Origin of the sequence: Methanosarcina horonobensis HB-1 = JCM 15518 (genome assembly GCF_000970285.1) — an archaeon.
GTDB lineage: Archaea > Halobacteriota > Methanosarcinia > Methanosarcinales > Methanosarcinaceae > Methanosarcina > Methanosarcina horonobensis.
On sequence record NZ_CP009516.1, the window covers coordinates 1,268,225 to 1,325,895 of the forward strand.

Annotated in this window: 51 protein-coding genes and 3 tRNA genes (2 of these 54 running past the window's edge); 22 read left to right on the forward strand and 32 right to left on the reverse strand. The window is 42.2% G+C overall.

What is annotated here, in order from left to right:
• Both MSHOH_RS05625 and MSHOH_RS25945 read right to left on the reverse strand, forming a co-directional pair.
• Positions 1-1,978, reverse strand: the 5' portion of a protein-coding gene (locus MSHOH_RS05625) for a type I restriction-modification system subunit M (RefSeq protein WP_394297761.1). 230 nt of this gene lie to the left of the window's left edge; the window shows 1,978 of its 2,208 coding nt (coding positions 1-1,978); its start codon is at positions 1,976-1,978; its stop codon lies beyond the left edge, outside the window.
• A complete protein-coding gene (locus tag MSHOH_RS25945) occupies positions 1,953-2,099 on the reverse strand; it encodes a hypothetical protein (RefSeq protein WP_269848986.1) in 147 nt (48 codons plus the stop codon). Before MSHOH_RS25945 ends, MSHOH_RS05625 begins: the two co-directional genes overlap by 26 nt.
• A gap of 1,083 nt (positions 2,100-3,182) precedes the next feature.
• On the opposite strand from MSHOH_RS25945, the gene MSHOH_RS05630 reads away from it, so the two are divergent.
• Together MSHOH_RS05630 and MSHOH_RS05635 are read left to right on the forward strand one after the other, a co-directional pair.
• On the forward strand, positions 3,183-4,112 hold the full coding sequence (locus MSHOH_RS05630; RefSeq protein ID WP_239451243.1) for a TolB-like translocation protein: 930 nt from the start codon (positions 3,183-3,185) through the stop codon (positions 4,110-4,112).
• A gap of 669 nt (positions 4,113-4,781) precedes the next feature.
• Entirely contained in the window at positions 4,782-6,869 is a 2,088-nt protein-coding gene (locus MSHOH_RS05635) for a PKD domain-containing protein (protein ID WP_048138026.1), read from the forward strand.
• Positions 6,870-6,880: 11 nt separating this feature from the next.
• Here MSHOH_RS05635 and MSHOH_RS24245 read toward each other — a convergent pair whose 3' ends face one another.
• The 13 genes from MSHOH_RS24245 to MSHOH_RS05690 all read right to left on the reverse strand — a co-directional run bounded on the left by MSHOH_RS24245 (position 6,881) and on the right by MSHOH_RS05690 (position 21,910).
• Positions 6,881-7,027, reverse strand: coding sequence for a hypothetical protein (locus MSHOH_RS24245; RefSeq protein WP_162197608.1), 147 nt, complete (start codon positions 7,025-7,027; stop codon positions 6,881-6,883).
• A gap of 24 nt (positions 7,028-7,051) precedes the next feature.
• Entirely contained in the window at positions 7,052-7,705 is a 654-nt protein-coding gene (locus MSHOH_RS05640) for a TolB family protein (RefSeq protein ID WP_048138029.1), read from the reverse strand.
• Positions 7,706-7,720: 15 nt separating this feature from the next.
• A complete protein-coding gene (locus tag MSHOH_RS24250) occupies positions 7,721-7,867 on the reverse strand; it encodes a hypothetical protein (RefSeq protein ID WP_162197609.1) in 147 nt (48 codons plus the stop codon).
• 5 nt (positions 7,868-7,872) lie between these two features.
• Positions 7,873-8,193 carry a hypothetical protein gene (locus MSHOH_RS05645; protein ID WP_162197610.1) on the reverse strand — a complete coding sequence of 107 codons (321 nt, stop codon included), beginning with the start codon at positions 8,191-8,193 and terminating at the stop codon, positions 7,873-7,875.
• Positions 8,194-8,643: 450 nt separating this feature from the next.
• The gene (locus MSHOH_RS05650) at positions 8,644-10,581 is read right to left on the reverse strand and encodes a hypothetical protein (protein ID WP_048138031.1); all 1,938 of its coding nucleotides are present in this window, start codon (positions 10,579-10,581) and stop codon (positions 8,644-8,646) included.
• Between the two features lie 12 nt (positions 10,582-10,593).
• On the reverse strand, positions 10,594-13,419 hold the full coding sequence (locus MSHOH_RS05655; protein WP_048138033.1) for a type II/IV secretion system ATPase subunit: 2,826 nt from the start codon (positions 13,417-13,419) through the stop codon (positions 10,594-10,596).
• 1,085 nt (positions 13,420-14,504) lie between these two features.
• The gene (locus tag MSHOH_RS25525; protein WP_275425550.1) at positions 14,505-14,639 is read right to left on the reverse strand and encodes a hypothetical protein; all 135 of its coding nucleotides are present in this window, start codon (positions 14,637-14,639) and stop codon (positions 14,505-14,507) included.
• A 149-nt stretch (positions 14,640-14,788) separates the two neighbouring features.
• Entirely contained in the window at positions 14,789-16,225 is a 1,437-nt protein-coding gene (locus MSHOH_RS05665; RefSeq protein ID WP_048138037.1) for an MATE family efflux transporter, read from the reverse strand.
• Positions 16,226-16,229: 4 nt separating this feature from the next.
• The gene (locus MSHOH_RS05670; protein ID WP_048138039.1) at positions 16,230-16,640 is read right to left on the reverse strand and encodes a TrmB family transcriptional regulator; all 411 of its coding nucleotides are present in this window, start codon (positions 16,638-16,640) and stop codon (positions 16,230-16,232) included.
• A 44-nt stretch (positions 16,641-16,684) separates the two neighbouring features.
• The gene (locus MSHOH_RS05675; protein WP_048143218.1) at positions 16,685-17,143 is read right to left on the reverse strand and encodes a MarR family winged helix-turn-helix transcriptional regulator; all 459 of its coding nucleotides are present in this window, start codon (positions 17,141-17,143) and stop codon (positions 16,685-16,687) included.
• Between the two features lie 828 nt (positions 17,144-17,971).
• Positions 17,972-19,444 (reverse strand): MATE family efflux transporter, encoded by a 1,473-nt coding sequence (locus MSHOH_RS05680; protein WP_048138041.1) that lies wholly within the window; start codon positions 19,442-19,444, stop codon positions 17,972-17,974.
• Between the two features lie 609 nt (positions 19,445-20,053).
• Entirely contained in the window at positions 20,054-21,043 is a 990-nt protein-coding gene (locus MSHOH_RS05685) for a hypothetical protein (protein ID WP_048138043.1), read from the reverse strand.
• Positions 21,044-21,181: 138 nt separating this feature from the next.
• Complete coding sequence (locus tag MSHOH_RS05690; protein WP_048138044.1) at positions 21,182-21,910, reverse strand: PGF-CTERM sorting domain-containing protein; 729 nt, start codon at positions 21,908-21,910, stop codon at positions 21,182-21,184.
• A gap of 733 nt (positions 21,911-22,643) precedes the next feature.
• On the opposite strand from MSHOH_RS05690, the gene MSHOH_RS24570 reads away from it, so the two are divergent.
• Complete coding sequence (locus MSHOH_RS24570; protein WP_204245390.1) at positions 22,644-23,015, forward strand: hypothetical protein; 372 nt, start codon at positions 22,644-22,646, stop codon at positions 23,013-23,015.
• A 113-nt stretch (positions 23,016-23,128) separates the two neighbouring features.
• Here MSHOH_RS24570 and MSHOH_RS05700 read toward each other — a convergent pair whose 3' ends face one another.
• The 4 genes from MSHOH_RS05700 to MSHOH_RS05715 form a co-directional block, all read right to left on the reverse strand.
• Entirely contained in the window at positions 23,129-24,562 is a 1,434-nt protein-coding gene (locus MSHOH_RS05700; RefSeq protein ID WP_048138045.1) for an MATE family efflux transporter, read from the reverse strand.
• A 733-nt stretch (positions 24,563-25,295) separates the two neighbouring features.
• Positions 25,296-26,015 (reverse strand): class I SAM-dependent methyltransferase, encoded by a 720-nt coding sequence (locus MSHOH_RS05705; RefSeq protein WP_048138047.1) that lies wholly within the window; start codon positions 26,013-26,015, stop codon positions 25,296-25,298.
• A 447-nt stretch (positions 26,016-26,462) separates the two neighbouring features.
• Positions 26,463-27,956: an acetate--CoA ligase family protein gene (locus tag MSHOH_RS05710; protein ID WP_239451244.1), complete on the reverse strand. Its 1,494-nt coding sequence runs from the start codon at positions 27,954-27,956 to the stop codon at positions 26,463-26,465.
• Positions 27,957-28,082: 126 nt separating this feature from the next.
• Positions 28,083-28,439 (reverse strand): winged helix-turn-helix transcriptional regulator, encoded by a 357-nt coding sequence (locus MSHOH_RS05715; RefSeq protein WP_048138049.1) that lies wholly within the window; start codon positions 28,437-28,439, stop codon positions 28,083-28,085.
• 280 nt (positions 28,440-28,719) lie between these two features.
• On the opposite strand from MSHOH_RS05715, the gene MSHOH_RS05720 reads away from it, so the two are divergent.
• The 14 genes from MSHOH_RS05720 to MSHOH_RS05785 all read left to right on the forward strand — a co-directional run bounded on the left by MSHOH_RS05720 (position 28,720) and on the right by MSHOH_RS05785 (position 42,462).
• Positions 28,720-29,382 carry a nitrite/sulfite reductase domain-containing protein gene (locus MSHOH_RS05720; RefSeq protein WP_048138051.1) on the forward strand — a complete coding sequence of 221 codons (663 nt, stop codon included), beginning with the start codon at positions 28,720-28,722 and terminating at the stop codon, positions 29,380-29,382.
• Positions 29,383-29,635: 253 nt separating this feature from the next.
• On the forward strand, positions 29,636-29,974 hold the full coding sequence (locus MSHOH_RS05725) for a cupin domain-containing protein (protein ID WP_048138052.1): 339 nt from the start codon (positions 29,636-29,638) through the stop codon (positions 29,972-29,974).
• Between the two features lie 37 nt (positions 29,975-30,011).
• Positions 30,012-30,356: a CGGC domain-containing protein gene (locus MSHOH_RS05730; RefSeq protein ID WP_048138053.1), complete on the forward strand. Its 345-nt coding sequence runs from the start codon at positions 30,012-30,014 to the stop codon at positions 30,354-30,356.
• A gap of 75 nt (positions 30,357-30,431) precedes the next feature.
• The gene (locus MSHOH_RS05735) at positions 30,432-30,860 is read left to right on the forward strand and encodes an ester cyclase (protein WP_048138054.1); all 429 of its coding nucleotides are present in this window, start codon (positions 30,432-30,434) and stop codon (positions 30,858-30,860) included.
• 91 nt (positions 30,861-30,951) lie between these two features.
• Positions 30,952-31,407: a hypothetical protein gene (locus tag MSHOH_RS05740; protein WP_048138057.1), complete on the forward strand. Its 456-nt coding sequence runs from the start codon at positions 30,952-30,954 to the stop codon at positions 31,405-31,407.
• 60 nt (positions 31,408-31,467) lie between these two features.
• Positions 31,468-31,836 (forward strand): ATP-binding protein, encoded by a 369-nt coding sequence (locus tag MSHOH_RS05745; RefSeq protein ID WP_048138059.1) that lies wholly within the window; start codon positions 31,468-31,470, stop codon positions 31,834-31,836.
• 258 nt (positions 31,837-32,094) lie between these two features.
• Entirely contained in the window at positions 32,095-32,457 is a 363-nt protein-coding gene (locus MSHOH_RS05750; RefSeq protein WP_048138061.1) for a carboxymuconolactone decarboxylase family protein, read from the forward strand.
• A gap of 184 nt (positions 32,458-32,641) precedes the next feature.
• Positions 32,642-33,496, forward strand: coding sequence for a TrmB family transcriptional regulator (locus tag MSHOH_RS05755; RefSeq protein WP_048138062.1), 855 nt, complete (start codon positions 32,642-32,644; stop codon positions 33,494-33,496).
• 82 nt (positions 33,497-33,578) lie between these two features.
• A complete protein-coding gene (locus MSHOH_RS05760) occupies positions 33,579-34,577 on the forward strand; it encodes a prephenate dehydratase (RefSeq protein WP_048143220.1) in 999 nt (332 codons plus the stop codon).
• 317 nt (positions 34,578-34,894) lie between these two features.
• Positions 34,895-35,785, forward strand: coding sequence for a DUF7502 family protein (locus tag MSHOH_RS05765; RefSeq protein WP_048138064.1), 891 nt, complete (start codon positions 34,895-34,897; stop codon positions 35,783-35,785).
• A 267-nt stretch (positions 35,786-36,052) separates the two neighbouring features.
• Positions 36,053-37,027 carry an AAA family ATPase gene (locus MSHOH_RS05770; RefSeq protein ID WP_048143221.1) on the forward strand — a complete coding sequence of 325 codons (975 nt, stop codon included), beginning with the start codon at positions 36,053-36,055 and terminating at the stop codon, positions 37,025-37,027.
• A 181-nt stretch (positions 37,028-37,208) separates the two neighbouring features.
• A complete protein-coding gene (locus tag MSHOH_RS05775) occupies positions 37,209-38,090 on the forward strand; it encodes a DUF58 domain-containing protein (RefSeq protein WP_048138065.1) in 882 nt (293 codons plus the stop codon).
• 2 nt (positions 38,091-38,092) lie between these two features.
• A complete protein-coding gene (locus MSHOH_RS05780; protein ID WP_048138066.1) occupies positions 38,093-39,970 on the forward strand; it encodes a DUF7408 domain-containing protein in 1,878 nt (625 codons plus the stop codon).
• Positions 39,967-42,462, forward strand: a complete 2,496-nt coding sequence (locus MSHOH_RS05785; protein ID WP_048138068.1) for a VWA domain-containing protein — start codon at positions 39,967-39,969, stop codon at positions 42,460-42,462. The genes MSHOH_RS05780 and MSHOH_RS05785 overlap by 4 nt, the downstream gene beginning before the upstream one ends.
• A 271-nt stretch (positions 42,463-42,733) precedes the next feature.
• On the opposite strand, the gene MSHOH_RS05790 is transcribed toward MSHOH_RS05785, so the two are convergent.
• From MSHOH_RS05790 to MSHOH_RS05830, 9 genes are all read right to left on the reverse strand, one after another.
• On the reverse strand, positions 42,734-43,330 hold the full coding sequence (locus tag MSHOH_RS05790) for a diacylglycerol/polyprenol kinase family protein (protein ID WP_048138070.1): 597 nt from the start codon (positions 43,328-43,330) through the stop codon (positions 42,734-42,736).
• A gap of 104 nt (positions 43,331-43,434) precedes the next feature.
• Positions 43,435-44,490 (reverse strand): lysylphosphatidylglycerol synthase transmembrane domain-containing protein, encoded by a 1,056-nt coding sequence (locus tag MSHOH_RS05795; RefSeq protein ID WP_048138072.1) that lies wholly within the window; start codon positions 44,488-44,490, stop codon positions 43,435-43,437.
• Between the two features lie 554 nt (positions 44,491-45,044).
• Positions 45,045-46,223 carry a nucleotidyltransferase family protein gene (locus tag MSHOH_RS05800; protein WP_048138074.1) on the reverse strand — a complete coding sequence of 393 codons (1,179 nt, stop codon included), beginning with the start codon at positions 46,221-46,223 and terminating at the stop codon, positions 45,045-45,047.
• A 135-nt stretch (positions 46,224-46,358) separates the two neighbouring features.
• A complete protein-coding gene (locus tag MSHOH_RS05805; protein WP_048138075.1) occupies positions 46,359-46,757 on the reverse strand; it encodes an OB-fold nucleic acid binding domain-containing protein in 399 nt (132 codons plus the stop codon).
• A gap of 160 nt (positions 46,758-46,917) precedes the next feature.
• Positions 46,918-47,400: an FKBP-type peptidyl-prolyl cis-trans isomerase gene (locus MSHOH_RS05810; protein ID WP_048138076.1), complete on the reverse strand. Its 483-nt coding sequence runs from the start codon at positions 47,398-47,400 to the stop codon at positions 46,918-46,920.
• 135 nt (positions 47,401-47,535) lie between these two features.
• Positions 47,536-48,090 (reverse strand): FKBP-type peptidyl-prolyl cis-trans isomerase, encoded by a 555-nt coding sequence (locus tag MSHOH_RS05815; protein ID WP_048138083.1) that lies wholly within the window; start codon positions 48,088-48,090, stop codon positions 47,536-47,538.
• A 4-nt stretch (positions 48,091-48,094) separates the two neighbouring features.
• Positions 48,095-48,577 (reverse strand): FKBP-type peptidyl-prolyl cis-trans isomerase, encoded by a 483-nt coding sequence (locus tag MSHOH_RS05820; protein WP_048143222.1) that lies wholly within the window; start codon positions 48,575-48,577, stop codon positions 48,095-48,097.
• Between the two features lie 211 nt (positions 48,578-48,788).
• The gene (locus MSHOH_RS05825) at positions 48,789-49,457 is read right to left on the reverse strand and encodes an SdpI family protein (RefSeq protein ID WP_048138085.1); all 669 of its coding nucleotides are present in this window, start codon (positions 49,455-49,457) and stop codon (positions 48,789-48,791) included.
• A 152-nt stretch (positions 49,458-49,609) separates the two neighbouring features.
• Positions 49,610-50,170, reverse strand: coding sequence for an HdeD family acid-resistance protein (locus MSHOH_RS05830; protein ID WP_048138087.1), 561 nt, complete (start codon positions 50,168-50,170; stop codon positions 49,610-49,612).
• A gap of 633 nt (positions 50,171-50,803) precedes the next feature.
• Between MSHOH_RS05830 and MSHOH_RS05835 the strand changes: the two genes are divergently transcribed.
• Positions 50,804-52,705: a PGF-pre-PGF domain-containing protein gene (locus tag MSHOH_RS05835; protein WP_048138092.1), complete on the forward strand. Its 1,902-nt coding sequence runs from the start codon at positions 50,804-50,806 to the stop codon at positions 52,703-52,705.
• A 461-nt stretch (positions 52,706-53,166) separates the two neighbouring features.
• Here the strand turns inward: MSHOH_RS05835 and MSHOH_RS05840 are convergent.
• Positions 53,167-53,238: transfer RNA gene (locus tag MSHOH_RS05840), tRNA-Ala, on the reverse strand.
• Between the two features lie 226 nt (positions 53,239-53,464).
• Here MSHOH_RS05840 and MSHOH_RS05845 point away from each other — a divergent pair.
• Both MSHOH_RS05845 and MSHOH_RS05850 read left to right on the forward strand, forming a co-directional pair.
• Positions 53,465-53,541 (forward strand) — tRNA-Ile (locus MSHOH_RS05845).
• A 62-nt stretch (positions 53,542-53,603) separates the two neighbouring features.
• Positions 53,604-53,677: transfer RNA gene (locus tag MSHOH_RS05850), tRNA-Ile, on the forward strand.
• Positions 53,678-53,687: 10 nt separating this feature from the next.
• Here the strand turns inward: MSHOH_RS05850 and MSHOH_RS25530 are convergent.
• Complete coding sequence (locus tag MSHOH_RS25530) at positions 53,688-53,816, reverse strand: hypothetical protein (protein ID WP_269848949.1); 129 nt, start codon at positions 53,814-53,816, stop codon at positions 53,688-53,690.
• A 393-nt stretch (positions 53,817-54,209) separates the two neighbouring features.
• Here MSHOH_RS25530 and MSHOH_RS05855 point away from each other — a divergent pair, with 393 nt between their 5' ends.
• Positions 54,210-55,478, forward strand: coding sequence for a S8 family peptidase (locus tag MSHOH_RS05855; protein WP_052730737.1), 1,269 nt, complete (start codon positions 54,210-54,212; stop codon positions 55,476-55,478).
• A 64-nt stretch (positions 55,479-55,542) separates the two neighbouring features.
• Here MSHOH_RS05855 and MSHOH_RS05860 read toward each other — a convergent pair whose 3' ends face one another.
• On the reverse strand, positions 55,543-55,824 hold the full coding sequence (locus MSHOH_RS05860) for a hypothetical protein (protein WP_048138093.1): 282 nt from the start codon (positions 55,822-55,824) through the stop codon (positions 55,543-55,545).
• Between the two features lie 291 nt (positions 55,825-56,115).
• A complete protein-coding gene (locus MSHOH_RS05865; protein WP_082089249.1) occupies positions 56,116-56,529 on the reverse strand; it encodes a transcriptional regulator in 414 nt (137 codons plus the stop codon).
• Positions 56,530-57,618: 1,089 nt separating this feature from the next.
• Here MSHOH_RS05865 and MSHOH_RS25950 point away from each other — a divergent pair.
• Positions 57,619-57,671: the start of a zinc ribbon domain-containing protein gene (locus tag MSHOH_RS25950; protein ID WP_449405455.1), read on the forward strand. 202 nt of this gene lie beyond the right edge of the window; the window shows 53 of its 255 coding nt (coding positions 1-53); it begins with the start codon at positions 57,619-57,621; its stop codon lies off the right edge, out of view.

The following is a 57,671-nucleotide window of genomic DNA, read 5'->3' on the forward strand; positions in this document are numbered from 1 at the left end:
GGTAGTAATAACAGGCTTTTGAATCAAGTAGGGACTCGGCTTCCTTGAGGTGTTTCTTCAGATCTGCTTCTTGATTGGCGAGTTTTAACCAGTCGTTAAGTACAGCAGCTTCGTCCTTTGCTTCCCTGTCACCTTTTATATCCTTCAGACGGGAGCTGACATTAGCCTTATTCACCTTATCAAGTTCCGAGAACGCACCTTCTTCGCCGCCCTGTTCCTCTTCCAGCTCGGTCATGCTGGAAGTAACGCTTTCCAGCTCGGAAGCGAGCTTCTCGATAGCTTCCTGCTCTTTGACGAAGTAACGGGCAACGATAAGGGACTTGGGTACGAGGTCGCAGGTCCAACCCTTGTCCTTCTCTTTTCCTTTCTTGTCCCTCTCGATAATGCGTGAAGTTTTGGCTTTCCACCCCTCGTCCGCTATTAGATAGCAGTCGTCCTGCATAGTCTCAGTCCAGTAGTCCATCAGGTGCTGATAAATATCATACTGGTTGATGAGCGGCTTATCTGCATAATGGGCGAGCAGGTTTTCGGAAAGCCCATCTATGATTTCCTTAGGGTGGAAGCCAGGCTGTAACTGCCAAAGCATAGCAGAAGTAGTCTCACGCCAGGCAGCGAAATGTGCGTTCATGCCGGCGGTAAAAGCTGCAAACTCGGGGTGCTCGTAGATGGTGGATTTGATATCTGCCTTGTCAACGGCAAGCTCCAGGTAGCCTGGGCGTCTCTCTTTGAAAAGGGTTTGCCGAAGCTGCGGACAGACATTCCAGTAACGTTCAAGGGCGTCAATATCAGCACACGGGATTCCTCCGTGCAGATGTCCCTCAATATCCTGAAGGTCTTCAGCCTGCTGGCTGTCGATGTAGCGAGGTAGGTTGAGGTTGAACTCGTTCTTTTCGATCTCCTCAAAACTGACCATTCGCGAATATTTCGGGACCTCTGCCTGCCTTGTGAAAACGTCCACTATCTTGTGGATATCCTGAGCACGGAGGCGGTTCTTGGGTCCGTCCTTCATGAAACCCGCGCTGGCATCGATCATAAAAATGCCTTTGCGGTTTTGAGCCTCTTCCTTATCAATAACAATAATACATGCAGGGATACCGGTACCGTAGAAAAGGTTGGCTGGCAGGCCGATAATACCCTTGATGTACCCTTTACGCACGAGAGCACGGCGGATCTCGGCTTCGGAATTGCCGCGGAAAAGAACACCGTGTGGCAGGATGCAGGCTCCTTTGCCTGTACTCTTTAGCGAGCGGACTATGTGCAACAGATAAGCGTAATCTCCCTGCTTTGCAGGCGGAACCCCAAAGGGCTTGAAACGCTCGTATAGATCGTGAAGTGGGTCGAGGCCCGTACTCCATCTCTTGTCGCTGAAAGGAGGATTGACAACGACATAATCAAAGGTCTTGAGTGTTTCCCCATCTTTGAATTTGGGATCTGTAAGAGTATTCCCCTGAACGATAAGAGCCTCAGGGTTGTTGTGCAGGATCATATTCATGCGGGCGAGACCGGATGTGGTTGCATCTTTTTCCTGACCGTACAGGGTTATCTTGGTTTTTGCCTCGTCTGCGACCTTCAAAAGCAGTGAACCGGAACCACATGTAGGATCGTAGGCTGTGGTGGAGCTTGTAGTATTGGCATAGCGAATTCCAAGTATCTGTGCTATAAACCGACTGACCTCGGCAGGGGTATAGAACTGACCTTTGCTTTTCCCGCTCTCAGTTGCGAAGTGACGCATCAGATATTCGTAAGCATCACCCAGAATGTCGTCACCTTCGGCCCGGTTCTTCGAGAAATCAAGGGCAGGGTTTTCGAAAATAGCGATGAGGTTGGTAAGCCTGTCCACCTGTTCCTTACCGCTGCCGAGCCTGGTAGAGTCATTGAAGTCCGGCATATCGGACAGCTTGTTTTCATTGACCAGCGGGCCGATTATTTTTTTGTTGATCTGATCGCCAATGTCAGGTTTGCCTTTGAGTGCAACCATATCCTTGAAGCTCGCACCCTGAGGAACGATGATGGGTGCAAAAGGAGTGCCAGCGTACTTGTCGCTGATATTTGATAAACAATAGGGAGAGTACGTAGTCCTTATACTGGCTGGCATCCATTCCACCGCGTAGTTCATCGCAGCTGGACCAGAGGGAAGAATAAAGTTCGGATTTTTTTTAGAGCCATTTCATGCCCCCAATGAATGTCTACTCCAGGATGATCGGCTGGACACGAAATCGAACTTTTCCGGATTGAATATATTGTTTACAAATTCTAAGTAGTTCGGGACAAAGTTGATATCGTATTCCTCATCTTCTGAGTCCCATATGCAGGCCGAAATGTGTTTTCCGTTTTGGTTCATGCATTTCATCTTCTTAATTATAGTAACTAACCAACGATGACAGTTAAAAGTAATAAATTTGTTCATTTCCCCAGAGTATTTATGGTTTACATATCTTTTGTTGCTTATTCTAAAATTTCCACACTCCCGAGAACCTGATCACCGATGAAACCGCTTTAAAAATCGCAATGGGAGCCGGTCTTACTGAATCAAGGGCAAAAGAAGCATTTAAAGCGCCGAAAAAGAAGGTAATAGAAATAGCCTGATTTGCACTTCACGTGCCTTGTTATCTGTTCAGCTTATGTTTTCTTAACTTTTCCTATTCTCAATTTCTCCCTATTTTTCGGTTCTTCCTATTTTCCTCAGCTTCCTTCTCTAATTCTCTATTTCTAATTTTTCTTTAAATGAGTTCCTTTACCACAGTGAAGATAATACATAAAAGTCGTTTTTGATATTTTTCACAGTTTTACATATCTCTTTTTCCAACTGCTCCAGTTTTGAATCAAGGCCAGTAAGTAGCAAAAATCAGAAGGAATCTTGATTGCAGAATAATATATTGAGGGCATAATCTGGTTATTTATATGATGTGCAATTAATAATAAATATAATTTACATTTAAAGAAATATGGTATTATTAATCGTAAATTATATAATAAAGTAAGTAACTAAATAGGTACTACAAAAACAGGTAATATAAAAACAGATACTATGAAAACAGGTACTATAAGATGTACGTTATCTTTGAAAGACAAAAGCTATGTGGGGTAAACAAATGGAAAATAGGGGGAAGTTATATTCGATAGCTTTAGCTTCAACAGCTTTAGTTTTTGTGTTTCTAATTTTTGTCTCAGCAGCATCGTCCGTGCAGGTGACGAGAATTGGCAACGGATCCGATCCTGCTATTTATGGTAGTAAAGTAGCCTGGACAGATAGGGGGGTTATCCACGTTTATGACCTGACAACTAAAACAGATACCATGGTTAACTCTTCTGCAGCGTCATATCCAGCTATTTATGGTAACAAATTAGTGTGGCATGATGAGAGTAATGGGACACCAAGGCTTGCTGTATATGATATTGAGACTGCTGCAAGGTCTTATATTACAAAAGATGTAGACAGCTACAGCATTCCTGCCATTTACGGCAATAGAATTGTGTGGAGTGCAAATTACAACGAAACAAACTACAATTATAACGTGTACATGCGCGATATCTCGACTTCAACACAGACCAGAATAGCATATGGCGAGAATCCGGATATTTACGACACCAGAATAACATATGCTGCTTACGACAGTGGCGATTGGAGAAGTATCTTTGTGTATGATATTATAACCGGAGAAACCACACAGGTGCCATATTCCGGTGATCTTAATAACCCGCACATATACGGCAACACAGTAATATGGTCGGATACCTACACAAGGCTGGGGTACATTGCTATGTATGATATCGTCACTAAGAAAGTTACAGCTGTTACTAACGATACTGGTATTTGCGATGACGGCTCAGAGAGCGGTAGTGACACCGGTGCTCATACCAATATATACGGTGACAAAATCGTATACGCAAAAGCCAGTAGTGACTGTCTGGGCAGTGCAGGTGTGTATGTATATAATATCTCTACAGCACAAAGCACTCAGGTGTTCGATTATGAAATAAATATACTTACGACACCGGATGTGTACGATGACACTGTTGTATGGGGAATAGACAACAGGTATAGTGATGATGCTATTGACAATGGTATCTATATAATTGACCTCTCTGCAACAAATACTCTCCGTCAGTAGCTTCATTTACTGCCAACGCGACTTTCGGAACTTCACCTTTAGTTGTGTTATTTACTGGCATCAACAATGTCTCTGCTCCTGCTTCCTGGCTCTGGGACTTTGGTGACTGCATCACCTCTTGAAATCTCAATGACTATCTGCTGGAAACTCTAACTAAATTTCGACCAGTCGCTAAAAACGATTCTCGAAGTAGTATCTGAGAACTGTAAAGATCAAGCTATAATCCGAAGCATACAGGCGAAGTCATACTCGATGTGTGCTTTCTTTTTTTCTTTCATCAGAAAAATATCCATGCTTCAAGTATTATCCTTGAGTCCGTCTTTTTTTGTCTGTCCTGTAAGAGATAAATCAAATTCAGAAAATTATTAATTGAAAATCTGGTGCATTTTTGAATATTCTCTAAACATAAAACAAGATATCTATTTTTTACCCTACTGACCTTGTTTCAGATAGGCACAAATAACTGATAAAAATTTTATATTATGTTTTACTTAATAGAATTACTGACTTAATATTCCATTAATATACAAATATGTAAATATAGTATAAATATGGGTTGATTTACTACTAAGATATTGAAGTTAAAATTTAAGTATAATCTTAGTTTTGAGCCTTAAACTACAAATCAGAATTTTTTAAGGTAAATAAACAGCGCAGTGGGGAAATTTGATGAGAAACAAATTCTTTTCGGTAGCGTTAGCTCTTTTATTTTTGGTCTTTGTCTCGGCCATAGCATCAGCCGGACAGGAAATTCTGGTTACATCATATGGTGAAAAAGGTTTCAATCCCGCTATTTATGATGACAAAATTGTTTGGACATATAATGCTTACGGAGACGTTGTTTACATGCGAAATCTGTCTACAGGCAAAGAAATACAAATAACAGATCAGTCAGGTTCTCCACCTTCTATTTACGGCGATAGAGTTGTATGGGAATATACAGGAAGTATCTATCTGTACAATACTTCCTCAGGAATTAAAACCCGGCTCGTAGCTGCAGATTCGGTAAACGAGGGAAAAATAGAGTATTTGAGTATTTATGGTGATAAGGTAGTGTGGGAAGACAATCGCGATCAAAATTATAGCAGTGAAAACTGGAATATCTATGTTTACGATCTATCGACTTCCAGGGAAACTCGAGTTACGTCTACTCCCATTACTACCCGCACTTTTGCAACTGAGGAGGTTGCCATCTACGGAGACAGGATAGTCTGGCTGGGTGATCGAATTGACAATGGGACCACACTGGACGACATCTATATGTACAATCTCTCCACTTCCGTTGAAACTCGAGTTACCACGAGCGGATTAGCATCCAGTCCTAAAATCTACGGTGACAGGATAGTGTATATGGATTGGCGCAGTGGAAATTCCAGTATTTATCTATATAATATATCTACTTCCGTTGAAACTCAAGTCACTAAGAGCGAATCAGATCATTCAATTTCTGCGTTCTACGGTGACAGGATAGTATGGGAGGATTATCGCAATGGAAACTGGGACATCTATATGTATGATCTTTCCACCTCCACAGAAACTCAGATAACAACCGATATTTCGGACCAGAGGAAGCCTGCTATCTACGGGAACAGGATAGTGTGGCAGGATTATCGTAATACTGATCTAAATAACTATTACTGCGAGATCTATATGTATGATTTTTCGGATAAACCTGTAATGCCCTTCGCTTCTTTTACCACCAATGTTACATCTGGATATGGAAATGTACCATTAACAGTATTGTTCACTGACACCAGCACTGGTGGAGAGCCGACATCCTGGTACTGGGATTTCGGGGACGGTACTAACTCAAAACATGCTCAAACAGCTACACACACATTCACGAAAACGGGAACATATGAAGTAATTCTGACAGCAACTAACTCCGCAGGCAGCACTACTGTGAAGAAATCCAATTGTACTACTGTCACTTCTCCACAAGCACCTGTAGCTGATTTCTTTTCTCCAGAGGTGGAATCTATATATGGGGAGTCAATTTCAACAAATGAAACTGTATCGTTTACCGATAACAGTACAGGATCGCCCACATCATGGCTCTGGGATTTTGGAGACGGTGTCACTTCAACAGCCCGGAATCCAGCACATACATACAATGCTATGGGTGGATACACAGTCAATTTAACTGTAACCAATTCTATTGGCATCGACACTACAGGCAAATATGGTTATGTACTCGTCGGAATCACCGACACGTCTGCATCTCCGGCACACTTCTCATCAAATATAACAAATGGCAGTGCACCACTCACAGTTATATTTCATGATGATGATGCAGGTATAATCGACCCAATCTGGCGGGACTGGGATTTTGGTGATGGTGTTACTCAATCTTACGGAGTGGACAATAACGCATCAGCAACCCCATATGCAACCCATGTATATGAAAAACCAGGAAAATATACCGTAACTTTATATATGGACAATCGCGGCGGATTATCCATCATGACAAAGCATAATTACATCACGGTCACAGACCCGAATATGCCACTGGCAGATTTCTCTGCAAATATTACTTCGGGTCCGGCACCTTTAGTTGTGTTATTCACCGATACCAGTACCGGCCCAGCCCCTACTTCCTGGCTCTGGGATTTTGGCGATGGCATCGATTCAAAACGTACCATGAATGCAACACATACTTTTACTAATCCTGGTGTGTACGACGTTACTTTAACAGTGACAAACAGAGAAGGGAATAATACGATGAAAAAATCAAGCTATATAACCGTCACAAATTGAAATCTTAGGGACTACTTCCGGAAACTTAACTCAGTTTCATACCAGCCCCCGAAAATAACCCTTGAAGCGGCAGTTGAGACTGCAAAAATGATGATTATAGTATCGGGAGCATGCAGGTAAGTAGTAATTGTTTGGGAACTTGAAAAAAGGATATCCATAGATGAGAAGTCGAATTTTCTTTTTTACTTAGTTCTCAAAAATTTAAAGTCTTTTTTTGTTAGACTTAACAATCTCGCTGCCTGCCTATAATTTACTTTGTCTTGTTTTCTCCTATACAGGAATACTCCAAATAAACAGACTATACCACTAACTACTTCAAACCCGGGCATGCTTTTATTTTTTTCTATCTGGGATTGCTGTTCATCATTCGATCCCATATCTTCTCCTGAAACGGTACACATATAAATGTCAACCGTTGAATTGTTATCAGATGTTCGATTGTCACTACTCCATACTATCCTGTTATCGTAGACAGCAAGATAATAGATAAAATCTCTACTGATGGAAATTCGAGTTCCATTGGAAGTTGAGAGATCGTACATGTAGATATGAAAGTTCAGGTCTCCATCGGGCTGCAGGTCTTCGGCGGATGGCCAGTCCAGCCACATTATCCTGTCACCATAGATGGCAAGAGTACCGTAGGTGGTATGAGTACCGTTTGCAGTCTCATTGGTGGTGATCTTAGTTTCTTTTTTTGTAGAGAGGTCGTACATGTAAATATTACATTTTCCCTCCCTCTCATCGTAATAAACGATCCTGTCACCGTAGATCGCAGGAAGTACTGCTGATCCGCTGGTGGTGATTCGGGTTTCTGTAGAAGTGGAGAGGTCGTACATATAGATATCAGAGTATCAGAGGAATCCATTGCGCCAATCGTGATAAACTATTTTATCACCGTAAATGGCAGGAATTGCTGCTGATCCATTGGTAGTTATTCGAGTCTCCTTATCTGTAGAGAGATCATACATATAAATATCATTTCCAGCAAGCTCGTTCAAATACACTAATCTATCTCCATAGATAGAGGTATATATTCCATTCCACTGGTAGAAACCCGAGTTTCATTATTAGTGGAGAGGTTATACAGGTAAATACCACTCATTTCACCGCTCATATTACAATACACTATCCTGTCACCATAGATTTTGGGATTGAGCGCTAATCCGCTGGTGGTAATCTTAATTTCCTTTTTTGTAGAAAGATCGTATATGTAGATGTCAGAGAGTTCGGTTTCATTACGCCAATCCATATACACTATCCTGTCACCGTAGATGTCAGGAAAACTCGCTGATCCGCTGGTGGTGATCTTAGTTTCATTGATCATGGGCGAAGTGCTTTGAGTGGTAGCTGCTGATGCCGTGGATGATGCGAGAATTAAAAATAGCATCAATATTGTTGATGTCAATAATATTGAATATAAAGTTTCATTAGTTTTCATAATACCTCTTTATTTATTTTATAATTAAATGCTAAAATCTTACAACAAATTTAAAGATTTTTATTTATGCTCAACATTTATAAAATTTGTAAAACAAAGAGGATTTGTTATAGGGAATAGTAGTATAGAGGCTGACCTGCTAAAAAACAAGGATATCTAGGCCAAAAATTTGGTGTCAAGTCTAACGTCTCCTTTCATTACAAATTTTAAAAAGCCATCAAATAGAAAATTCGATGTCAATAGACCGATTTCATGTACTACAGAAACTTGATTTCGAATTTATAACAAATTTGGGATACTGCCGCTATTTGACTTCAGATTTATTTTTGTCACTTTTTACACCAGCCCGCTAAAAACAATCCTTGAAGCAGCAGTTGAGACCGCAAAGATAATTACTGTAATAGGTAGCATACAGGCGAGGTCGTACTTTAACTGCGCCCGTTCTCCTCCGTATTCTATGGCTCCTGCAAAGCGGGTAAGGATTGCACTGATAAGGACAATGTAAACCCCTATTGCAAGCAAGAACTGATCCGGGGGAATGGACTGCGAGAAAGTTTCAGGTTGTATTTCTACGGGCATTCCGGAAAGGTCTGCAGGTACCCTGTTTATTCTTTCTGCGACCTGGTTTAAGATTTTTGTAATTACCTCGGAAAGGGCAAGGGTGATTCCTGCAATAAGGGGCGCAAAAATCGCAGCGGTAGTACGCATTGTTGAGGTAACGTCATAGAGGGAATGCCTGATGCGCTCTTCTACGGCACTGAGTTCTTTTAAATGATCTGCGAGCTTGATAATTGAAGCTCCTGCAGCTTCGTGGTTTTTATGGACGCTTTCCGTAAAGAGGAGCATTGTGTTTCTTATCCTCTCGGAATATATGTGCCTGAAAGCCCCAAATTCTTCATCAAAAATGGCATCTTTAAGGTTTGTCCTCATACTGAGCAGGTTCATGGAAATTTCCTCGTAGGCTTCCCCTATTTTTGAGCCTTCCATGGTTCTGGCAGTATGGGCAAAGGCTTCTTCAGGGGCTTTCCCTTCCGAAATCCTTCTGCCGAGCACAAAGAGGGAGTCTGCAAATTCCTGCTCCATCTGTTTTATCCGGTCTCTTATTTTCTTGTAAGGAAGAGATGAGAAGTACAGGTAAATTGAGATCCCAGCGGTGCCGCCCGCAACTAAAGGAAGGGCTGGAAGGAGGTATCCTCCAAGAGGGGCTGTGGAGACTATCCTACCAGGGTTTCCCGAAGCTAGAAGAAGATATCCCAGAGGGGCTGTCAGGATACAGACCAGGGCCCCAGTGAGTATGGCAAAGCACCTCTTCTGTTTTATGTCTGCAAGGTCTGGATGAGTATCCGGGATTTGCCTCGATATGAAAGCAACAGGCCTCTGCATCAGGATATATTCTGAGTAGACTGCTGCAAGGAGTGGAAAAACAAAGTCATAAAGGAGGACTAGGTCCGTAATCTCGGGTTTCATCCCTACAACCGTGACCGCAGGCAGGAGAGCGACTAGGGCAAGAGGGATCAGTATGAAAATTGAGTACAGCACATAGCTTGGGGTCTTCAGTTTTGCCGCAAAAGCTTCCATTAGATTTTCGGTTCCTTCAAGGCTGATATCGAGAGCGCGGTTCAAAGTAATAACTCTCTGGGCTTCATCGGGTTCGGCTGTCGAACTCTTGATCAGGTGCAGGGAACGTTTGAAGTATTCGCTGTTTCTGCCCCAAAGGTCGGCAAAAGAGAGAAGGGCATCATCCATGCTGCTGTAGAGCCTCAAATTCAGATCCCAGGTCAGTTTTTTTAAATCTGTTGCAAGCGGCCTCTCAGAGTTCTGGGCTGCGAAAAGTACGGCGCGTTCGAGGTTCGGGACAAGTTTCATTGACATGATGATATAGCTCAGGATTTCCGGGATATCTCCAAGGGAGGAGATTTTCATAAACCTTGCTTTTATCTTCACATACTCGCTTAAGTAGCAAAGGACTATCAGCGGAATGACAAAAGTCAGGGTTCCCATTATGAAAAGAGTCCTGGGATCGAAACTTCTGGAAAGAAGCAGGAAAAGGTCTATCCCGAGCAGCAGAATTAAAGTCACAGATGTGCCCATGTAAGAAAACAGTACAGTCTCAAAGGCTTCCAGGTCAAAGCCTGTAAACCTGAGGGCATCCCGGTATTCAGGACTTACGCTTTTTTCACATTTCCTGCTGAAGGTTTGAAGGTCCGGAATAGCCCATCCCCATTGCCTTGCTGTGGTTTTGCAGGCTCTCACGTACCAGCCGCTTTCTTCCATTTTCCCGATCCCTCAGGTAGTTACTTTTATTTTCGGAGACTGTTTTTCTCCTGATAGGTGTTTTTCTCCAGGTAGATGTTTTCCTATCATCTGGTTTTCTATCCTGGCTCTCTCCCTGACATAATTTTCAAACCAGACTTCCCATTGCCTGTATAGCTCTTCGAGATAGACTTCCGAGCTGGACTCAGGGTCATTTTCAAAACAAGACACATTACTTATTTTATCGCCTGGTTCTGCTCTCTTATCATCTTTAGTCCTGGTATTTGCTTTAATGGAGTCTGAAAGCAGCCAGAACATATTATTAGCCTCACTTACGGCTTCGGCTTCAAGCAGGAATGGTATGTGAACTCCTTCAACTGCAATCTTTTCTTTTATTCTCGCTCTGAGTTCAATATTTTTCAGAGCGGTATCAATAGTAATTCCCCATTTCCGGGCAATTTTCCCTATAAGTTCTGACTGACCCTGTTCAAGAGCCTCTCCTGCAAGCAGACAATCCTGAGAGGGATCATAATACATGATATCGTTAAAGATTTCGGAAGGTTCAAGCCTTTCTATACATGCGCAGGTAATTTCCGCAATCCTGCTGACCCTTTTTACTTTTCTCATGCTGCCTCCTGGCCTGATTCCTGAGCAGATTATCACAGCATCTGTCGCCTTAAAAGATGCAGGAGGGACTCCAAGGGTGTGTACAACTCTCTCGTAAACATTTTCAACGGATGATCCGTGGATGGTACCTATAACTGAGTTTCCGGCATTTCCTACTTGCATGGCTTCGTAGAGTACTTTTACTTCCGGTCCTCGAACCTCTCCCAGCACCAGAGAAGAACTCCCAAGCCTCAGAGCAGCTCGAAGCGCGGTTTCAGGACTCATTTCTGCCCCGGACTTCAGGACCGAAGATTGGGAACTCATACCCTGCACTTTCCAGCCCAGCTCCTGAAGCTCTTCTGTAGGGAGCTCGTGGGTGTCTTCGATTGTCAGGATTCTGTACTTCTGAGGGATTTCAAGCAGCATTGCAGACAAAAGAGATGTTTTTCCGGCTCCCACCTCTCCTGCAACAAGGACAGACGCCTGCCCGTCCATAAGGAAACTTAAAAACCCTGCTGCAAAAGGAGAAATCGAACCTGTATTGATCAGTTTCGGCAGGGTCCAGGGTGTGAGGGAATGTTTTCGGAAGGCATATGCAAGCCCGTTTGCGCTGAGAGGGTCTCCTATTACGGATACTCTTACTCCGAAAGCCTCAAGGTTAAGTTCAAGTACAGGGATGGCTTCACCAAAAGGCCGGCCGCTAATGGTCCTGAACCTTGAGACAAGGGCGTCAAGGTCGTCCTGCGAGAGAAAAACATTGCTCGTACACTCCTCCCCTTCCATCACAACATGCACGGGGTTTGTATCGGCAGGGGCATTGATGTATACATCCGTTATCCTGGCATCGGAAAGGAGGTCTTCTACGATCCCCAGCCCGTTCGTATACCTTGCAAGGAGGTCGGCATAGCTTTCAAGCTCATCCGGGCTGCAGGCTTTCCCGCTTTCCAGAAGTTCTTTGCCCAGCATGTCTTTTGCCATGCGTTTGAAATACTCCCTGGCTCCGGCCGGGTCTGCAAAAGCAAGGTCTTTTGGCCTGTGCCGGATCATTTTTCTCCTTACTTTCTCAAGCAGCCTGAGTTCTTCCTGCCGAAGATTATATTCGGGGGGTCTGATTATGTAAAGTCTTTCCGGCCTGTCGGTGTAGCAGTAAATAGAGATCTCAAGGTTTCTTCCTTCACTGCCATTTATGTCATAACATTCGAGAAATTCGGTATTCTCGGGAGCTTCGGTGTAAATTCTCGAACTGGAAAAAGGCGGCCTGACATAAGATTTGATCCTGCTTTCGTAGTCGAAAAAGGTATCTATGAAATCTATGGAATTTGTGAAATTTGTGGAGTTATTTGCAAATTTTCCTATTTTCTTCTTTTCCTCACCCAAAACTGAATGTGGAACCATATTGAATAGAAAGATTCTGGATGAAATGATTCTGGATGGAAAGATTCCGGATAGAGATGCAGTAGTTGCTTCTCCCGAAGTGTTTCCTATCAGGCTTTCGGTTTTCTTTCCTGCTTTTTCTTCTGTTTTTAGTTTTAACTTTGGTTTTTTCCCTGCTTTTTCTTCCGAATGGTTTACCTTTTGTTTTTCGTCTTCCAAACCTTCTAACCAGCCCGGTACCGAACAATAGCCGGACTTTTTGATAACAGGAATAACAGAAACTTCAGGAAAGCAGGACATTTTCTCTTCAATTTCATTCAGGATGCGGCAGAAGCCTTCAGAACATACAGAGCAGAGAGAGGCAGCATCAGGATCTCTTGCGGGTATTTTTCCATTAGTTATTTCCCTAAGCTTCAGCCTGGCTTTTAGAGGATCAGTTTCCACGATTTCGGCAAGAGAAGCAATTACTCCTTTTCTTTCAAGCTCACACTTTCTTTTCTCCTGCCGGGTGCATGCTTCGGGAGTAACTTCAATGCTCCTGTACGCTGCAATAGTGCCCTTAAAGCTTGCCAGAGCATAAAGCAGGGACAGGGATTTTCCTTCGTAATCCCGTTCATAAAGCTTTGAGAGTACAAGACAGTCGGCATGAATCTCTTTTTGCAGGATGCCGAAGATGTTTTTTCTGCAGTGTGAATCGTTTAGCGAAGATTCTGCTTCACATTCCCTGCAGTTGATTACAATTGTTTTCCTATTTTTTGTCTGCTTTATCCTGTGAGGACAGTTTCCCTCTTCCTCTTTCTTTTTCCCCTGAAGTATGCTCGGATTGAAGTTTCTAACCGTTTCCTGCAGGCTGCTGGCTGTTTCCTGAAGTTTAAGCATAATATCCAGAATTCAAACCCCCATTTCTCCGGATACTTTATAGCTTAACTTTAAATGTATTAAAGATTTTCTATCAATATTTATCAATGAATTTTTAAGTTTAATCTTGATTATCTATAGAAATATAACTTCCAGTTAGCCCTTATCCATGTTCTAATATTCGAGTTCAAGAAACACGATATGACAAAAAGTGGACATTTCAATACTCTACATGCCCGAAAACACTTCTCTTCTCCGGAAAAACCATTCTTTTAATTCACAACTAATTGGGCACCTCCATAAGTTGTCTACGTCCTTTCAAAAAAGAAGTCAATCTTAAGCGGAAGAAATGTCTTGAGAAAATTTGAGAAAATATCCTTATATGTTAGAAAAACATATTATAGAAATACGGAAAGTGAAAAAGGAAAAGTTGTACCAGTAATTTTGAACAGTCTCATAAAAACAGTCTTATAAAAAAGTGATTGAAATCAGAATAAGGAAAGTAATTAAGTAATAGCGTTTTTTGGAAAGAACTGGAAGTCCTTTCCAGTTCTCTCCTTTTACCTTTCCGAAATTTATTCGTTTTTTGGAAAGGTTTATTGTACCGCCGTTTTTTCGTTTTTGTTTACTCCAGGGATGGAGTTGTTGGTGTCTTGATGTTATTTCTTCAAATTGTTCTGGCTTCACTATCTGTTGGGTGTCGTTTTTAAGTATGTTTTTTGAAGACAGACTTGAAGACATTTTTGGAAAGACTTATTTATCTTGAATATTCCTGAATACGCTCTTTTTACTTCCTGTTTTGCCGTTTTTCTTTTTTGAAGGTGTCGACTTTGAGGTGTTGTCTAGAGATCTATACAGGCTATTTTTTATTTAAGGCGTGCTTATTAGGAGATTTATTGGAAATTGTATTTTTTCCTATTGTCAGGATTAATTCAGGCTAACTTTGGATTTTCTTGTTTTTATTCTGCCAATTGGTTGAGATCGATGGCGTTTTTCGCTGGAGGAAATTTATTTCGGTCTGTAAATGTATCCGCCTTCCGAATCGTTTTTCATTTCAGCCCCTGATCACAGGACACAGTCCTCCCTGCACTCAGGCCTTCGCTAGTTTATGCTTCCTGTGTTGAAATAAGCCCGAAGAGTTTCAGGACTTTAGACTTCGAAGACGGGGCAAATTTGCGGTCTCTGAGAAGGAATCCGTGAAGAACCGGTTCAAGAGGCTTTTGCGGAACTGTTTCTTTCATTCTGGCTCACCTTTGATCGAATTTCCGTTTTTTGGTTTTTGCCGGCAGACGGTAACTTATTACCTACTTATAATATATAAATATTTGGATCACAATGCTTTGACTGTTTCTCCAAAACATTTTCTCAAAAAATTATCCAAAAAATTTATTCAAATTCCCTGCTCAAGAGGTTTAGTCAGGGACCCTGTTTTTAGAATCGTACTTAAGTAAAGCCTTGCCCAGACAAAAGTTATTCCGGCCCCGATTGCATTGCCTGCTACAATTCCCCACCAGGCGCCTACCTGACCCATATCCAGATTGAAGGCGAAAAAAGCTGCAAAGAGTGGAGTAAAAACTATGGTCCTCAGGAGATTTGCAGTAAGTGCGCTCACACCTTTTCCCGCTCCCTGGAAGAAAGATGTTGAGAGCATTCCGAAAGAAACTGACGGGTAGAATATACAGATCACACGCAGGAAGTGGATAAGGTCCGGAGCTATGTGAGCGGCTTCTCCTGTCTGCGTGAAAACAGCCGCGATCTGAGGGGCAAAAATGAAAGTAAATGCTGCAACTCCGCCTTCTATGAGAAGTCCCAGTTTTACTGCATAGGTATGGGCTGTTTTTGCCTTTTCGAAGTTTTTCGCCCCAAAAGCGGCTCCTGAAACCGAAACTACTGCGGTTGCAATTCCAATGAGGGGAGCAATTGCAATTGTTGCAACCCGCCAGCCAGTGGAGTAGACTGCAACTCCGTCGGTATTGCTGACGTTCACAATAATAAGGTTGAGGATGAGCATGGATAACGACATTGAAAGCTGCTGGGCGGAAGCAGGGATTGTTATCCTGAAAATATCGTTTACAATATCTTTTTCAAAGCTGAAGTCTTTAAAATCAAAAGAAACGAAAGTGTCCTTTCTGAAAAAGAGCCAGTTCAGCATCATGATCGAAGAAACTGTAAGAGACAGGATAGTTGCCCAGGCTGCACCTGCAATTCCCATTTTAAAGGTGTATATGAAAATAGGGTCAAGGACAATATTCAGGACTGCGCCAAGGATCATTGCGTTCATCGCCCGCTTTGAATCGCCTTCGGCTCTGAGGATGGAGTTTGCTACGTTAGTAAAAAAGATTACTATACTTCCCAGAAATATCACTCTAGCATAAGCTACTGCAAGCCCGGTTGTTTTCCCTGCTCCAGCAAGAGAGAAGATCTGAGGAGCAAAAACATAGGAGGGTATGGTAAATACAAGAACGAGCAGCAGCATCATTATAACTGTGTGTACGGCTACGTTGTCTGCTCCCGATTTATCCCGTGCTCCGATCTTCCGGGATATGGCTGCTCCTCCGCCTATGCCCAGCCCATTGGATAAAGCCATGCTTATGAAATAAAAAGGAAATACAAAACCCATTGCAGCAAGTGCGTCCGCTCCAAGTCCCGAGACCCAGAAGGTATCTACGAGCTGGTAAATAGTCTGGACCGACATTGCAACAATCATAGGGACTGCGAGTTTGATAATTGCTTTTTTCGGATCTCCCTCAAGGATCTTTACGCCTTTTGTTTCCTGACTTTCTTCGTGTTTGCAAGAGTTTGAGTCTCCTGCTGTTCTTAACTCCATTTAACTATCTTCCTTTCAGTATATTTTCTTCCCTTTTCTCCTCATTAAATTCTTTTTTGAGGCTCAGGGGGAAGGCATACCTAGAATTAACGCATCTGTTTTTCATCCCGTAGCCCGCAGAATTAAGTTCCTTCAATGTCTCATTAAGCGAGAAAAGGAACTCGTTTCTCAACCTTTCGGTCAGCTGTTCCGGATCAATGCTCCTGAAATATGCTGGAGTTCCTTCTATGACTTCTATATATTTCTTTTTTGACATTCTCTCCAGAGTAGCATAAATCTTTGGTCTCGGAACGTGCGTAAATTCATGGATCTCCCTGGCTGTTGCCTCGCCCAGACTCAGGAGCCCTATATAGATCTTCGCCTCATTTTCGGTAAATCCCAGCTTCTGGAGTTTGCCTACCAGCTCAGGATACATTGAAGACCTCTAAAATTATTTTCCAGGTGCCCGACTTTTCCTTTTCAGGTACTTCCGTCCAGTTTCTTCAATATGTCCAGCATTATTTTCAGACCTTCCTGATAGGCTGAAATATCTTCTTCAGCAAGCCTGCTAAAAACCTCAGAGTAACTTTTTTCAAGCTCTTCTGTGAACCAGTTCCTGTAATTCTTTCCTTTTTCAGTAAGTGAAATCAGGATCTTTCTCCGGTCTGCAGGATCTCCTCTCCTGCACACAAGTCCCTCTTTTTCCAGGGCATCAATCATGCTGGTCAGGCTTCCTTTCTGAAGGTCCAGGCATTTTCCCAGAGTTGTAGGCATAATCTCACCCACTCCTCCTATAATCAGGATAGCCTTATTCTGGTTTTTGTTCAGGTTATAACGACCGGTACCAGTCTGATGAAAAGCTTTTGCAAAATTTTTATGGAAAAGATGGATCATATCAAACTGGAGTTTTACCGTTTCTCTTATTCTTTCTTCTTTCATCGGGATCACAATGAGGCAATTTTTACCAGTCCTGATCCGGATGATAAAGCCAGGGGCGGCCATCAGAGATCTTTTTGAGAGGCGTTTCTATTCCAGTAGATCTGTTTACGAGGCGTTTCTTGGTTCAATCTGACTGGTTCTGACGGGTTTTTACTGGTTTTATAGGGTTTGACTGGTTTTAATTTACGTTTTTATCATCCGAATCTGGCTGTTGTATTTAATCTTACTATTCATTTTTCGTACTGTTTGATTCCAAACTAAAATGGAACACGTTTTATTTATATTTTATGATTCTATAATTAAGGAAAGGCGAGTTTCAGGTTTCCTGGCACGATCTTCCACAAAGCTTGCAGCTTTGCTAACCTTTAAGGCGACAGTACCCTTCTGAGCCTTGTGGGAATTATAATTCACCTGGATTCTGTAAAAATGGATTTTGAAATTGAGAATCCTGAACTGTTGCTCTCACAGCAGCTTAATACAACAGCTCAATATTGTGCATTTAGATGCCCGGTGAGAGTTATATCTTTCTTTTCACTCCTGGTCGAAAATGATGTTATTACCGTCTTTTGCAACGAAGTGCCAGTTGCCTTCATTTCGTTTTATACTGTATTTTACAATTCACAGCAACATTATTAAATTATTTATATCCTTTGGTACATAACACTTCACAACATTATATTATTGTCCATGATCAACAACCATAGTGAAAGCGAAGCATCTCAGAAAAGTAAAAAAAGTGTCTGGTTTTGAATGAGTACATTGTATGTGCATAGTACATTGTATATGAGTAATACATCGTACATGGAGTGGTGGTAAGACTTTGATTTTTCAGCACTTTTCTCCTGTATCTCCAGCCTTTATTATACACCTCAAGTACACTTGCGCCCATGCAAAAGTAACCAGTGATCCGATAACCGTCCCTGTAACGAGCCCCCACCAGACTCCTAGCAGCCCCCAGTCGAATGTATAGGCAAAGAGCAGGGCAAATACAGGTGTCAGGATCAAGCTTCTCAGGAGTGTGGCAATAAGTGCGCTTGTGCCCTTTCCTGCGCCCTGGAAAAGAGAAGCTGAGAGCATTCCGAAAGCAACAGCCGGATAGAACACAGTCATAATTTTAAGTAACCTTATCAGTTCCGGAGCGATCTGAGCCGTATTTTCTGCCTGCGTAAAAGCGGCAGCAATATCCTGAGCAAAGACATATACTGCAACTGCAATTGCGGCTTCTACCAGAAAGCCGGTTCTTGTTGCATAAATAAGGGCACTCCTTGCCTTTTTATAGTTTTTCTCCCCAAAAGCGGCTCCTGATATTGAAACCACTGAGATTGCAATTCCTATAAGGGGGGCAACTGCAATGCTTGTGATTCTCCATGCCGTAGCATAAACCGCAACCCCGTCGGTGCTGCTTACAGTCACAATAATACGATTCATTATCAGGGCAGTAAGCGCCAGAGCAACCTGTTCTACAGAAGAAGGTATCCCTACTCTGAATATATCTTTGACAATAGCCCTATCGAATTTGAAGGAGTGAAAAACAAAAGAAACGTAGGTATTTCTCTTAACAAAAAACCAGTAAAACATAAGCATCCCGGAGCTGGCGAAGGAAACCACTGTCGCAAGTGCCGCTCCTGCTACTCCCAGTCCCAGGACGTATATAAAAATCGGATCTAGAATAATATTCAGGACAGATCCGAGAACCATTGACTGCATAGCTCTTTTTGAATCTCCTTCACTCCTGAGTATGGAGTTTGCAACATTTGTAAAGAAGAACACAAAGCTGCCTGCAAAAATAACCCTTGCATATGCAACCCCGAGTGGGGTAGTTTCTCCCGCGCCGCTGTACATGAATAAATCCCTTACAACGGCAAGCCCTATTACTGTAAGGGCAACTGTGAGTATGAGCATGATTATAAAAGTATGCACTGCAACATTATCCACTCCGGTTTTGTCCCTGGCTCCTATCCTGCGCGATATCGCAGCCCCTCCCCCTACCCCCAGCCCGCTTGTAAGCGCCATCTGGATTACAAAAAAAGGAAAAGCAAATCCTACAGCAGCCAGGGCATCCGCACCCAGACCTGCAACCCAGAAGGTATCGGTCAGGCTGTAGATAGTTTGTACGGACATTGCAACTATAATAGGAATTGAGAGCTTGATAACGGCCTTTTCAGGGTCTCCGAGGAGAATGCCCACGCCTTTTGTAACTTTTTGAGGTGGAAAACTTTCTTCCTTTTCCGTTTCTGTCCCTATTTCTTCGGACTCTTTCTCTCCTTTTTTTCCTTTTTCTTCTGCCGTTTCCCTGCTCATTTTTCCCCGCCGTTTTTAGATTTTCCCTTCTTTAAATTTCAAATATTTTATCCTACTCTTTTTCGGTCTCTTTTGCCTTTAACGTTTTCTTTTTTAAGGGCTCCTCTACTTTCAGATAACTGGATTGAAATTTATCTATCCGTTCTCTTGATTACCGGGACCAGTAAACCAGATAAAATGAAAAATCGTCTTCAGTCACGCTAAGGCAGTATAGCTTTCATTAACTGCCATCGAAATTTAATTCATCTAAGCTGCCTATTTATGGGAAGTCTGTTAAAACAGGAAATAAACTGGATAATATATAATAATCCACCTGGAGAATCTGTATTGTCCGATGGAGAGCTATTAAAGAACAGACTGGATGAGTTGTCCGGTGATAATAATATAAATATACTTGTTTATTGTGAATCCAATGAATTCTTCTTGATATCTGATTTCCTAATTTAAAAGCCCTTATTAATAAAAAATTTGGAGAAAGAAGTTCGCAGACTGAACAGGGGTTTGAAAGAACTGACTGAACAGGGGTTTGAAAGAACTATATGACAGGATTGCCGACAATCATTTCTCCTTCTTCTCCTGGCAGTACTTTCAATGAGGAGTATGCTTTCTTCAATCTCTTTTCAACAGATATACAGTCAGCAGTCCGAACACCGTCAGTCCTGCTGCACCGAATCCTGGCATTGCGCTCTCTATAGGTTCGGATTTCTCTTTTACCTTGATGGGCAGGTCAAGAGTATAGTCCTCTGCATTTTCAATATCATCTCCGAAATAATAAACGACCCGTCCTTTAACGTTGAAATCTCCTACCTGGGCCGACTCTATCCTTACTTCAATATCCCTGCCTTTTCCAGGTTCCAGTTCATATGTTGTGGTATACTGCCCTGCTCCGGACTGGACGAACTCGGAAGACGAGACAGTTGTTCCCGAAGGCGGGATAAGAATAACCTGAACGTTCATGGTAGGCTTTGTGATAAGGTTGACTGCCGAGAGTTTGAGCAGTATATCTTCTCCCAGAATAACCTCGGTCTTTTCTCCATGAAGGTCCACGCTTGCCGAAGGCGGGGCCTGCTGCGCGCTTTTGGATGAACCGGTTTTCTCCTGAGTGTCAGGTTGTGTATACCTGGAGTCCTCTACCCGCCTGTATTCGGTACGTTCGACTCTTATGTGTTTTGAATACCCTTTTTTTCTGTCCCCAGAAGACTCTGTCTGCGTAAAGTCTGAAGACCCTTCATCCTCCGAAGATTCCGTTTCATTGCTTTCAGCAACTTCTGCTTCCTGTTCTGTTTCCTTATACTCTGAAGATCCTGTTTCTGTGTACTCAGGATTATCTTTATCTGAAGGCTCGTTTTGCGCATTTCCTGAAGTGTCTGCTTCTTTATATTTATCTTCAGAAGTTCCTGTTCCAGTATCCTCTGGAACTTCTGCCTCCTTGATTTCCGTATAGTCAGAGATTTCTGTCCTGTTACCGGAGGAATAATCCAAATCTGTTGAGGTTTCGGATGAGGCATATGCGTTTATAATATTGCCTGCTAACAAGCAGCCTACTAAAACACATGCTATTAAAATTCTTAAAATTCTTAAAACACCCTTCTCAGGCATTCTACCACCTTTTTTAGCTGCTATTTACAGTTATCTTCGATTACAGTACCCAGTTAGAGCCTGCTAAAACAAATAAAAAAACGGGAAATCATGAATTTCCCTCTTAAAAGTTCTATTTAAGCTCTTTTCGCAGCTGGTTTATTTTCTTCTGACCATATATACGCCCAACAGCCCGATTCCCGCTATTATCGCGCCAAAGCCTGGAGCACTGAATGAACCCGAGCCTTCGGCATTTACCCCTGAGGTTTCTTCAAGCTCTGGAGCTTCTGTGGGATTTTTGGAGGGTTCCTCGACTGTAAAGGGATGAGTAAGTGAAATAGGGTTGTAATCGTCCTTGTTATCCCCGGGCCAGTAGAGACCTGCGAAATGTACGGTAGATGTACCTACCTTTTCTCCTTTTACGTCAATGTATATTGTCCTGGCATTTCCGGGAGGTACTGAAAATATGCCATAGACCGTACCTGCTGCACCTGCCTGCCCAAAACCCTGTCCGTATACGTGGATTCCGGAGGGTACGCTGATTCTTGCATCCACATTCAGGGTAACTTCATTGAGGGATGGGTTTTCTATATAAAGTTCAACAAGGCCATCTTCGTTTTCAGTAATGACGTCATTAACCGGTCGGAGGACTACAGTCGGGCCCACCCTGAATTTCTGTTCAGCTGCAGAAGTTGCATTTGTTTCATTTACAGCTTCGGTTACATTGACCAGACATGATTCGTTTACAGATGCTGATCCGTTGGTAGTCGAGACCTTTGATACAGATTTATTTGCTGTTGTGTTATTTCCTGCTGCTGCGGTAACGCACGGGAGTACAGCCCCAAAAATAAGGACTGAGAGTAACAGTATTGACAGATATTTTTTCATCCTCTACACCTCTTCCCAGGGGTATTACATCTGGAATTTTTTGGTGAATATGTTTTTCAAAAATTGACTGTGGTCTCTCCAGGAACTATTTCTTTCTCCAATAAGTACCTCCTTGGTTTATTGAGCCTATAGTTTAATTCACTTTCGGCTGTCACATTACAGTCTACCTGTGTGAATTCTGCCTTCCATTTACGGTATTTATAAAAACCGGATGATAACTCCTGTATTTATTCCGGTTTTTCCTGTGAGCCATTTGTTGAAACTTGTTAAAAAAATATATCTTGAGGTTGGAAGTATGGATGACAGTTTATTAAGAGTTGAGAACCACTACTTTTCCTGACTATTTCTCAGGTCTGCCGCTTACCTTAAAACGTTTTTTTTGTATGAAAATGAGAATTATGCAAACCTAGACTATCGATGAATACATTAACAAAGGTATCAATGCATCAAACAAAGGTATCAATGCATCAAGAAACCATACTTCTCTCTTAAGCGAAAAATCTGCAGAAAATATAGAGTACGGCAATCGGCCACAGTCACGGAGCATTACTTCTTACAGCTTACGAAGCAAGCGAGTATGATGACCTGTCCGCAGGTTCTGTTGACAGAATAGTGCCTGTTGATATTATTATTGCATATAATCCCTATAGTTCCGAGTTAATTTAGAATCAGAAGCAGGAATTTGATGCTATTTCGGAAAAGTATTGAAGACAGAGTTTCTAATGATAGTAGTATGGCAAGTATGATGTTCATTGCCTACCTCGCCTCTACTGAACCTGACTCCAGTTTTTATCTCCAGCCCGAACTTACAAACAGGCAGTTCTTCAGGCTCATGGCCAGCCACACATATAGTTTTTTCATGTATCCTTACATTTCTGACTATCACTACTGGAGCGGAGATTTTAGCGGTCTTTATTATGTTGATGAAAATTGGCTGCTTAATTTGACTCTGACCGGAGGAGCTGCCCCTCATACCCCTAAATACCTTGACCAGTATAATCAGGGGCATGGTAGTTTGTTAATCGATCACAATTCTCCTGAATTATGGACTCTTATAAATAAATGGATAAAAGATAATAAGAACCTGAAAAAGAAAAGTAAATAAGAAGAATTAAACAAATAAGTCCGGACAAAAAATGTTCTAATTATACTGTATTGACAACTCCTCAATTTCAGGAAACAAAAAAATTTAATAGAAGAGCTATGGATTCTGACCTCTCAGGTTGCAAGCCGTTCTGCTCTTCCGATACGTTCTGTTCTCAAAAGACCTCTCAGGAAATACCTTGCCCATAAAAAGAGCAATGTGGACCCTATTGCATTTCCTGCGATCATTCCCCACCAGACTCCTACCTGTCCGAGATCCAGGACAAAGGCAAAGAGGGCTGCAAAGAGCGGGGTAAATACCATGGTTCTCAACAGGGTTGCTGTCAGAGCATTTACTCCTCTGCCGGCTCCCTGGAAGAAAGAGGAGGAGAATATTCCGAGTGCAACAATAGGGTAGAAAAGACACATTACATGCAGGAAATGTGCGAGGTCTGCTGTGATATGTGCTCCTCCTTCAGCCTGAGTAAAGATCGAAGCTATCTGCGTGGCGAAAGTAAATATAAGGATGCCAGCTCCGCATTCCGTAAGGAAACCTAGTTTCGTTGAATAAGATAGAGCGGTTTTTGCTTTTATATAATCCCTTGACCCTATGGCAGCTCCTGACACCGAAACTACGGCTGTCGCTATCCCCATCAGGGGAGATATTGCGATTGTCGCTATTCTCCAGCCTGTGGAGTAAACTGCAACACCATCCGTACTGCTGACGCTGACAATAATAAAGTTCATAAAAAGCATTGACAGAGACATTGAAAGCTGCTCGGCAGAAGCAGGGATTGAAACGTTCAGTATATCTCTTATAATCCTTTTATCAAAGTGAAGGTCTTTGAAATTAAAACTGACATAGGTATCTTTTCTTAAAAATAGCCAGTTAGCCATTAAAAGAGCTGATACTGTGATAGAGATCACCGTAGCCCAGGCTGCACCTGCAATTCCCATTTTAAAGGTGTATATGAAAATAGGGTCAAGGACTATGTTCAGGACTGCACCAAGAATCATTGCCCTCATTGCCCGCTTTGAATCGCCTTCGGCTCTGAGGATGGAGTTTGCCACATTGGAAAAGAAAATGATGACACTTCCCAGGAATATAACACGGGCATACGCTACTGCAAGTTCTGTTGTTTTTCCTGCACCTGCAAGGGTAAAGAGCTGTGGGGCAAACATGTAGAAGGGAAGTGTAAAAACCAGCGCAAGCAAAAAGATTATAATCATTGTGTGAACGGCTACGTTATCTGCGCCTGCTTTATCTTTTGCCCCTATCCTGCGGGAGATTGCAGACCCTCCGCCTATCCCTATTCCGTTGGATAGAGCCATGCTAATAAAGAAAAACGGAAACACAAAACCCATTGCAGCAAGAGCATCCGCTCCGAGTCCTGAAACCCAGTAAGTATCGACAAGGCTGTAGATTGTCTGTACAAACATAGCCACAATCATAGGGATTGCCAATTTCACGATAGCTTTTTTCGGGTCTCCTTGGAGGGCTTTCACGCCGTCTGTTACTCTCCCCGAGTGCCCGGAAGCAATTTCATTTTTATAATGGTTATCTGTCATTTATTATAGCTTCCTTAAAGACTTCATCTTCCAGAATCACTCTTTAGCCTGTTTCATCACCTTTTTTCTAATCTGGTTTTTTCGCTTCCTTGTTGTCAATACCGGCTTTCTATGTACTGGCTTCTATGGACGGATCAATTTCCTGATTAAAAGTTTATAGTTCTAAGGATTCAAGAGTTTAAATTACCAATTCTTTGAAATTTCAGTGTTTCTGTTAACAGAGCTACCAACTACTGGAAAACTAAAAGATTCTGGGTCAACAAGTCTATAGGTTGGTTAGATTATTTGATTTTATATTGTTAGATTTCTAACTAATAGTTATATTTATAACTTTTCATGATTTCTCCGATTTTCCAGAATAAATCTGTTGTAGAGTTATCTGTCATTGCTCAAGACGTAGAGGTTGTCAAAAGGTAAGAAAAGTATCAAATAAGCAGTAATTTAAAAAATTTATAATGTTGGAGTCATGTATATTTATTAAATATCTTCTCTTAGTTCAGAATTTTTATCAGCACAGACAGTACAGGATGTTCCCGCCAGAAAAGCTGGCGGCATCTCTGCAAAAATAAAAAAGAACGCTAAAGAGAAGTCTCAATGAAGTATTTTTTTAGATCTTTCAGACCTTTAGCTCATCTTTTTATAACAATTTATACTCAAAATCCAGCTTATAGTTGTCACAGCCTTATAATTGCAAATAACCAGACTTTTATTTGATTGGAGTGCTAAAATTGTTTCAGGCAATTTTTGAGAGTATGGCATGGTATCTGTACTCATAGTACATTGATTTCACACACTCCATCTGGAAACCGTTTCTATGGGCAATTTTTCCAACCAGATGGGGGCTGTGTGAATTTCCTATTATATCACCTGGCTGGTTTCTCAAAAAAGCAAGTATTCTTCTTACGCAGCCGACATATGCTCTGACAAATATGTTCCAGGACATGAAATTATGTGAAAACCATCCGATTTTCCATAAATAATAAAGCTTAGGATCAATTATATCAAATAATACTATTTTCCCGTCTTTATTCAGATACTCGGAAGCATTGTGAATAAAATCTTCTAACTGTTCAGGTGTAAAGTACTGGACAACTTCGGTTGCTGTTATTCTGTCAAACTTCAGGTTTAATTCATCCCATATTGTCTTATCGTCAGCAAGGATTAAATCCACATTTCCATACTTCTGTTCCAGGATTTTTTTTTCCGCTTCAAATAGCATGGATCTGGAAAAATCAGATCCTATAACTTTTTCATACTTTGGTACATAGTGTATAAGAAGTTCTCCTGCCCCGCATCCAAAATCAAGGAGAGTTTTTCCTCCATTCAAGTGGAATAGCTTTTCGTTTGCCTCTTTAGTAAGAAATTCTTCAGTTGAAAACCTGTGTCCACCTTTCTTTTTATCTGAAAAGTACTCTTCCCAGGAGAACTCTGATCTTTTAAGTACTGACCCCATACTATCATCCCGTTCTTTACCCACCCTTCACATTTCCCGGTGATCCCCCGAAGAAACCAGGAAATTAAAGTTAAAGCTGGATATGATTACGAAGATTACGTCTTTTTAAAGCTTATAAAGGAAAATATAATTGTACTATTAATAATGTAGAATCTTATATAGGCTTTGAAATAATTGTTCTGAGAAGAATTCCTGTTCTATTCTATTGCCCGGTTTATGAGTACCGGTTATATAAAAAAACTCAAATTCAGAGCTTAAGAACTTCTGAATGGAAAGATATAACAATTAAAAGGAGAAATCTAAATCGTTTATTACCTTTGCTCATTTTTTCTACTATAAGAATTACAAATGCTTCAGCTTAAAACTACTTGAAATTAGTTTTTATTAGTTTTTATCTAGTTTTATCGTTTTTGGACTTAATCTGACCTTATCAAAACAGACTTCGTATTACTTTTTTCCGCCACACAGCACTGCTGCAGCCCTTACTGCACTCTCAGGTGTGAAAAAGACTGGCATTCCGGTTTTTGTAAATGCCGAAGCAAGTTCCCGGCTGAATTTCCCGCCTGGAGAGCTGATAAGAATGGGTTTTCCGCAGCTGTCAGCAAAGTCCCTGATTTTTCCAGCAACTCCTCCAGTAAGAAGAGGCGGACCCCAGAGCAAGCTGACAATTGCAAGGTCGTATTCTTCTGCAGGAGTCTCCTGCAAGGCAGCAACGTAATGTTCATTCCGTACACTGCCTGTCAGGTCCACAGGGTTTCTTACGGAAGCAAAAGCCGGAAGTTTTTCCTTCAATTTCTTTACTGCGGTTTCGGAAAGCTCAGGGACCCTGAGCCCTGCCTCTTCACAGGCATCGGCAATAGAAATTCCTATTCCTCCTCCATCAGTTATTATCAGGACCCTTTTTCCTTCTACAGGGGAATATCTGTTGAGGACTTTACAGGCATCTTTCAGCTCTTCGTAACTGGCAGCCTCAATTATGCCCGTTTTCCGAAAAGCGGCTTCATAGGCTTCATACATTCCGCTGATAGCACCTGTGTGAGAACTGGCTGCCCTTGCCCCCGGCTCCCTCTTCCCGACCTTGAGAGCTACTATAGGTTTCTTTTTTGCACAGCTGGAAGCGACTTCAAGAAATCTCCGCCCGTTTGCTACGGATTCAATGTAAAGGGCAACGGCTTTTGTGGCTTCGTCCCGTGCAAGGAATTCAAGGCAGTCGCTTTCGTCAACATCAACTTTATTTCCGTAACTTACGACCCTTGCAATGCCTGCTCCTTCATTTGCAAGTTCGTCCATAATCATAGCCGCAAAAGACCCGCTCTGCGTAAGTACGGAAACTCCGTCTCTGACAGGTCTTTCTATCTTTTCCCGTTCTATGAAAAAGGTGTCCACGTTTGAGACAGTATCATATATACCCAGGCAGTTAGGGCCCATAGCCCTGATGCCTTTTTCTTTTAAAAGAGCCTTCAGCTCATCTTCCATCTTTTTCCCGCCAAGTCCCGTTTCCCGAAATCCTGAGCTCACAATTATAGCTCCTTTTATGTTTTCCACATGGCCTCTCAGGACCTCAAGGACAGCTTTAGCCGGGACTGCAAAAATAGCAATATCAATTTTGTTTTCAATCTCTCCTGGAGTCGAATAACATTTGAGCCCCTCAATTTCTCTGTAACCGGGGTTTACAGGATAGATCTTTCCTTTAAATTTCATTTTCCTGAGGCTTTCCAGGATCGTATGGGAGAGTTTCTCAGGATTTGGAGACGCTCCTATCAGGGCTATGCTTTCAGGCTTGAAGAAAAAGTCAATACATTCTTCGGAACTCATTGATGCCTCCATGACAGTACAGATCCGTGCAGACCAATTGAGGCTGTTTTTGATACTTTTTTCTTTGGACCAGCAGGCTGGTGGCTCTATTTCCTGAAGTACATGCCTTGAAACATTACTCTGCAATCTATCTCGAGCCCTTCCCCTGCGTAATATTAGCTAGGGCTCGCTTGTATAAAACAGTTTCAATGTAAGGTAACCATGATTTCAGTCGGGAACTAGCAGTCTTTCCTTCGTGAACTCTTCCAGCGTTTAGTGATCACAGTACATACATATGGCTTTTTCGCACTCTTCGTTCTGGAACTTCCACTTTAGTCCCCAGCGTTTTATTGCCTGTATTATTTTTACGAAATCTGTCCCGCTTTCAGTAAGGTAATATTCGGATCTGGGTGGGTTTGAGGAGTCATCAATTCTTTTTGCGATCAAGCCTTCATTTTCAAGCTCCGTAAGCCTTTCCGAAAGGATTTTTGGGGTTATGTATCCGAGTTTTCTTTTCAGCTCATTGAAGCGCTTTTCCTTTTTCTCCCCTTTGTGAAGCTCAAGCAGGATATGGATAGTCCACCTTTTCCCAATGATATTCATTGTCTTATAGACTGTACAGTCTTTCATGGTATAAACATAGAAACTGTCTGATATATAAATTAGTATCTCTAATATACTGGTATCAAAAGGATACTATTATAAAATACAATTTTATAATAAAATCTTTTTAAATGATATGCCTCTATACATGATACAGTCCAGGCATGGTTTCATGAACTCCGGCTGTATGTATGAATTGTTTCTCAAAAATAAGCCGGAAGACTTTGCCTGCTCTGCTATGCAGCTGTCTGGCAGTCTGGGCATACCATAAAACTCCAGCTATAAAGATTAGGAGAAAGGATCAACCGTGAAAGATAATCTACCGGAAAAAGGCGCAATCGTTCAGAGAGACCGTGAGACATACGCAATAGCCCCGCACCTCCCGGGTGGAATCGTGGATCCCGATACTCTTATAAAAATCGGTGAAGTTGCGAAAAAGTACGGGGCAGTTGCCCTGAAAGCGACCTCTGCTCAGAGAATTGCCATCGTGGGTCTTAAAGAAGAAGACCTTGACAATGTCTGGGCTGACCTGGACATGAAACCCGGAGCAGCAATAGGTCTTTGCGTTAGAAGCGTTAAATTCTGTCCGGGGACTACTTTCTGCAAGCAGGGTAAACAGGATGCTGTAAGCCTGGGTCGCAAACTGGACGAGAAATATCACGGAATGCCGATGCCTTCCAAACTTAAAATCGGAGTTAGCGGTTGTCCAAATTCATGCGCCGAACCTGCTATCAAGGACATAGGAGTAATGGGCACAGCAAAAGGATACAACCTCATGGTTGGCGGCTCTGCTGCTGCAATGCCAAGGCTTGCCCAGGTTGTAGCAAAGGACCTTTCCGAAGCCGAGGTTCTTGAAGTCGTGGATAGAATCCTTAACTTCTATAAAAACTCCGGCACAAAAAAGAGGCTTGGAAAGTTTATTGAAGATATGGGTCTGGATGAGTTTAAAAAACAGATAGGATTAGTTTAAAAAACAGGTAGGGTTGTAACTTACACGTTAAGTTACATATCTTTTGCCTTACGGATGTTTTATTAAGACACTGGCATCTGTTATTTAACCGCAAATCTGTGTGGTGTGTTTCCTCTGTAAATCTCGAGCTTTATTTCCTTTCAGGGCTTGAGGTTAGGACTCTCAAGGCTCGGGCAGAGGAAATTCAGCAAGAAAACGGCTGGTTTAGAGACTGATTTAATAAGTTCATAGCAGTCAGAAAGGGGAAAGTTGAATGAAAGTTATTGAGATGAAATCCTCACCGGAAAAGCCTAACCCTCACAATGTGAGCGTACGGATGCTCTATGATACAGAACATGCCCAGGTGGTACATATCGAACTCAAACCAGGGGAAACTTTGAAAAAGCACATTACACCTGTAGATGTATTTTTCTATATTCTTGAGGGAAAAGGTATAGTTGAGATAGGGGATGAGCAGGAAGAAGTAAGCAGAGACATGTTGATCGAAAGCCCTGCAAAGGTTCCCCATCGGCTTCTGAATCCCGGAGATAGAATTTTCAGAGTACTTGTTGTAAAAGTCCCGAGGCAGACTGAGCCCACCCGCCTGCTGTAAAATTGAGTTCATAAAGTTGTTAAAGGACTGTCAAACATTGACCGAGAAGACAAAACCAGCAAAAATCGCGGTTATACGCTGCGATATAGTCTCTGAGGCCTGTCCTGGAGTGGGCTGTTTCAAAGCTTTCAATGAGAGGAAGTTCCACTTTAAGGAATACGATGGAGAAGCGCAGATAATTGCTTTCTTTACATGCGGTGGCTGCTCTGGCAGAAGGGTTTACCGCCTGCTGAATGCTCTGAAGAAACATGACCTCGATGTCGTGCACCTGAGCTCCTGCATGCTCATGGAAGACAGTTATCCGAAATGTCCCAATATTGATACTATCAAAAAGACGATTCAGGATGCGGGTATAAAAGTGGTGGAAGGAACGCACCACTGAATATATTTTAAAAAAGATGCTTATTGCAACAAATAAATCAAAAACCAAGATAAGTAAAAAACAAGTGAGGGAAACATGTCTACAGAAGAGAACAAAGCAATAGTTCACCGATTCTTTGAAGAAGGCCCTTCTAAAGGAAATCTGAGTATTGCTGATGAATTGTTGTCACCTGATTTCACTTTACATGTTCCTCTTCCTGCTTCTCCAGGGATCGAGGGAATTAATGAAGTAATTACTGCATGCAGGGCAGCCTTCGAGCACCTTAAAGTTACAATTGAGGACATGGTTGCCGAGGGTAACAATGTGACTGCTCGTTTCACAGCTCGCGGTATACATAAAGGGAATTTTATGGGGTTACCGGCTACAGGAAAGCCAATAACTCTGACCGGTATAGAGATTTTTCGCATTAAAGATGGTAAAATTGCTGAGTTATGGGGTGAGGCTAACCTCCTTGGTCTGATGCAACAGCTCGGGATTATTCCTGTGCCTGTGAACCAGGGTTAAGTTTCATCAGATGCGCCTATCTTCTTAAATTATTTTATTCATCTGAAAATCCGTGGTAAAACACAACTTACGAATAAGCCAGGGTAGTAATATGAGTAATGATACAACTCGGGACCGGAATACAGAAGAAGATGAAAATTACGAAGGTGCAAATCCTGAGCTTCAGGACCTTCCTCTTCCCAAAACAGATAGTATGCTGTATTTGATTCTGAACTCTTTAAATCAGAATATAGCAAACTTTAATGCATATTTAAAATTTAAGAACTATATCTCTGAAGACAGCTTAAATGCCGAGCTCTTGAAAAGAAGCATGGGTATCCACAGAGATTTCTCTGCTCTTTTTTTGCACACCAAAGAAGAACTGGTATTCATTTATCCGGAACTTCTGGAGAAAGCAGAAAGAATACTATTCAAAGGGGAAGCAGGCACTGACTTCATAAAGTATACCTGCAAAATGAGCAAAATAATAGATGATTACAAAACCGTGCTGTACAGGGAAGGTTATTTACCGGATTTTAAACGGCAGTTAATGTTAACAGATACTTGATTCGCTATGTATCTCAACAATTTTTTTATAAAAAGCTAAACAAGAAGGGGGTCAATTTTCATGGTAAAACGAACAATTATTAAAATTGATGAGGAAAAATGCACAGGCTGTGGAAAATGTGTTGCACCCTGTGCTGAAGGCGCCATTCAAATAATCAATGGAAAAGCAAAAGTCGTATCCGAGGAACTCTGCGACGGTATGGGGTACTGCATCGGTATCTGTCCCGAGGGCGCTCTTTCTATTGAAGAAAGGCATACAGTTGAATTCAACAGGGAAAAAGCCGAGTCCCAGCCTAAAAAGCAAGATATCTCAATTCGCTGCTTCCAGTGCGGAGCCGGAGAAGATACCCACTATCTCATGCCCCTCAGGCACAATATGGAGAGCATCTGGGTCTGTACTCGCTGCCTGCCTAAGTTGATTCACGGCTAACACTTTACCTTTTATCCGTAGTCCTCTTGAGCGCAGCGAAAAGGACCTCGTTCTCCCAAAGCGAAATTCGGGATGGAGAGCATCTGGGTCTGTACTCGCTGCCTGCCCAGATTAATCCATGGTTAATCTATTTCCTTAAAAAGCTCCAATTTTTTCTTTTCCCGTCCTTCACCTTTGTGAACTCGAATCCGAAGCTCAGGAATAGATAAATAATATGCACATAGATTCTAATGTAACTTCAAATGGGGGTTAACCAATATGGAAGAGCATAAAGACCTGGAACACGAAGAATTACTGGAAAGTATGAGTGAAAAACTGGGTTTTACTCCGCATATCCTCGAAATTCTCGGAGACCTTGACGGTGAATCATTAAAAAAATATAACAGATGCAACAAAAAACTGCTGTCAGACGGTGCCCTGCCTGCAAAGGTAAAAATTTTGGTAGCTCTTGCAGTCGTCGCATCCAAACAATGTGAAAGATGTACTGTTGTACAGATGCAGAGTGCCCTCAAGAACGGTGCTACCAAAGAAGAAATAATGGAACTTATGGATGTCATATTCATAACCTCGGGGGCTCCTGCCGTAGCAGCTTGTAGAGATGCGCTAAAACTACTCAAATAAAAATCAAATAAAACTGAAAAACTGAGAAAATTGAAATATAGATTTAATCTCCTCAGTTCGGAAACACTTTTCTGGAATTTTCCAATAACAGAAACATTTCTTGCATAAGGCGCAGGTCTTTCTCTGCATCTTATGCATGTCTTTTTTCGAAACTGTTTTAAGATATTAGAGCCCAGATTTCCCCATGCAGAATGAACGACTCCTGCAGGAAGTTGGTCTTAATGCTTATGAAGCAGCTGCCTATCTTTCTTTGTTGAAACTCGGTGTTTCCGAAGCAAGTGCCATATACAGGGATTCAGAGGTACCCTATGGGAAAATCTACACTGTCCTTGAGTCTCTGGCCGGAAAAGGCTTTGTGGAAGTCCAGGCTTCAAGGCCAAAAAAGTTCAGAGCAGTCGACCCCGAGCTTTCTCTGGACACTATTTTTGAGAGGAAAAAAGCTGAAATCGAAAGGGAGATGGCGGTTTTAAAAGCCTCTATAGAAGAAGCAAAACAGGCCCTGAAAGCTGTTCCTAATCAAAAACGAAAGGATGAGATCTTCTGGACTACAGCTATCACCGAATCCGAAATTAAAAAATTTGCTGTTTCTATTTATGGAGAAGTAAAAAAATCAATTTGCATCATTCCCCCTATCTTCGGAATCCCAATTGTTTTCTACCTGCTTCCGGAAATAACAAAGGCTATTGACAAGGGAGTCAGGATCAGGCTGATGGTTTCTCCGCGTTTCAGGGCTCTCACCTCCATGCTTTCCAACCAGGAGGGAGAAATTCTTGAAAAACTGAAAAAAGGTCTTGATATCAGGCTGGTCCAGAATTTCAACTCCTGTTTCGGGATTGCCGATGACAGCATAGTTGTTCTTTTCCAGCCCCATCCGGCAGACCGTGACAGGGTACTTTCGGTAGTGAAAATCCGGGACGCAGGGCTTGCAAAAAACCTGAAAGATGAGTTTGAACTTCTCTGGAGTGCAGGAGAGAAGCTTGACCTTCAGGAGGAACTGGAAGAGCCGCAGAGACTGAGGAAGAAAAATCCGAAAAACTAAAAATTCAGATTTTTCAGATTTTCAAACTTTCAGATTGGTTAATCAAAAAATTATTATTACCATCCCCCCAATTAACCTTCAGATGATTATAGGCATGATGGGGCCGGAAGGCTCATATTCGGAAAGGGCTGCAAAACTATGGGCTCTGAAAAATGGCCTGAGGGATGTAGAGTTTCGTTACTTTGCAGATATCGAAGATGCTTTCCTGGCTGCGGTTAAAGGAAAAGCAGATATCTCCGTAATCCCTGTAGAAAACTCCATAGAGGGTTCGGTAGGGGTTACCCTCGATCTCCTTCTTGAAAACGGGGCTGTGATTATTGGAGAAATAGTCGTCAAAATCGAGCACTGCCTTCTCTCAAAAGGCGGGCCCGAGAAGATCAGGGTCATTCTTTCTCATCCCCAGGGGCTTGCCCAGTGCAGGCATTTCCTGAAAAAACATTTTCCCGAAGCTGAACTTCGGAGTACGGGCAGCACTTCCCATGCAGCCAGGCTGGCAGGGGAATTTGAGGAAATGGCAGCAATTGCGTCCCCTGAGGCTGCAGAGCGCTATGGGCTCAAAATCCTGCTCTCAAATGTCCAGGACAGGAAAGAAAACTATACCCGTTTTCTTGTTATTCGGAGTGAAAAAAAGATTCCATCGGACCGGACTCAGGGAGGTGCGGGAGTTGATATGGAGTCATACTCTGACTCCTGCATGAGTTCAGGACACAGGCTGCATTCCGAATCCGGAGCCGGGATAGAAAGGACAGGTCTTTCTGCCTGCAAAACATCTCTCATCGTATATCTGGAAAAAGACAGGCCAGGAGCATTATATGAACTTCTGGGAGCTTTTGCAAAAAGAGGAATTAATCTTACAAAAATAGAGTCCAGGCCTTCTAAAAAAGAGCTCGGAGACTACTACTTCTATATCGATTTTGAAGGTCATACGGGCGATGCACTTATAAAAGATGCCCTGGAAGATATAAAATCAAAAGCCGGCACAAAATCAAAATCCAACGCCTTAAAAGTGCTGGGTTCCTACCCGGCTTTTAAAAACTCAGGCTCGGCAAGCGTAAATACAGAGACACAGGAGACACAATAAAAGTGCTACAGGAGACACAATAAAGTGCTTTCTGGCGGTAGAGTTACTCAGCATCAGACTTCCGGATAACCAGGAAGCCTTCCAGGTTCATAAATGAGTTTCCGGTTCAGAAAAAGGAGTCTGGCACGGATACATTGCAGGAAGATACTTATGAAGGGAACCTGCTTACGGAATGTATACCTTACATTTATATAGTATCTTTATATAGTATCTTTTTGTAATATCTTCCTACAGTATCTTTATATGTCTTTATCTATCTTTATATAACAGTCTTAAGTATAATAACGCCGGAATATTCGGTTGCGGAAGGGAGCAAAATGGCTCTGGAGATTGAAAATATTGTAAACAAATATGAATCGGTTCTGAAAAAATATAGAGGACTCTATGTTTTCGCAGACCTTCTTGCAACGTTTCTGGTTCTCTACGCCCTTTTTGTGCTCCTGAACATGAGAGATATTTTTTTGATGTTTACCACCTTCGAGCCCTATACAGGTGCAAAATACGGCATTCTTGGTTTTGAGATTGTCTTTGAGACCCTGGGGCTGATTATTCTTGACTTTGTCCTTTCTCTCATACTCACAGCAATCAGATATTACAGGTCTGAAAAGAAAGACGCGATTTCCCTGATTGAAGAAAAATACCCCGTGCTCAAGGAGAGAATGAGGACAGCATATGATAACCGGGATACGGATAACATTATTGTGCGCGACCTGATAGGCGGCGTCATAATAGACTCCAAGCCCGTGAAATCCTCTGCCTTCCTTAACAGAAAAAAACTTAAAAAAGATGTTCTGGTAACCTTCTTTGCTGTCGCGGTTCTGGCATATGTTGCCCTGACCGGGTATCAGACAACTCTCAGCCCTACAGACTTCAGTGAAGTTATCGAGAGCATTCCCTTCCCTGGTTCGGGTTCGGATCTCGTTTCTGTAGAGGAAAACGGTGGTACTTCCGCAGACCCTGGCAATGAAGAGCTTTTTGGAGAACCTGCCGTTATAGTAGTTGAGGGCAGGGATATAGACTTAAAGATACCTCCGGGTGTGGGACAGGGATTTACGAGCCAGGAAGAAGGAGAACAGAATAACGGATCATTTGTTCAGTCGGATATCTACAACCCGGAAGCCATTGCTTCTCAGACTTATTATGAGAACCTTCCCGAGGGGTACAGGAGTGTTATCCGGAGTTACTTTGAACAGCTTGCAGAAGAATGATATGAAAATCGCCTTAAGTTAGACTTACCGGCAGTTTTAGACTTACCTCTATTCAGTTTAATTGAAACTTACCTGTATTCATTTACCTGTATTCATTTAATTGAAAGTTATCGGAAAGCAGTTTTTGAATAACAGACTGTATAAATCAACAGCTGTATCTGAAGTAACAGTCAGGCTGTTTTTAAAAACACTCTGTTGCAGGAAAGGATATGGTTCAGTAGAGCGGGCGTCGCCGCAAAAAACAGCAATTCAAAGGGTGAAGCAGATATGAATGAGAATAGTACCGATTCGGGGCAGGCCTCCACGACCTACCAGAACGCAGGCAGGATTTTTAAAAGTTTCTTTGAAGAGATCGGAAATGTCATAGTGGGTCAGAACAGGGTAGTGGAACAGATCATAATCTCAATCCTCTGTGAAGGGCACGCCCTTGTGGAAAGCAATCCCGGGCTTGGAAAGACCCTGATGATCTCCACGATTTCAAAGGCAATGAACCTCAAGTTCAGCAGAATTCAGTGTACCCCTGACCTGATGCCTTCGGATATCACAGGAACCAATGTGATTCTGGAGACAGATCACAAAAAAGAGTTCAAATTTGAACCCGGACCTGTTTTTGCAAACATTGTACTTGCAGATGAGGTCAACCGTGCTTCCCCGAAAACCCAGTCTGCCCTGCTCGAAGCCATGCAGGAAAAACAGGTAACTGTCGGAAACGATACCTTCCTGCTTGACCGCCCTTTCTTCATTCTTGCTACCCAGAACCCCATAGAAATGGAGGGAACCTACCCCCTTCCCGAAGCCCAGTTAGACCGTTTCCTCCTGAAGATCCTTGTAGACTATCCTTCCTTTGAAGAAGAAATGGAGATCATAAACCGTTACACAAAGTCAGAAACCCCGAGGATTACCAAGGGCCTTGACAAATCCACACTTCTCGATCTGCAGAAACTTACCAGGCAGGTCCCTATCTCGGAAGAGCTCAAGGAGCGCGTCCTTAATATTGTGGCAATGACCCGTAAAGACAAAGAGCATATTGAGTATGGAGCTTCTCCTCGCGCCTCAATTGGCCTTATTCTTGCAGCAAAAGCGAGAGCCCTTATACAGGGCAGGAACTTTGTGAGCAAAGAGGACATTGATTACATGGCTTACCCTGTCCTCCGCCACAGGCTTATCCTTACCTTCGAAGCCGAAAGAAGCGGAATGACCCCTGATCAGGCGATTGAAGAAATTTTAAAGAAGGTTAAATGAAACAGGTAAAAATGAAACAGGTAAATATCCGAAGTGAGAGCTGACAGACACGTTGGAGTCTGAAAGACCTGTAATTGAGCAGGTTCTTAGAACAAAGCCGTAAAGGATAACAAGAAAAAAACTAAAACCCCCCGGGTTTTTCAGGTCCGGTAGAACCGGGCTTTTCGGTTGACGATCCAGAATGACTCGCACAAAACAAAAAATCGAAACGGACTTTTTCAAGCAGCTTGACCGATTTACCTTTTCTGTCAGGAAGAGGGTGTCTACTGTCTATGCCGGGAACCGTCCGTCAACCCGAAGCGGACACGGTATTGATACTATCGGGTTCAGAGAATACGACTCAAGCGACGCTTTGAAAGATATAGACTGGAAGGCTTATGCGAGGACTGAAAAGCTCTATGTAAGGCAGTTTGAAGAAGAAAAAACCCTTACAACCCATATCCTTCTGGATGCCAGCAAAAGCATGGATTACCCTGAAAAAGGGACTTCAAAATTCGAGTATTCTGCCATGCTCGCTGCAGGTTTTGCTTATATGGTTACCAAATATAATGATAGGTTTGCCATATCCACTTTTACGGAAGAGATTGACATCAATAAACCCGGCAGAGGTAAGAAGAACCTTTTGAGGGCAATCGACCGGCTCAGTGAACTTGAACTTTCAGGCGGAACTTCCATCGGGGAAGCCGTTATGAAGTACAGCCGGGAGATCAAGTCCAGATCCCTTGTAATCCTTATTTCGGACTTCATGCAGGACCCTGAAGCAATAGACACTGCTCTGTACAGGCTTTCCGACCATGACCTTATAGTTATTCAGGTGCTCGACCCCACGGAAAAAGTGCTTCCCCTTCAGGGAAACAGCAAGCTCATAGACCTTGAAACAGGAGAAGACATAAGGACTTACATAAGTGATAAGTTCAAGGAACGCTATACGCAGAAGCTTGACGACCACAGTGCAAGGATCAAGAAGACTTGCATGAAGGTCGGAGCCGAGTTTTACACCTTTACAACCGACACTCCTGTTTTTAATGCTTTCTACCATACAATCAGGAGAAGGAGACGCTAAAAATGCCTTTTCAAAACCCCCTTGCTCTTGCCGCTCTCCTGAGTGTCATCCCGCTTATAATCATTTATATGCTCCGGCCGAAACCAGCCGTGCTTTCTATTCCCTCGTTGATGTTTATCCTCAAGCTTGAAAGGGAACGAAAAAGGGTTTATGCTTCTCTCACGAAAATCGTGCGTGACCCTCTCTTCCTGATCCAGCTCCTTATGCTGATCCTTCTTTCCATAGGTGCTGCAGGTTACTATTATACTTCAGAAGAGCCTCTCAGCGGAGAGCATACTGTGCTTATCCTGGACACTTCGGCAAGCATGCAGGTTGACTCCCGTTTTGAAGATGCAGTTGGAATTGCCAGCGGCTATGTAAGCAAGAAAAACAGCATAATCCTTGCTTCCAGTACTCCTCAGCTTGTCCTTGAAGGCGGAAGCGCTTCCGCTGCCGGGGAGATCTTTGATAAGGTCAGACCCGGAGCCGGCGTTGCCGATCTGTCCGCAGCCATTACTACGGGGATGCGTCTCTTATCTAATGAAGGGGGCAGGATCATTGTCATTTCAGATTTTACTAACTGGGAAGGAGATGACCCTGTGGCTTCCAAGAACCTGGCTGAATCCTACGGGCTTGAGGTTAATTTCGTAAAGGTCGGAAAACCTGCAGAGAATATAGGAATAATTAACGGATGGGTTGAAGCCGTAGATGGAGAATACAGCTATACAGGTGTGGTCAAAAATTACAGAAGCGAAAGCCAGAACGTTCAAATCGAAACCGGAAGAGGGACTTCAGGGAATGCCTCCAAGTCCTTTACTCTGAATGTCCCTGCAGGCGGCACAAATCAGTTTACGCTTGCAAATCTGGGGCCAGGTGTTACTACAGTCAGCCTGAATGTCAATGATGACCTGGCTGTTGACAATAAGGCTTATATCTCCATTCCGGACACCTCGGGACAGCACATCCTCTACGTTACGGATAACGGAAAGCTGCCTTCAAAGACAGCACTCTCTCTACTCCCGAACATTGACCTGGAGATCAGGAAGTCTGTGCCTTCTTCCCTTGACAATTATACCCTTGTTGTACTTGCCCAGAAAGAAAACCCCATTGCCAACGGCTCTGTAAGTAGTATCGAATCTTACGTGCGGAACGGAGGTAATGCTGTCTTTATTGCAAGTGAAGCCCTTTCCCCTGAGAAAACCGAGGTCGACCTTGTTAAACTCCTGCCTGTAAAGCCTATAGGAGTTGAAGAGGCAGAAAACGGGCTTGAGGTTAAAGAAACGCTCAAGAACAGTATCACAGAGGATATGAAAAGTGAAGAAATCTCTGTCCGCAAATACATGAACGCAACTGAAAGAACGGGTTCTACAACCCTCGTAGCTACGGAAAACGGTATTCCTGTGCTGAGTTACTGGCAGTCAGGTAGAGGAACTATCTTCTATATGGGGCTTAATGACGAACTAGGGGAAGGGGCCTGGAACAATTTCCATAACCTGCCCGAGTATCCGGTATTCTGGATAAAACTTGTTGAATGGCTCGGAGGCATTGGTGACATCTCAGAGTACAACCTCGAAACAGGTACCCTGACATCCCTTTCAAAAACCGAGGAAATCCGCACGCCTACAAAGACCCTGACAGCAAACACTTTGCTTTATGACGAGGTAGGAATATACGAGGTTTCAGGCAAGAGGATTGCAGTCAATCTGTATGATGACAGGGAATCAAACACTACAATAGACTCCTCTGACCTTATCAGCCGCGCAGTTGAAAAAGACGAACCCAGGCTTGTCAAGTCAGACTCCTATACTGCAAGAAACGATATTACCGATTATATTATAGGAATTCTTTTCCTGCTTATGCTGCTTGAAATCCTGATAGTCCGCGGGAGGGGTGAACTGTGAACATGTCACTTGAAAGCCCTGAGATGCTTCTACTCATAGTTCCCTTGATTATTGCGGGTTTTTATCTCCTGCGGAAGACAAAAACGAAACTTATGGAATGGAGAATGCTTGTTGCCCTCCTCCTTGTCCTTGCTCTGGCTTCGCCCTATACAACGGTTACCCGGACAATCAATGAAGAAGAGCCTTCACTTGTGCTTGTTCAGGACCAGACAGCAAGTATGGGTATTTTTCCTGAAGAAGCAGGTACAGACCTGTATGAATCTCTTACGGCAAATACCCCAACTACTCTCGTGCAGCTGACTGGGGAAAAGACCACTCTCGGAGATGCCGTTACCCAATATTCCGGGCTAGGAAACCAGATAGTGCTTGTTACCGATGGAAACAGCAACTCTGGAAAGGACCTGACAGAAGCTCTGGAGTTTGCAAGGGACACAGATACTCCGGTCTATCTTGTCCGGCCCGAGCTAGAAACAAATGACCTCAGCGTTGAGGTACTCGGTGATAAGACAGTGGTTGTGGACAACCAGAATGAGTTTGAGATAGTTGTCCGCCAGGCATCAGAACAGAGTGTCAGCTATTTCCTTGAAGTGTTTGTGGATGGAGAACTTTCCCAGAGCAGGCAGTTTACGCAGGATGCCAGGAATAATACCATTCCGATCAATCAGGCTTTTACCACCCTTGGAGCTCACAATATAAGCGTAAAAATCACTCCTTCCGGAGAGGATTTAAACGAAATTAACAATGAGTTCTTTAAGTCTCTTTACGTAATCCCCAAACCTAAAATCACACTTATTACAGGTGAGACCGGTTCTCCTCTGGCTAAAGTCCTGAGCAGCCTTTACGAGGTTTCGGTTGTAAACGGTTATTCGGGGGCAGAAAATGTTACGGATAGCAAGGCTCTGGTGCTTGACAACCAGTATATAGACTCATTTTCCGAGTCTGAGATTAAAGAAATCAAAAACTACGTCAGCAACGGAGGCGGACTCATTGTCGTCGGAGGGGATACGGCTTACAACTACGGAAACTACCTTAATTCTTCCCTCGAGGAAGTCCTGCCTGTAATTTCAAAACCTTCCGAATTCAGGGGAGGGAGAAATCTAATCCTGATCCTTGATGTTTCTCCAAGTACGGTTGCTCACAAAACTCAGGGAGATATCCTGTCAAATGCTGTTAATATCCTTGAGAACGACAACCTGAAAGATGCAAATGTTGCTGTTGTAGCATTCGGCAACGCGGCGTATGATGTTTCCGGTGGGTTCGTGTTCATGGGGCTTCCTCATGAGCTCGCCCTTCTTAAAGAGAAAGTCTCGAAGCTGACCCCTACTAACGAGACTGAGACTTCCCTCGACCAGGGGCTCGGTGTAGCTAAACAGATGTTTGAAGGTGAAGACGGTGAGCTTGATGCTATTATAATCTCTGACGGAGGAATTGAAGACTCATACGACCAGAGCGTTCAGGTTGCACAGGAGCTGAAAGATATGGGTGTAAACCTGTATTTTATCCATATCCGTTCTTCTGCTCCCTCTCAGGCCGACAGGACCCGAAACTACTATGCTGAGAAGCTGATGCAGGAACTCGGGCTTGGTGACGCTCAACACTATCAACATATCGAAATGGGTGATAGAGCAAATATCGTATTTGAAGAGACCTCTGAAGCTCCCGAGGACAGTGAAGAAGAGGAAATCGAAGATACAGGTTCCTACCTGCTCCTTGAGTACTCCCCCGACCATTTCATTACTAAGGGTGTGAACCTTACCAGCACGACTATCACAGGATATAACCAGGTTACTCCAAAAGCCGGAGCTGAACGCCTGGTCATTACGGTTACAGGGCAGCCTGTGCTCACCACATGGCGGTTTGGACTCGGGCGCGTCGCAGCCTTTACCACGGATAACGGAGAAGGTGAAGGCACTCGCTGGGCTTCTGCTCTGTACAACGGATCAAACAGCAAACTGATTTCAGGCACGGCTAACTGGGCAATAGGAAACCCTCAGGCAGAAGAAGGAGCTGTTGTTGAAGCTCCCGACACATGGCTTGGCACCCCTTCCGACCTTACCCTGATTATGTACGATGAGGGAATCCCGCAGCTTAAACTGAACGGAGCCCAGCTTGACCTTGCCCTTACAGGCAGAAACACTTATGAAACAAGTGTCAACCCGGTAAATATCGGGATTCATGACATTTCAGGTTACCCGCTTGCAGTAAATTACGCGCTTGAGTACCTTGAAGTCGGGCATAATAAGGATATTGAACCTCTTATCCTTGCAACCGGAGGGAAGATTTATACTGAAAAGGAGGCAAGAGCCTCTCTCCTGAAAGACGCGAGACAGAACTCGGAAAGGGAGTCAGATGAGCCTGTTAGCCTGAAAATGTATGTACTTCTTGCAGCCCTTGTCCTTTATCTTGGAGAAGTCATAGTCAGGCGCATAAGGGAAATGAGAAGGCTCAGGCAGGCACAGGGTGAGACAGGAGCAGGAGAGACGGCTGCCTGAGCTTCTTCCCTGCTTCCCTTTCTTTTTTAAATTACTTCTCTTTTATTTCTTTCTCATTTCGTTTTTTTCTTTTAAGAACTGATCTCCAGAAGAACTGGAGGAGACGTTTGTTTATCTGTAAGTTGAAAAACGGAGCCTGGGTCAAGAAATTCATTTCTCAGGCAGGCGGAAGGCTATAACCTGTGCAGCATGAAGATAAGATTCAAATGTTCCACTTCTTGATTTCCCGGAATAGACAACTAGATTTTTCAGACGTTGACTCTTCTACCGGTTAGAAGTACATCAACAGAAGCAGGGTTATCTGCCCGAAAAAGCCGGAAAAAATTGGGACCACAAGGTTGTCATCTATTTTGTTTACTGCGGTCTCCGTGAGGGTTGCAAAAAAAGCCATTACCAGGGACACAACCGGGTTTCCGGTTATAGCGAGCCCTACTACCAGATCGGTTATGAACTCGGAAGCTGAGCCTTCAAGAGATTTGTCATTTTTAAAAATTTCTCTGAAAACTCTTCTTTTTCCGTAAAACTTTCCTATCAGGGCTGCAGCTAGGTCTCCGAAGGTTGTCATAAGAACTGCAGCATAAGCGATTTCCCTGTTGAAGAGGGAGATTGCTGCAATTGCACCCAGGGCAAAGTAGATGTGTCCCCCAAGACTTTCGGCTTCGTGTTCCCTGTACATCATATAAAAAAAAGGAATTTTCAGATTTTCTTCGAGCCTGAGATATTCCAGGAAAAGGACGGTTACAAGGAAGAGCATGAGAACCCAGAGAATGGCTTCTTTCCCGAAAAACTCGTAAATAAACACTATAAAAATTGAGACCAGATGCACACTTTTTCTCAGGACTTCAAGAACGACTTCTCTGGATGACATAGCATAAAGGGTTTGTGAGAATTGAATATAAATTTATACTGGTCTAGGGCTGAAATTTCCACTGTTTTACAGAGGCTGCTGTACTGAAGACTCAAAAATATTTCTCAGGTGCTGTGCTGAGATTCAACAGAGTCTCCTATCAATTTCTTAATCAGATTTGCATCTTTGATTATTTTCAAACTCATAAGCCCTCCTACTAAAAGGTTCATATGGTATGTCAGAGCTCTCCAGGCAAGAACGGTAATTCCCAGAACAGACGAATCTACGAAAATGGAAAAGATAGAAGCTGCTCCTAATTCAGCAACTCCGCTTGCCCCGGGAGTTGCGGGTATTACCATTATAACTGCGAGAAGTACCTGGGCTGCAAAGGCTGTGATAATCGAATGCGTCTGTGAAAGGCCCATCAGGATCAGGATGAGCAGTGAAAATTCTATGGTCCAGAAAATAAAAGTATAGAGAATTCCCCAGAGCAACCCTTTTCTTCCTTCCGAGAAAAAGACTCTGACACTGTCATGGAAATGGTCTATTTCCCTGTCTATCTGTTCCATAAAGTGCGAAATTGCAGCATCGGTTTTTTTTCCAAAAAAGGGGGCAAGTCTGCCTGTCAGCCTGCGTGTTATGTATTTTACTTTTTCGGGTTTCCAGACCCCGTAAATAAAGAAAACGAGAAGTAAGAAAACAAGGAAGTTTGCTGTGAAGAAGGCTGCATCGAACTTATAGTCCGAAAGGATATCACCAAGAACATAGAATGCAAAGGGCAGACAGGAAAAGATAAATAGTGCATCAAGCAGTCGTTCTCCTACAACGATTGCAGTAGCTCTCCCAACAGGAATTCTGTTCCTGCTAAGGCTGTGGACTCTCAGGAATTCTCCGCCTGCAGAAGAAGGAGTAATTCCGGCTACAAAAACACTTGAGATAACTATCTCTGTCACCTTCAGAACACTTATCCTGTGTCCCAGAGCCTTGCAAAGAGCCCGGGTCCTCAGTCCCCATACGGGGTAAGAGAGAATATGAAGGAGCGCAGCTGCCAGAATGTATTCCAGTCTAATCTTCCTCAGAGCTTCGATCGTCTCCGAGCTAAAAGTCAGGCATGTAACCAGGGCAATTGATACTGCGCTGATAACCAGCGACCCAATAAGCCATTTTTTATACCTGGTCATTGAAATCTCTTAATTTTATTTTTCAGTTGATACATTCCTGTTTAAGGAAACTTCTTTTTACAATATATAATGAACGGCATAAAATAGGTGAGGTCTGCCGGAATAAATCATTTTTCTAACTATTAAATGAATATTAACAAGTATTAATTGATATTATAAGAGCTTTACTCATTCTTAAAAGGTTTATGTTTTTTAAGCTTCTTTAAGCTAGTGATTTATTGAAAGTTCCTGCTTCTTAAGAAGTTTTACTAAAAAATAAGGAATAAATATAATCCGTTTTAAAAGATAAGCCACAATAAGGTGAGGTCCGTTAGAAAGCACATGAAAGATAAAAATAGCAAAATTTAAGTTAGTTATAAAAACTCAAACTGAGTTTTCAAGAAACCTGTATTGTGGAAAAAATATCTATGTTTCCAGATCACAAGTAATTACTTGAGCCTCAGTTACTGAATCAGTTACTTAACCAGTAGCTACTTGAGTCTGGAATAGATCCGAAAATATATTCTATTGGAGAATATACATCCGATCTGGAACATGAGTTTTAAAAACTGTGTTTACGACCCTTCCTGTGCGGTATCATATCCTGAATTAACGACAGTTTCTTTTATACTGGAATTCTTGTCTATTACTACTTCAGGCCAGATCTTAACTCCCGAGTGTACTGTAGAGTGACTTCCGATGGTTGTTCTGTGCCCGATTACTGTTCCATTCTCAATGCTGCACTTTTCTCCGATTATTGTTTCGTCGGCAACAACAGCTCCCGAGATATTGGAACCTTTTCCTATGAAGACACCATCAAAAAGATAGGATGAGAGAATTCTTGCGTTATCTTCGATAGTGCAGTTTGCACCTATCACGCTATAAGGTCCTATAAGGACATTGTCGCCGATTATGGTGTTTTCTCCTATGACAATCGGTCCTACAAGGGACGAATTCGAGCCTATGCATACATTGTTTCCTATGGATAAAGGACCACGTATCCTTGCGTTTCTTGTTGTAAAGTTTCCTTCTATAGTGGTTCCGGGAAGAGCATCAAGCATCCAGCGCTGGGCCTGCCTGTAAGCCGCGGAACTCCCTACATCAGTCCATTTTCCCCGGACAAGCACACCATTAATTTTTTCATCTGCTGCAAGCATGGCTGGGAAGAGATCCTTTGCAAAGTCATATTTTTTATTTTCGGGAATCCAGTCAAAGACTTCGGGGCTACATATGTAAATTCCCGTACTTGCGAGATTGCTGAAAATCTGCCCGGACTTGGGTTTTTCGAGGAAGCGGTGGATCCGGTTGTTTATGTCCATGTCTGCAATCCCGAACTCTCTGGGATCGTCAATGGAAAGAAGCCCCATGGTCACTATCGCGTCATTTGCCTCATGAAAACGGTACATCTCCCTGAGGTCAAGGTTAAGTACGTGGTCTCCCCCAAGCACGATAAAAGGCTCATTTTTCAAATACTGTTCTGCATTTTTAACCCCGCCTGCAGTCCCCATCTTTTCTTTTTCATACACATAATCTATGTGTACTCCGAAAATATGCCCGTCTCCGAGCTGTTCTTCTATGCGTTCTCCCATGTACCCCAGAGTTATAACAATTTCATTGAACCCTTCTCTTGAAAGGTGCTCTATCAGGTGCCGGACTGACGGTTTATTGAGAATCGGTATGCTCGGTTTCGGGTGTTTGAAGGTCAGCGGTCTGAGTCTTGTCCCTGTGCCTCCGCACATGATACATGCTTTCATATTTTTTCCCAACGTTGTTCCATGAATATATTGTTAACGATCTGTTCTTCGAATTTTAAGGTTTATTGATGACGATTATTCAGAGTGAGGTTTCCTTTGCCTGTATTCGGTAATACCTTATTTCAGAGTAATACCTTACTTCAGGGTAATATCTTCTTTTCTTTCCACTTTTATCTCTTTTTTTCCCTCATATTCAGAAATCTTACCTTTTATGCTTATGAAATCCCCCTCATTGATTGAGCCGCTCAGGGCTTCAGCCCCGGCTGTCTTCGGGATAAACACGCTAAGGACTTCTGAGTCAAAGTCCACTTCTAAAAGCAAGTGATCTCCGGTGTACGTAAATCGCTTACTTAAAACCTCTGCATCAAGAGTTACTTTTTCCCCAACTTCGGATTCGTGGGTGTACTGCAGGGCTTCTCCCCCCGGACTTTGTCCGGCTCCTGCAAGGTCGGACCCGAAAAATAAGTACGCTGTTGAAAGAGAGGATAATGCCATAACAAGCAGAACCACCACGATTTTCTCTTCCTTTTCCATCTTTCACCACTCCAGTCTGTGAATCCTGAAACTAACCTATATTAGAAGTTTCTGAAGATAAATCTATTTCAGGAACTGGCATGGATCATTTAGATAAAATATATTTCAGACCGGTCATATTTCTTCAACATAGCTGTGTTTCAAGATAAGAGTCGAGGCCTTATATTTCAGGTTTGCTCACAATGGAGACAAGTTTTATTTCAAGGATCAGGGTTTTGCCTGCAAGCTCATGATTGAAGTCAAGGATTGCGCAGGTTTCCGTGGAATCAAGTACTTTAACTTCTTTTCCTCCGGGAGTTATGATTCTTTCTCCTGCTTCCGGAGGTTCACTGAGTTCAAGTCTTAAAAGAGGAATTTTCTGAACCAGATAATCTTTATATTCTCCGTAGGCTTCTTCAGGTGCGATTTTAAGGATTTTTTCTTCTCCTTCCCGCATTCCAAGAATCCCGGTATCCATACCTTTTATTACCTGGCGGGCGTCTGTCCTGAAAAAAAAAGGTCTGTATTCTTTTTCCTCGCTGTATATTCCAGCTTCAAGAGCTTTTTCTTTTACGGTTGTGTCGAATATCGTTCCATCCTCAAATTTCCCAGTATAATCAATAAGGATATAGTCTCCCTTTTTTACGGTACGAGGGTTCTCCATTATCCCTTCTCCTGTTCATTTTTTTCTTTACAGGTTTTCCGACACGCCTGAATCTTTTCCTGGCTGCCAGAAGGATGCATCTTTTTAAAGAAATGTAAGCCGGATTTTAAACCGGTTTAACTTGCCCAGAATTCTTCATTCGATTGATACAAGCTTTATATCGAAAACAAGAGTCTTTCCTGCGAGTTCGTGATTAGCATCAAAGGTAACATGTGTTTCATTTACGGCAATGACTCTGAACTGGCTCCCGTATATACTACTATATACCTGCCCTACTTCAGGTTTTTCTGACATGTTAAGTTCCTCAAGCGGAACTGCCTGAACCTGTGCTTCATCGTATTCTCCGTAAGCTTCTTCAGGAGGGAGTGTAACAGTTTTTTCTTCTCCTACTCTCATCCCGATTACAGCTTCGTCAAAACCGCTAATCATCTGACCTGCACCAACTGTAAAGGTGAGGGGGATGTAATTTCTTTCCTGAACGTATATGCCTTCTTTCTCTGCGGTCTCTTTTATTGAAGTGTCAAAGACCATGCCGTTTTCTAACTTTCCCACGTAGTCTACTTTGACTGTATCTCCTGACCTTACAGCCCTGCCTTCTCCGCTTCCGTTATCCGTGCATCCGCTTCCAAGGACAATACTCCCCAGAAGCAGTATTGTCAGGAAATAAATCAATCCCTTCCCGACCCTCATTTTTTCATGCCTCCACTGAAACGACCTTTACTTTGAATATAAGAGTCTTGCCTGCAAGTGCATGATTGAAGTCCACAACGAAATTTTCCTCCCCTACTTCCGTAATGGTTCCCCTGAGCCCGGTCTCCGTTGCCAGCTGCATTCCTACTTCCGGAGTAAAATCAACAGCATCACGCGGGAGTTCCCTTGCATACTCTTCCATATATTCGCCGTATGCGTCCTCTGGAGGAATTTTTAGAGTTTTTTCTTCTCCAACCTCCATTCCGACTACACCCTCGTCAAAACCTTTAATCATTTGGCCGGCTCCTACGGTAAATACAAGAGGTTTGTAGTCTCTCATTTCGTTATATATCCCTGCCTCCATGGCTACTTCTTTTTCCGATGTGTCGAATACTGTGCCGTCTTCCAGTTTACCTACATAATCAACGGAAACGGCATCTCCTTTTTCGGCTTTTTTATTCGAATTTTTTATTATATCCTCAGTCATATCAATCAATATGACAAAACGAAAGCATGTTAGATAAACGTACTGATAAAAAAGGCACTGGAAATCGGTTAAAAATAGGCTCCCGTAAGTAAGAAATGCAGGAATCCTTAAATCTCACTTTTTAGGTTTTTATTCCGAATCTCGATTTCTGTCAGTTTTCTCTGTCAGCTATCCTTTCCAAATTCTTTTCTCTTTTCAAACTGCTTTTTTATCATGTTTCATGTCCTTCAGGTCTTTCCTTACTCTCTTTAAGTTCTTTTTGATATTCAATATATGAGTAAACAACAGTAATCCCGGCTATAGCGATTGCTGGTACGAGAATAAAGTAGATTGCAAGTTCCGGGAAAAAAGCTCCAAAGACTGCTACTATTCCTGCGATCTTGAACAATTTACCCCCAAGCCGATTAGTCCTTTTCCACACTCTGTCGCTGCTCAGGGTCCAGGGTGTCCTGATGCCGATGAACCAGTTCCTCTCTGCATTTTCCGTAAGAATCCCTATATAATAGAACAGAAGCCCTATCCCCACAGGAAGTATTGCATTGGGGCTGATCTGAACTCCTGCGTTCCAGAGGAGTATCTGGAGATGGACTGCGATCATAAACAGGATCAGTATCACTATAAACCCGTCATAATATTTTCTGAATTTTTCTATGTTTTCTTTCTTCGGGTCAATTCTCGGAATTATCAGGAACATAACTGCAAGGCTCGTAATTACCAGAGGCATGAAAAAGAGTCCCCAGAATTTCGACATATAACCATCTACTTCTCCCTGAGAGTTCCAGTGAGTTGCCATCTGTTCAGGTACCTGCGGGTAAAAGTAGATAGAAAGGAGAAAGGAAAGAAGGACCAGTCCTGTTATTGCGATTGTAAATTTTCGCATGTAAATTTTTTAGGTTTTTCAGATATTTAAAAACGTGGAATGCTTAAAAGTCTGACAATGCCTCTGGGGTGGCTACTGATCTTGCTAACCCTTTACTTTATATAAAGCTGGAAATGCCTGTTGACCTTTAGTTCTCTGAAAGTCTCAACCTGTTATGAGACACTTCTTCCGGACCTCATCCTGAGCCCTCCAACCAGCGCTGCAATTCCGCCTATCACAAGGGAAATCCCATATATCCAGGGCAGGACAACAGCCCCTGCCAGAGGGTTAATCAGCAGGAGTATTCCGAGAATGATTGTCAGGAGCCCAAGGACTGCCATTCCCAGTCCACCTCCTTTGAGTGCCCATACAACTCTGATTGCGCCGTATACAATACTCCAGATTCCAAGTATGATTACAAAAAATGCCAGAACAACAAAAGGACTCAGAGGGTATACGAATACCAGAAGTCCAATAAGAATGCCCATGATGCCGGAGAGAAGTTTCCATCCAAGATTCTCTCTATCTACCAGCAGTGAGAGGATTGAAAGAGCTCCTCCGAGAAGCCAGAATATTCCGAGTATTTGAACCAGGGTTATGGTAGTTTTCACGGGTGAAAATAGCAGAAACAAGCCTATAATAACGGCAAAAATCCCTTCAAGTACAATCAGCCACCAGGGGACTTGCAGGATCTCATATTCCACAACAACATGCTCTGCAGCTGTCTGTTCCATACATTTATCTCCCATTGCTTTAAGTAGCAAACTCGGTACTGTTGACTAGCCCGATGAAAAAGCACAGGTATCAAATACAGTATCGAAAACCCACTTTTACCTTAATTACGAAGCTACCTGACTCTCTATACATGGTGACCGGATAGAAAGGAAATTTCCCCCCAATACATTATATATCTAACATTATATAAATAAATGAGCATTTATTACTTTTATTATGTTTATGCTGTTGCAGTTTACAGATGAGCACATCTCATTCTGATCAGTGTTCCTTTTCAAAGTCTTCTGGAATTCTTCACCTTGATTTTCTGTATAGGAAGCCGAATACGCAACTCGAAAGATAAGATGAGTGAAAATTTGTTAATAATTTGAAAAGCGATTAACTTACTATTGGCAGATCATCTTAAAAATAACAACATTTCAGTAAAATAGGATAATATAGTTAATATTATATATTATCATCAATTTTGTAAAATCAATTAATTTTAAAACTCAAAGAGTATAGTTTAAGACGCTTTTATGCCTTTAAAGACGCGTCTCAGCCATATCAATGCATCTTACAGCATGAAAAAAACGGGAATCTATGACAACTATTGCTGTTGAAATGCTAAAAAATATCCAGGGGTTTTTCTTGTGTGGCAAATAAAAAAAGTACTATCAATTTTATTTACAATAGCTTTCGCTCTTCAAGCTCTCGCCGGCAGTGCGGCAGCTACAACGCTTTATGTTGACGGTGCCGGGACTGGAAACTACACGACTATCCAGGATGCGTTAAATAGCGCGATTAACGGAGATATTATAATGGTGAATCCCGGAACTTATCCCGGAGACATTACCGTTCCGGTATCAGATCTGGTTATTGTATCAAGCAGTCAATACAATGCCGTAATCAAAGCTACAGGGAGTGCTTTCAATCTGGATGCCAGTAATACTACAATCAGGAACTTTGACATAATAGGTCCAGGCAGTTCCTCAGGTTATACGGGCATTATGGACACTTCTTCCTTCTGTACTATCCAAAATAATAAAATTTCTAATTTTAGCACAGGCATTGGAGTTTCTACAGGTAATGAAGGCGGAAGCAGCTCGATTATTAGTAATGATATATTTGATTGCGGTATAGGAGTCTCACTCCAGTCCACTATTGATAATAAGTTAAATGGTAATAGAATTTCAAATTGTAGATTAGGAATAGATATAATTGATTCTTACGGCACTATTGTTTATAATAATAATTTTAACAATACCCGAAATGTACAACCTACGGACACCAGTTCCTGGAATACTACGAGAACATCTGGAAAAAACATTATTGGAGGCCCTTATCTTGGTGGAAATTACTGGGCAACACCTGCAGGAGATGGTTTTTCCCAGACTCATTCTGATGCTAACGGAGATGGCATAGCCGAGGAACCATTTAATATGAATGAGGCAAACATTGATTATCTGCCCCTGGTAACTCCCAGAACGGAGCCTTCACCGTCACTTCCTGTTGCTAATTTTCAGATAAATATCACCCGGGGTCCTGCTCCCCTTTCAGTCACCTTTACTGACCTTTCACAAAACGCGACATCGAGGAACTGGGACTTTGAAAATGACGGAAGGATTGACTCTACAGGCAAAACAGAGATCCACGTGTACACAGTTCCAGGAACCTATACAGTCAATCTTACTGCAGTAAATGGAAACGGAGCTGACTCAGAACTGGCTACAATAACTGTTACAGAAGCCAGTAACGATAATTCCGAGAAGAATGAAACTGAAGACAACGATGCCAGTGGAGACGGTGGAGATAGTGGAAGCAGCAGTGGAGGAAGCAGCCACAAGAGCAGCGGTGGAAGCAGCGGTGGAGGTGGAGGCGGTGGATCCCCTGAGCCTGCAAGAAACGTTGAAGTAAAAGAACTTTCTCAGGTCTTCATCACAAACGGCAAGGCTGTAAAGTTTGAATTCTCGAAGAATGCGACCTGCGTTGTGTATGTGGGTTTTGATGCAATCAAAAACGCAGGCAAGACCACAACCATTGTTGAGCAATTAAAAAATAAGTCTGCACTTGTTTCCGAACTGCCTGCCGGTGAGATTTACAAATCTTTTAATATCTGGGTAGGAAATAGCGGGTATGCAACATCAAAGAATATAGAAAACCCGGTAATCGGCTTCAAGGTTGAGAAGTCCTGGCTGAAGGATAAAAATGTAGATGAGGATTCAATCAACCTGAACAGATACGAGGACAAAACCTGGGTGCAATTGCCAGCCAATCTGACAGGAGAAGATAACATATATCTGTATTTCACGGCTGAAACTCCGGGATTTGCCTCCTTTGCCATAACAGGCAAGGCTATCTCGCAGGTTCAGGATGAAAATGATCAGATTTCTGCCGAAAATAGGTCTATTGGTGTGATTAATTCCGAAGAGAACGGGACTGAAGGATCCGAGCCCGATGAGGACAGTATGAACAGCAACACATTATTAAGCCTCGGAATCGTACTCGCGGCTCTGGCAATGGTCGGATTGGTGCTGAAGACTATGAAGAAATGAGACTGGAACGCTTCAGAGCGTCCCATTTTACAAATTTTTTGAGTAAATGTGTATATCTTCACGCCAGCCAGTAAATCGGTTTTTAATCCAAAGTCAATATAAATGCTCACGTGAGTTTATCTGGCAAATGATATAAAAGAAAGAGAACTTAAAAAAGAGATCAAAAACGACTCTTTTTGTAAGTGTTAAGTTTTATTCGGTTTTTACCTTTACAAGTGTGAAAAGTTCTTTTTCTTTCCTTTTACGATTCTGGCTTTTTTCTTTTTTTGCCTTAAAGATCTCTCCTTAATCGAATGTCATAAGGATCAATTTCCATGGCAAATAATGGCCTTAATGGTCAATTCAGAAGCTGGGATTAAAGGAAATAAAACTTAAGGTTTAGATCGGCCTGTAGAAAATAGTTTTAAAAAAGACATTGATCTGAAAAAATTGGATAATTCATAAATGTTAATTACTTTAAATGGACCGGTCGGGAATTGAACCCGAGGCCTCTACCATGCCAAGGTAGCGATCTTCCCCTGATCTACCGGCCCATGTTATGTTTTGCTTTGTCAGCACTCCTTCATACACTCAGTATCGTATATAAAACTGTCGCCATAAAGGCCCAGCTTCCTGTAAATAAAATTTAGAGTCTTGGAAATCCAGAATATTCGAGCAAAAGTTATAAGTAGTAAATCGAGTATTAGAAGTGTTGTCGGATTGGGATGCTTTCCCTAAAAAAGCCTTTCAACTCTGATAATTTGAAAAAACCTGATATCTGGGCCCGTAGCTTAGCCTGGTGGAGCGCACGGCTGATAACCGTGAGGTCCTGCGTTCGAATCGCAGCGGGCCCACCACAATTCAATAATCTCTTTTCGGAGAATTTTCAGGTTTTCTAAACTTTATCTGTATTCACTTCGGGCCCGTAGCTTAGCCTGGTGGAGCGCACGGCTGATAACCGTGAGGTCCTGCGTTCGAATCGCAGCGGGCCCATATACTTTTCTTATTTCTGTTGAACTTCACCTTCTTTTTGTTTGTTTTTCCCTTCCTTCTTTTTACCCCCTATCTTACTTCTTGTTTTTATCCTTATTTCGCATTCTTCTGCACACTTTCTCTGGTGAACGTATCCCAAAATTTCTTTTTTCTGGTAGTTAATGGATTTCAGGATTGATTTCAGATCAAAGCTTCAATTTATTGTTCAAAATATAAGGCTTAAAAGCGAACTTAAAATTTCTACAAAGTCCAAGTTTAGAATTTTTGAATAATCTCTCGGGAAATTTGGAGTTTTCCGCAGCTGGAATATAATCCGATATATAAATAAAATTGGTCTGAATAGTTTATTAAAATAAAACCAATTTAATGTAATATGCATTATTCTTGGGGATTATTGGGGGGCATTATTACTTTCAGTTACAGAGGCTTTTCCTCGAAGAGAGGGTTTGAATTCAGGTCATCTTACTGTCTGTATGAAGGGCACATTTTCTCCAATTTTAGTGCAGTAGATGCAGGTAAAGGAGGTATTTAATTGATAGAAGAAAACCTGGACGGTAAGAAACGATATATTGTTATTTTCAAGAATAAGAATGAAAGAAAGGATAAAGAAAAAGACAAGACAGAGATCCTTCAGCAGAGTGTGGGTCCACGGTTGCATTTTATAGATGTTGGCGTAAAAACAGCGGGTTTTGCCCCTCCTGATGATCCATATGGTCTGGTAGCTCTTGATATTAATGATTTTGAGTTTCCCATGGTATTTGCTGCTCTTAGCGAAGAAGAAGTCAATGCGTTGAAGAAGGATCCTAATGTTGCTTTAGTAGAGCCAGACGGGAAATTCTATGCTCAGGGACTCTCTCCTTACTGGCTGCCTTCTGAGGGGAATTTTTTCAGGGGCAGTGAGCTGCTGCCAGACACTCAAACAGTAATTTCAAATGGGGTGTCAGCTCAGGCAGATTCAATTCCCTGGGGAGTTTCTAATATAAAGGCGCCAATGTGCTGGGAAGCAACCATGGGTAAAGGCATCCATGTAGCTGTCCTGGATACGGGAATCTGGCCTCATGAAGATCTTAAGGGAAATCTTCTTGGAGGGATCAGTTTTGTGCCAGGAGAAAGCTGGGTTGACGAAAACGGTCATGGAACTCATGTTGCTGGAACAATAGCTGCAAAGCTCAACGGTTCTGGTGTTGTTGGAGTGGCACCCTCAGCATATCTATATGGAATAAAAGTCCTCGGTAACGACGGTTCAGGTAACTGGAGCTGGCTCATGAGCGGTCTGTACTGGATGAGAAAATACCATGGCTGTACATTTGATATTGCAAACTTGAGCCTTGGAGGTTCAGGTGCTCCCAGTGCACTGGAAACATATATTAATTATGCATCTGAACAAACACTTCTTGTGACCGCAGCTGGCAACTACCCAGCAGATGCACCTGATAAGCCGGTAATGTACCCTGCCAAATATGAACGCTGCCTTGCAGTTAGCGCAATCCAGAGCGACAATACCATTGCAAAATTTAGTGGCAGAGGGCCTGAGGTCGAGTTATGTGCTCCTGGCGTTAATATAGTATCCACTTTGCCAGGCAATAATTACGGCAGTTTGAGTGGCACAAGCATGGCTGCTCCTCATGTGGCAGGTGCTGCAGCTTTGTGCAGAGGTACTCATAGATCCCTGAAAATGGATAAAATCAGAGAAATACTCGTGAATACCGCCAATAATCTCGGAGTTCCGGGTAAGGATGACGAATACGGCTATGGTAAAGTCGACTGTAATGGAGCTACATTCCATAAAAGCTGTGGATAAACCGTACCCGATTTGAATTATTCAATTTATTGAAAAGAGTTGATGGTTTGGTGATTGGTTACATTCATTGAGCATAAACGCCGCTATCATACTCTATTTTTTCTACTTCGGAAATCTCAGCAAGCTCAGAAATATCTTTTACCGGGACAGTTCCTGCAATAATTACAACAGGACCTTCTATCACGGTTTTAACCATGAGACCTTTTTGTGTCATCTCTTTCTCTACTTTTCCAATATTAGCATCTTTTTTCAAGCTAATTACTACATCAACATTTTCCTTAGGTGACATTTTCAGCTTATTTTCGACTATTAAGATCAGTTCTGAAGAAAGTTTTGATATCGACATTTACATCCCCACATTTATGTCCCCTTATACTCATTTTTAATGGTGATCTATAATTTATATCTGCCGATGATAGCTCTTTTCGTTGTCTGTTGTATAGTTTATTAAGATAAGGACGGTTGTGCTCCGCGTGTGACCGGCACTACAGCTCTATAAGCGGATTTTAACAAGAAAAAGTGTAGGGTAGGGGGAATCCCCTTCAAGATAGAATAGCGTTGAACAATAAGCTCCAGATCTCTCTTATGTGGGACCTCGTACTGGATTCAAGGGCCATTCCATTCCCTATCATAAATTTCAGGCAATGTGCTTCAGGCGTTCTATGTTCCTCAGCACAAGTCTGCTTTCGGCTATGATTTCTTCTTCGATCTTGCTGACTATGCGGTCCATAGGGACTGTCAATCTGTACAGCTTGATCGGTCTGCCCTTACCTTTTGATTTCTTTTCTTCCCGGATGTCAATCCAGTTGTTTTCGCGGAGGTACCGCATTGCAACACTGACTTCCGGCTGTCTCAGGCCAGATACCATTTCTATACTCTGGGAAGAGATTTCCCTTCCTTTTGCAAGACAGGCGAGGGTAAGAGCAATCGGCCTGCTGACATTGATCTTTCTAAACAATTCTATCATTTCGTATTCGCTTGATCCCATAGATATGGGAGTCTCACTCATCATGTCAGTAGTTTCTATAGCTAAACCACTTTCATCTACCATTTAAATCACCCGAAGAACCATTATAGAGTGAATTAATATAAATATTTACTTATGTTTTATTTTTAATATATGTCAATTTATAATTATATTTTATACAGTTTGAGTGGTTGACATTACTATTAATTGGCCAACCGATTACGCTTCTTTTAACTAATAACGGTTAACCTTCCTGGGCCATCTTTTGAATAATATATTATATGTGCCCTGACTCACGTCTTATTAAAATAATTTACTTTTATATAATAATATCTATGCCTTAAATCTTTCTCTTTAAGCCCTTAAAAAATTATCTTAGCCTATATCAAGAACTAAAAGTCTTTTTATCATCAAAAAAGTTTATTTATCTCTCTTTTTTTCCAATTGCTGCTTTTCAGTAATGCTTAATTTAACTAAAATCAAAACTCATTAATTTTTCTATTTAAGTAGAGTTCTGAAATAAATTGTGGTATTCGAATAATGAATAAATAAGATACGAACAGCGTATGACTTTTAAGGTATAGATTGAAGGAGTTTTCAGATTAATGTTGTTCTCTGTATAACCTGACTTTAGCCGAAAGAAAAGATGCATGGAAACTTGAAAGAAAGAACATCAAGTATGTAGATCAACAAAACAAATTGCCAGATCTCAAGAAAAGAAATCCTGAATATAAAGCGGTTTGTTCAAAGACTTTATAGGGAATTCTTTTAAAAAAACTTGATGCAAATTATAGATCTTTTTTGTTCTCAGGAAAAACGGAGATCTAAATGCCAGACCTCCAAGTTTCAAAAGCAGGAAATATTTTCAGACAATTCCTTATAATCAAAGCGGATTTTATCAGAGTGGTAATTTCATTTTTTTCTCTCATAAAATAAATAATACCAAATTTGTTTTTGATACAGAGAAGAAATTTGAAAATATAATACAAATTTAGATCTATAATGACGACCCTTTCCATGCTAAAGGAGATTTCTATATTTCTGTTACTTATGAAGTCTCTGCACCTGAATACACTGATAATGGTTTATATCAGGCTAATGATGCAGGGATCACAAAAATAGTAACGGCAGTTAGCCTATAAAGCTGAATTTATAGTTAAAAAGGTAATAAAAATTGATGAAAGCTATACTTCCAAAACGTGTTATGTCTGTGGGAAAATTCACGA

What these genes read in the sequence shown, in the direction of transcription:
- MSHOH_RS25945 (WP_269848986.1), bottom strand. Translation starts at nt 2,099, where the DNA reads ATGGATGCCAGCCAGTATAAGGACTACGTACTCTCCCTATTGTTTATC.
- MSHOH_RS05635 (WP_048138026.1), top strand. Translation starts at nt 4,782, where the DNA reads ATGAGAAACAAATTCTTTTCGGTAGCGTTAGCTCTTTTATTTTTGGTC.
- MSHOH_RS24245 (WP_162197608.1), bottom strand. Translation starts at nt 7,027, where the DNA reads ATGGATATCCTTTTTTCAAGTTCCCAAACAATTACTACTTACCTGCAT.
- MSHOH_RS05640 (WP_048138029.1), bottom strand. Translation starts at nt 7,705, where the DNA reads ATGTACGACCTCTCCACTTCTACAGAAACCCGAATCACCACCAGCGGA.
- MSHOH_RS05645 (WP_162197610.1), bottom strand. Translation starts at nt 8,193, where the DNA reads ATGATCAATGAAACTAAGATCACCACCAGCGGATCAGCGAGTTTTCCT.
- MSHOH_RS05650 (WP_048138031.1), bottom strand. Translation starts at nt 10,581, where the DNA reads ATGGAAGAAAGCGGCTGGTACGTGAGAGCCTGCAAAACCACAGCAAGG.
- MSHOH_RS05655 (WP_048138033.1), bottom strand. Translation starts at nt 13,419, where the DNA reads ATGCTTAAACTTCAGGAAACAGCCAGCAGCCTGCAGGAAACGGTTAGA.
- MSHOH_RS25525 (WP_275425550.1), bottom strand. Translation starts at nt 14,639, where the DNA reads ATGAAAGAAACAGTTCCGCAAAAGCCTCTTGAACCGGTTCTTCACGGA.
- MSHOH_RS05665 (WP_048138037.1), bottom strand. Translation starts at nt 16,225, where the DNA reads ATGGAGTTAAGAACAGCAGGAGACTCAAACTCTTGCAAACACGAAGAA.
- MSHOH_RS05670 (WP_048138039.1), bottom strand. Translation starts at nt 16,640, where the DNA reads ATGTATCCTGAGCTGGTAGGCAAACTCCAGAAGCTGGGATTTACCGAA.
- MSHOH_RS05675 (WP_048143218.1), bottom strand. Translation starts at nt 17,143, where the DNA reads ATGAAAGAAGAAAGAATAAGAGAAACGGTAAAACTCCAGTTTGATATG.
- MSHOH_RS05680 (WP_048138041.1), bottom strand. Translation starts at nt 19,444, where the DNA reads ATGAGCAGGGAAACGGCAGAAGAAAAAGGAAAAAAAGGAGAGAAAGAG.
- MSHOH_RS05685 (WP_048138043.1), bottom strand. Translation starts at nt 21,043, where the DNA reads ATGCCTGAGAAGGGTGTTTTAAGAATTTTAAGAATTTTAATAGCATGT.
- MSHOH_RS05690 (WP_048138044.1), bottom strand. Translation starts at nt 21,910, where the DNA reads ATGAAAAAATATCTGTCAATACTGTTACTCTCAGTCCTTATTTTTGGG.
- MSHOH_RS24570 (WP_204245390.1), top strand. Translation starts at nt 22,644, where the DNA reads ATGGCAAGTATGATGTTCATTGCCTACCTCGCCTCTACTGAACCTGAC.
- MSHOH_RS05700 (WP_048138045.1), bottom strand. Translation starts at nt 24,562, where the DNA reads ATGACAGATAACCATTATAAAAATGAAATTGCTTCCGGGCACTCGGGG.
- MSHOH_RS05705 (WP_048138047.1), bottom strand. Translation starts at nt 26,015, where the DNA reads ATGGGGTCAGTACTTAAAAGATCAGAGTTCTCCTGGGAAGAGTACTTT.
- MSHOH_RS05715 (WP_048138049.1), bottom strand. Translation starts at nt 28,439, where the DNA reads ATGAAAGACTGTACAGTCTATAAGACAATGAATATCATTGGGAAAAGG.
- MSHOH_RS05725 (WP_048138052.1), top strand. Translation starts at nt 29,636, where the DNA reads ATGAAAGTTATTGAGATGAAATCCTCACCGGAAAAGCCTAACCCTCAC.
- MSHOH_RS05735 (WP_048138054.1), top strand. Translation starts at nt 30,432, where the DNA reads ATGTCTACAGAAGAGAACAAAGCAATAGTTCACCGATTCTTTGAAGAA.
- MSHOH_RS05740 (WP_048138057.1), top strand. Translation starts at nt 30,952, where the DNA reads ATGAGTAATGATACAACTCGGGACCGGAATACAGAAGAAGATGAAAAT.
- MSHOH_RS05745 (WP_048138059.1), top strand. Translation starts at nt 31,468, where the DNA reads ATGGTAAAACGAACAATTATTAAAATTGATGAGGAAAAATGCACAGGC.
- MSHOH_RS05750 (WP_048138061.1), top strand. Translation starts at nt 32,095, where the DNA reads ATGGAAGAGCATAAAGACCTGGAACACGAAGAATTACTGGAAAGTATG.
- MSHOH_RS05755 (WP_048138062.1), top strand. Translation starts at nt 32,642, where the DNA reads ATGCAGAATGAACGACTCCTGCAGGAAGTTGGTCTTAATGCTTATGAA.
- MSHOH_RS05760 (WP_048143220.1), top strand. Translation starts at nt 33,579, where the DNA reads ATGATTATAGGCATGATGGGGCCGGAAGGCTCATATTCGGAAAGGGCT.
- MSHOH_RS05765 (WP_048138064.1), top strand. Translation starts at nt 34,895, where the DNA reads ATGGCTCTGGAGATTGAAAATATTGTAAACAAATATGAATCGGTTCTG.
- MSHOH_RS05770 (WP_048143221.1), top strand. Translation starts at nt 36,053, where the DNA reads ATGAATGAGAATAGTACCGATTCGGGGCAGGCCTCCACGACCTACCAG.
- MSHOH_RS05775 (WP_048138065.1), top strand. Translation starts at nt 37,209, where the DNA reads ATGACTCGCACAAAACAAAAAATCGAAACGGACTTTTTCAAGCAGCTT.
- MSHOH_RS05780 (WP_048138066.1), top strand. Translation starts at nt 38,093, where the DNA reads ATGCCTTTTCAAAACCCCCTTGCTCTTGCCGCTCTCCTGAGTGTCATC.
- MSHOH_RS05790 (WP_048138070.1), bottom strand. Translation starts at nt 43,330, where the DNA reads ATGTCATCCAGAGAAGTCGTTCTTGAAGTCCTGAGAAAAAGTGTGCAT.
- MSHOH_RS05795 (WP_048138072.1), bottom strand. Translation starts at nt 44,490, where the DNA reads ATGACCAGGTATAAAAAATGGCTTATTGGGTCGCTGGTTATCAGCGCA.
- MSHOH_RS05800 (WP_048138074.1), bottom strand. Translation starts at nt 46,223, where the DNA reads ATGAAAGCATGTATCATGTGCGGAGGCACAGGGACAAGACTCAGACCG.
- MSHOH_RS05805 (WP_048138075.1), bottom strand. Translation starts at nt 46,757, where the DNA reads ATGGAAAAGGAAGAGAAAATCGTGGTGGTTCTGCTTGTTATGGCATTA.
- MSHOH_RS05810 (WP_048138076.1), bottom strand. Translation starts at nt 47,400, where the DNA reads ATGGAGAACCCTCGTACCGTAAAAAAGGGAGACTATATCCTTATTGAT.
- MSHOH_RS05815 (WP_048138083.1), bottom strand. Translation starts at nt 48,090, where the DNA reads ATGAGGGTCGGGAAGGGATTGATTTATTTCCTGACAATACTGCTTCTG.
- MSHOH_RS05820 (WP_048143222.1), bottom strand. Translation starts at nt 48,577, where the DNA reads ATGACTGAGGATATAATAAAAAATTCGAATAAAAAAGCCGAAAAAGGA.
- MSHOH_RS05825 (WP_048138085.1), bottom strand. Translation starts at nt 49,457, where the DNA reads ATGCGAAAATTTACAATCGCAATAACAGGACTGGTCCTTCTTTCCTTT.
- MSHOH_RS05830 (WP_048138087.1), bottom strand. Translation starts at nt 50,170, where the DNA reads ATGGAACAGACAGCTGCAGAGCATGTTGTTGTGGAATATGAGATCCTG.
- MSHOH_RS05860 (WP_048138093.1), bottom strand. Translation starts at nt 55,824, where the DNA reads ATGTCGATATCAAAACTTTCTTCAGAACTGATCTTAATAGTCGAAAAT.
- MSHOH_RS05865 (WP_082089249.1), bottom strand. Translation starts at nt 56,529, where the DNA reads ATGGTAGATGAAAGTGGTTTAGCTATAGAAACTACTGACATGATGAGT.